General features: G+C 55.0%; 53 protein-coding genes and 2 tRNA genes (1 of these 55 only partly in view). 30 read left to right on the top strand and 25 right to left on the bottom strand.

All coding sequences use genetic code 11. The features are described from left to right. The first annotated feature begins 383 nt into the window (after window positions 1–383). The 3 genes from M9H61_RS20635 to M9H61_RS00545 all read left to right on the top strand — a co-directional run bounded on the left by M9H61_RS20635 (window position 384) and on the right by M9H61_RS00545 (window position 3428). Window positions 384–515 (top strand): hypothetical protein, encoded by a 132-nt coding sequence (locus tag M9H61_RS20635; protein WP_255355705.1) that lies wholly within the window; start codon window positions 384–386, stop codon window positions 513–515. A gap of 725 nt (window positions 516–1240) precedes the next feature. Beyond that, entirely contained in the window at window positions 1241–2530 is a 1290-nt protein-coding gene (locus M9H61_RS00550; RefSeq protein ID WP_250282810.1) for a polyhydroxyalkanoate depolymerase, read from the top strand. 157 nt (window positions 2531–2687) lie between these two features. After that, complete coding sequence (locus M9H61_RS00545; RefSeq protein ID WP_250282809.1) at window positions 2688–3428, top strand: SDR family NAD(P)-dependent oxidoreductase; 741 nt, start codon at window positions 2688–2690, stop codon at window positions 3426–3428. A 39-nt stretch (window positions 3429–3467) separates the two neighbouring features. Here M9H61_RS00545 and M9H61_RS00540 read toward each other — a convergent pair whose 3' ends face one another. From M9H61_RS00540 to M9H61_RS00525, 4 genes are all read right to left on the bottom strand, one after another. Continuing rightward, window positions 3468–4082: an NUDIX domain-containing protein gene (locus tag M9H61_RS00540; RefSeq protein ID WP_082817659.1), complete on the bottom strand. Its 615-nt coding sequence runs from the start codon at window positions 4080–4082 to the stop codon at window positions 3468–3470. A gap of 17 nt (window positions 4083–4099) precedes the next feature. Beyond that, the gene (locus tag M9H61_RS00535; protein WP_101247902.1) at window positions 4100–4888 is read right to left on the bottom strand and encodes an alpha/beta fold hydrolase; all 789 of its coding nucleotides are present in this window, start codon (window positions 4886–4888) and stop codon (window positions 4100–4102) included. A 166-nt stretch (window positions 4889–5054) separates the two neighbouring features. Further along, on the bottom strand, window positions 5055–5216 hold the full coding sequence (locus M9H61_RS00530) for an RSP_7527 family protein (protein WP_156480797.1): 162 nt from the start codon (window positions 5214–5216) through the stop codon (window positions 5055–5057). Between the two features lie 561 nt (window positions 5217–5777). Next, entirely contained in the window at window positions 5778–7301 is a 1524-nt protein-coding gene (locus M9H61_RS00525; RefSeq protein WP_250282807.1) for an NAD-dependent succinate-semialdehyde dehydrogenase, read from the bottom strand. A 208-nt stretch (window positions 7302–7509) separates the two neighbouring features. Here M9H61_RS00525 and M9H61_RS00520 point away from each other — a divergent pair, with 208 nt between their 5' ends. Beyond that, window positions 7510–7974, top strand: coding sequence for a cytochrome c (locus tag M9H61_RS00520; protein WP_068517130.1), 465 nt, complete (start codon window positions 7510–7512; stop codon window positions 7972–7974). Window positions 7975–8149: 175 nt separating this feature from the next. Here M9H61_RS00520 and M9H61_RS00515 read toward each other — a convergent pair whose 3' ends face one another. After that, entirely contained in the window at window positions 8150–8863 is a 714-nt protein-coding gene (locus M9H61_RS00515) for a cytochrome b/b6 domain-containing protein (protein WP_250282805.1), read from the bottom strand. A 296-nt stretch (window positions 8864–9159) separates the two neighbouring features. Here M9H61_RS00515 and M9H61_RS00510 point away from each other — a divergent pair, with 296 nt between their 5' ends. The 4 genes from M9H61_RS00510 to M9H61_RS00495 all read left to right on the top strand — a co-directional run bounded on the left by M9H61_RS00510 (window position 9160) and on the right by M9H61_RS00495 (window position 14352). Beyond that, complete coding sequence (locus M9H61_RS00510; protein WP_068517129.1) at window positions 9160–10428, top strand: imelysin family protein; 1269 nt, start codon at window positions 9160–9162, stop codon at window positions 10426–10428. A 96-nt stretch (window positions 10429–10524) separates the two neighbouring features. Beyond that, window positions 10525–11988 (top strand): di-heme oxidoredictase family protein, encoded by a 1464-nt coding sequence (locus M9H61_RS00505; RefSeq protein WP_250282803.1) that lies wholly within the window; start codon window positions 10525–10527, stop codon window positions 11986–11988. Between the two features lie 62 nt (window positions 11989–12050). Continuing rightward, window positions 12051–13178: an imelysin family protein gene (locus M9H61_RS00500; RefSeq protein WP_250282798.1), complete on the top strand. Its 1128-nt coding sequence runs from the start codon at window positions 12051–12053 to the stop codon at window positions 13176–13178. 34 nt (window positions 13179–13212) lie between these two features. After that, window positions 13213–14352, top strand: coding sequence for a DUF1513 domain-containing protein (locus M9H61_RS00495; RefSeq protein ID WP_250282796.1), 1140 nt, complete (start codon window positions 13213–13215; stop codon window positions 14350–14352). A 363-nt stretch (window positions 14353–14715) separates the two neighbouring features. Here the strand turns inward: M9H61_RS00495 and M9H61_RS00490 are convergent, their stop codons facing one another. Together M9H61_RS00490 and M9H61_RS00485 are read right to left on the bottom strand one after the other, a co-directional pair. Continuing rightward, window positions 14716–17172, bottom strand: coding sequence for a heavy metal translocating P-type ATPase (locus M9H61_RS00490; RefSeq protein ID WP_250282794.1), 2457 nt, complete (start codon window positions 17170–17172; stop codon window positions 14716–14718). Between the two features lie 176 nt (window positions 17173–17348). Next, window positions 17349–17819, bottom strand: coding sequence for a helix-turn-helix transcriptional regulator (locus tag M9H61_RS00485; protein ID WP_250282793.1), 471 nt, complete (start codon window positions 17817–17819; stop codon window positions 17349–17351). A 277-nt stretch (window positions 17820–18096) separates the two neighbouring features. On the opposite strand from M9H61_RS00485, the gene M9H61_RS00480 reads away from it, so the two are divergent. The 4 genes from M9H61_RS00480 (at window position 18097) to M9H61_RS00465 (ending at window position 20257) form a co-directional block, all read left to right on the top strand. After that, window positions 18097–18666, top strand: coding sequence for a DUF2975 domain-containing protein (locus M9H61_RS00480; RefSeq protein WP_250282791.1), 570 nt, complete (start codon window positions 18097–18099; stop codon window positions 18664–18666). Continuing rightward, entirely contained in the window at window positions 18666–18875 is a 210-nt protein-coding gene (locus M9H61_RS00475) for a helix-turn-helix transcriptional regulator (protein WP_250282789.1), read from the top strand. The genes M9H61_RS00480 and M9H61_RS00475 overlap by 1 nt, the downstream gene beginning before the upstream one ends. Window positions 18876–18954: 79 nt before the next feature. Beyond that, complete coding sequence (locus tag M9H61_RS00470) at window positions 18955–19374, top strand: MAPEG family protein (protein ID WP_250282787.1); 420 nt, start codon at window positions 18955–18957, stop codon at window positions 19372–19374. A 127-nt stretch (window positions 19375–19501) separates the two neighbouring features. Next, a complete protein-coding gene (locus M9H61_RS00465; RefSeq protein WP_250282785.1) occupies window positions 19502–20257 on the top strand; it encodes an SDR family NAD(P)-dependent oxidoreductase in 756 nt (251 codons plus the stop codon). Window positions 20258–20429: 172 nt separating this feature from the next. On the opposite strand, the gene M9H61_RS00460 is transcribed toward M9H61_RS00465, so the two are convergent. Continuing rightward, window positions 20430–21938, bottom strand: a complete 1509-nt coding sequence (locus M9H61_RS00460) for a hypothetical protein (RefSeq protein WP_250282782.1) — start codon at window positions 21936–21938, stop codon at window positions 20430–20432. Window positions 21939–22063: 125 nt separating this feature from the next. Next, the gene (guaA, locus tag M9H61_RS00455) at window positions 22064–23617 is read right to left on the bottom strand and encodes a glutamine-hydrolyzing GMP synthase (protein ID WP_068517119.1); all 1554 of its coding nucleotides are present in this window, start codon (window positions 23615–23617) and stop codon (window positions 22064–22066) included. A gap of 290 nt (window positions 23618–23907) precedes the next feature. Here guaA and M9H61_RS00450 point away from each other — a divergent pair, with 290 nt between their 5' ends. Continuing rightward, complete coding sequence (locus tag M9H61_RS00450) at window positions 23908–24225, top strand: hypothetical protein (protein WP_068517118.1); 318 nt, start codon at window positions 23908–23910, stop codon at window positions 24223–24225. Window positions 24226–24422: 197 nt separating this feature from the next. Here the strand turns inward: M9H61_RS00450 and M9H61_RS00445 are convergent, their stop codons facing one another. The 6 genes from M9H61_RS00445 to M9H61_RS00420 all read right to left on the bottom strand — a co-directional run bounded on the left by M9H61_RS00445 (window position 24423) and on the right by M9H61_RS00420 (window position 31775). Further along, window positions 24423–25760 (bottom strand): RsmB/NOP family class I SAM-dependent RNA methyltransferase, encoded by a 1338-nt coding sequence (locus M9H61_RS00445; protein ID WP_068517176.1) that lies wholly within the window; start codon window positions 25758–25760, stop codon window positions 24423–24425. A gap of 222 nt (window positions 25761–25982) precedes the next feature. Further along, a complete protein-coding gene (gene guaB / locus M9H61_RS00440) occupies window positions 25983–27449 on the bottom strand; it encodes an IMP dehydrogenase (protein ID WP_101247887.1) in 1467 nt (488 codons plus the stop codon). A gap of 260 nt (window positions 27450–27709) precedes the next feature. Then, entirely contained in the window at window positions 27710–29038 is a 1329-nt protein-coding gene (locus M9H61_RS00435; RefSeq protein WP_250282781.1) for a methyl-accepting chemotaxis protein, read from the bottom strand. Continuing rightward, window positions 29013–29537: a PAS domain-containing protein gene (locus M9H61_RS00430; RefSeq protein WP_068517115.1), complete on the bottom strand. Its 525-nt coding sequence runs from the start codon at window positions 29535–29537 to the stop codon at window positions 29013–29015. Before M9H61_RS00430 ends, M9H61_RS00435 begins: the two co-directional genes overlap by 26 nt. 179 nt (window positions 29538–29716) lie before the next feature. Next, window positions 29717–30523: an RlmE family RNA methyltransferase gene (locus M9H61_RS00425; RefSeq protein ID WP_101247885.1), complete on the bottom strand. Its 807-nt coding sequence runs from the start codon at window positions 30521–30523 to the stop codon at window positions 29717–29719. A 61-nt stretch (window positions 30524–30584) separates the two neighbouring features. Then, window positions 30585–31775 (bottom strand): Ppx/GppA phosphatase family protein, encoded by a 1191-nt coding sequence (locus M9H61_RS00420; protein WP_250282779.1) that lies wholly within the window; start codon window positions 31773–31775, stop codon window positions 30585–30587. A 244-nt stretch (window positions 31776–32019) separates the two neighbouring features. Here M9H61_RS00420 and M9H61_RS00415 point away from each other — a divergent pair. The 3 genes from M9H61_RS00415 (at window position 32020) to M9H61_RS00405 (ending at window position 32788) form a co-directional block, all read left to right on the top strand. Further along, window positions 32020–32093, top strand: a tRNA-Gln gene (locus tag M9H61_RS00415). 80 nt (window positions 32094–32173) lie between these two features. Continuing rightward, window positions 32174–32247 (top strand) — tRNA-Gln (locus tag M9H61_RS00410). Between the two features lie 148 nt (window positions 32248–32395). Continuing rightward, on the top strand, window positions 32396–32788 hold the full coding sequence (locus M9H61_RS00405) for a GFA family protein (RefSeq protein WP_250282777.1): 393 nt from the start codon (window positions 32396–32398) through the stop codon (window positions 32786–32788). 40 nt (window positions 32789–32828) lie between these two features. On the opposite strand, the gene M9H61_RS00400 is transcribed toward M9H61_RS00405, so the two are convergent. Together M9H61_RS00400 and M9H61_RS00395 are read right to left on the bottom strand one after the other, a co-directional pair. Continuing rightward, the gene (locus M9H61_RS00400; protein WP_250282775.1) at window positions 32829–33500 is read right to left on the bottom strand and encodes a 5-formyltetrahydrofolate cyclo-ligase; all 672 of its coding nucleotides are present in this window, start codon (window positions 33498–33500) and stop codon (window positions 32829–32831) included. 153 nt (window positions 33501–33653) lie between these two features. Further along, window positions 33654–33860, bottom strand: coding sequence for a cold-shock protein (locus tag M9H61_RS00395; RefSeq protein WP_008892097.1), 207 nt, complete (start codon window positions 33858–33860; stop codon window positions 33654–33656). Window positions 33861–34618: 758 nt separating this feature from the next. On the opposite strand from M9H61_RS00395, the gene M9H61_RS00390 reads away from it, so the two are divergent. Together M9H61_RS00390 and M9H61_RS00385 are read left to right on the top strand one after the other, a co-directional pair. Beyond that, entirely contained in the window at window positions 34619–35644 is a 1026-nt protein-coding gene (locus tag M9H61_RS00390; protein ID WP_068517110.1) for a GGDEF domain-containing protein, read from the top strand. A 207-nt stretch (window positions 35645–35851) separates the two neighbouring features. After that, complete coding sequence (locus M9H61_RS00385; protein ID WP_068517109.1) at window positions 35852–36886, top strand: hypothetical protein; 1035 nt, start codon at window positions 35852–35854, stop codon at window positions 36884–36886. Window positions 36887–37003: 117 nt separating this feature from the next. Here M9H61_RS00385 and M9H61_RS00380 read toward each other — a convergent pair whose 3' ends face one another. Both M9H61_RS00380 and M9H61_RS00375 read right to left on the bottom strand, forming a co-directional pair. Further along, window positions 37004–37327: a hypothetical protein gene (locus tag M9H61_RS00380; RefSeq protein WP_068517175.1), complete on the bottom strand. Its 324-nt coding sequence runs from the start codon at window positions 37325–37327 to the stop codon at window positions 37004–37006. A gap of 131 nt (window positions 37328–37458) precedes the next feature. Then, complete coding sequence (locus tag M9H61_RS00375) at window positions 37459–38010, bottom strand: LysE family translocator (protein WP_233433164.1); 552 nt, start codon at window positions 38008–38010, stop codon at window positions 37459–37461. A gap of 4 nt (window positions 38011–38014) precedes the next feature. Here M9H61_RS00375 and M9H61_RS00370 point away from each other — a divergent pair, with 4 nt between their 5' ends. From M9H61_RS00370 to rodA, 8 genes are all read left to right on the top strand, one after another. After that, on the top strand, window positions 38015–38356 hold the full coding sequence (locus tag M9H61_RS00370) for a hypothetical protein (RefSeq protein WP_250282773.1): 342 nt from the start codon (window positions 38015–38017) through the stop codon (window positions 38354–38356). A gap of 366 nt (window positions 38357–38722) precedes the next feature. Beyond that, the gene (locus tag M9H61_RS00365) at window positions 38723–40273 is read left to right on the top strand and encodes a 2-isopropylmalate synthase (RefSeq protein ID WP_101247880.1); all 1551 of its coding nucleotides are present in this window, start codon (window positions 38723–38725) and stop codon (window positions 40271–40273) included. Between the two features lie 244 nt (window positions 40274–40517). Further along, window positions 40518–41438, top strand: a complete 921-nt coding sequence (locus M9H61_RS00360; protein WP_250282771.1) for a S9 family peptidase — start codon at window positions 40518–40520, stop codon at window positions 41436–41438. Between the two features lie 182 nt (window positions 41439–41620). Then, entirely contained in the window at window positions 41621–42661 is a 1041-nt protein-coding gene (locus tag M9H61_RS00355; RefSeq protein ID WP_008892088.1) for a rod shape-determining protein, read from the top strand. Window positions 42662–42784: 123 nt separating this feature from the next. After that, window positions 42785–43777, top strand: coding sequence for a rod shape-determining protein MreC (gene mreC, locus M9H61_RS00350; RefSeq protein WP_206927223.1), 993 nt, complete (start codon window positions 42785–42787; stop codon window positions 43775–43777). Beyond that, entirely contained in the window at window positions 43774–44289 is a 516-nt protein-coding gene (gene mreD, locus M9H61_RS00345) for a rod shape-determining protein MreD (RefSeq protein ID WP_068517105.1), read from the top strand. The genes mreC and mreD overlap by 4 nt, the downstream gene beginning before the upstream one ends. A 199-nt stretch (window positions 44290–44488) precedes the next feature. After that, a complete protein-coding gene (mrdA, locus tag M9H61_RS00340) occupies window positions 44489–46375 on the top strand; it encodes a penicillin-binding protein 2 (protein WP_228195764.1) in 1887 nt (628 codons plus the stop codon). Window positions 46376–46378: 3 nt separating this feature from the next. Next, entirely contained in the window at window positions 46379–47542 is a 1164-nt protein-coding gene (rodA, locus tag M9H61_RS00335; protein WP_068517103.1) for a rod shape-determining protein RodA, read from the top strand. 31 nt (window positions 47543–47573) lie between these two features. Here rodA and M9H61_RS00330 read toward each other — a convergent pair whose 3' ends face one another. The 3 genes from M9H61_RS00330 to M9H61_RS00320 all read right to left on the bottom strand — a co-directional run bounded on the left by M9H61_RS00330 (window position 47574) and on the right by M9H61_RS00320 (window position 50723). After that, on the bottom strand, window positions 47574–49040 hold the full coding sequence (locus M9H61_RS00330; protein ID WP_250282768.1) for a GGDEF domain-containing protein: 1467 nt from the start codon (window positions 49038–49040) through the stop codon (window positions 47574–47576). A 47-nt stretch (window positions 49041–49087) separates the two neighbouring features. Continuing rightward, the gene (locus M9H61_RS00325; RefSeq protein ID WP_231856641.1) at window positions 49088–50176 is read right to left on the bottom strand and encodes an ABC transporter substrate-binding protein; all 1089 of its coding nucleotides are present in this window, start codon (window positions 50174–50176) and stop codon (window positions 49088–49090) included. Window positions 50177–50525: 349 nt separating this feature from the next. Continuing rightward, window positions 50526–50723 (bottom strand): hypothetical protein, encoded by a 198-nt coding sequence (locus tag M9H61_RS00320; protein WP_082817667.1) that lies wholly within the window; start codon window positions 50721–50723, stop codon window positions 50526–50528. 291 nt (window positions 50724–51014) lie between these two features. Between M9H61_RS00320 and M9H61_RS00315 the strand changes: the two genes are divergently transcribed. Continuing rightward, entirely contained in the window at window positions 51015–52166 is a 1152-nt protein-coding gene (locus M9H61_RS00315; protein ID WP_250282767.1) for a Xaa-Pro peptidase family protein, read from the top strand. A gap of 135 nt (window positions 52167–52301) precedes the next feature. Here the strand turns inward: M9H61_RS00315 and M9H61_RS00310 are convergent, their stop codons facing one another. Together M9H61_RS00310 and M9H61_RS00305 are read right to left on the bottom strand one after the other, a co-directional pair. Continuing rightward, window positions 52302–52643, bottom strand: a complete 342-nt coding sequence (locus tag M9H61_RS00310) for an Hpt domain-containing protein (RefSeq protein WP_250282765.1) — start codon at window positions 52641–52643, stop codon at window positions 52302–52304. A 131-nt stretch (window positions 52644–52774) separates the two neighbouring features. Beyond that, window positions 52775–53650, bottom strand: coding sequence for a phytanoyl-CoA dioxygenase family protein (locus M9H61_RS00305; RefSeq protein WP_250282763.1), 876 nt, complete (start codon window positions 53648–53650; stop codon window positions 52775–52777). A 142-nt stretch (window positions 53651–53792) separates the two neighbouring features. Between M9H61_RS00305 and cobD the strand changes: the two genes are divergently transcribed. Beyond that, window positions 53793–54869 (top strand): threonine-phosphate decarboxylase CobD, encoded by a 1077-nt coding sequence (cobD, locus tag M9H61_RS00300; RefSeq protein ID WP_250282762.1) that lies wholly within the window; start codon window positions 53793–53795, stop codon window positions 54867–54869. 46 nt (window positions 54870–54915) lie between these two features. Here cobD and M9H61_RS00295 read toward each other — a convergent pair whose 3' ends face one another. Beyond that, entirely contained in the window at window positions 54916–56514 is a 1599-nt protein-coding gene (locus tag M9H61_RS00295; RefSeq protein ID WP_250282760.1) for a sigma-54 dependent transcriptional regulator, read from the bottom strand. Window positions 56515–56682: 168 nt separating this feature from the next. Between M9H61_RS00295 and M9H61_RS00290 the strand changes: the two genes are divergently transcribed. After that, window positions 56683–56988, top strand: a complete 306-nt coding sequence (locus tag M9H61_RS00290; protein ID WP_101247874.1) for an STAS domain-containing protein — start codon at window positions 56683–56685, stop codon at window positions 56986–56988. Between the two features lie 3 nt (window positions 56989–56991). Then, window positions 56992–57671: the start of a SpoIIE family protein phosphatase gene (locus M9H61_RS00285; RefSeq protein WP_250282758.1), read on the top strand. 1384 nt of this gene lie beyond the right edge of the window; only the first 680 of its 2064 coding nucleotides appear in the window; its start codon is at window positions 56992–56994; the stop codon falls past the right edge of the window.

Here is a 57671-nt window from a genome sequence, read left to right as displayed (position 1 = left end):
TGTCAACCAGATCCGACCGGGATGAAATGCAAACTTTCATGACGCTTTGCCCCGCCATTCCCCGCCTGCCCTAACCCGCCCGCCATACCCGATTAGCGAGCTGATCGGTAAAACCGCAACAGCCCCCCAATCGCCCATCATCGGTCCGGAATATAAAGACTCGCGCAAAAGCACCGTTTTCTGCGGCTTTCATTCTACCTGACGACCTGAAATAATGCTGGATGTTCTCATTTTCCGATCAAAATGAGAACATCCGAGAACACCATATATTTATTTAAAAACAATGGTTTAATTAAATTCTCCGGATTTTGTTCCAATTTTGTTCTTGCGAGAACAAAATCAGAACAGTATGGTTTCTTCAGACAGATCGAGGAGGACATACCATGCACAAACTGATCGAAAACCCGACCCGCCTGAACGAGCTTTGCAGCACTGTTGCGATTGTCGGCAGTACAGGTTTCTTCCTGTTTGTGATCGCCCTGGGCATGGCACAAAGCCTTCGTGGTCTTGTCTGAAACGTTCCGCAACGTTTCTTGTGAATTCGAATTGAAATCTGTGAGGCCCGGACTTTAAGCCACCATTGCTTTTGTCCATCACGGGCATCTGGCCGGCAGGCAACCCCGCACCCATACCCTGTCCCGCCTGTCGGCCAGAGCTTCCCTAATGCCCGACTTCCCTTTTGGGCCTTATGGCGACTGAAAATATACTCCGCACGACTTGGCGCTGCTATTCCCCGATAGCAGCGCCTTTTCTTTATACGTAAAGCAGGATCAACCAGCCGTCACACATTGCGCCAAAGGATATCGCACCCGGTTTTGGGCGAGTCTGCTTTTCTGATCGTTTTTGCGGCCCGCCCAGCGGAGGGCAATCATTTCAGGCTTAAAACACTTATTGCATTGCAACAGTTTACGCTGCGTTGCAAAATTTCACTCGACAGGCTGGCAAAATTTCGTTTGAATCAACAAAGAAAACGATAATTTGGAATTTCATCATACTTTATGGCTATTGCAAGTAAGCTGAACTGTCGTAGGCTTTGACGCAATAACAGGATTTCTGATCACATCTTCACGACCCGATGGTTGTGGATCAAAACGGCATCAATCAATCCCGAGCCCGGATCAGAACCCGAATACCAAGTCGTATCGCACAGCCAGACGCCCATACGACCATAAACAGGATGAAATGCCGTAACCAGTTGGTGATACAGGCCCAAAGGCCGGTCACCCGGGAGTGAGAGTAAATGCTGTATCACCTTTATGAATTGCAGCACGCCACAATAAGCCCGCTTCGCATGGCTGCAGATGCCAGCAAAAAGTGGCTGCGCAATCCGGCCAATCCGCTGTCCTATACCCATCAGGGTCGGGCAGCAGCGGCCGCATGTGACGTGTTCACCCATTTCACCCACCGTTACGGCAAACCGGAATTCGGGCTTGAAACCACGACCATTGACGGCGAAACCGTGCCGATCACCGAAGAAATCGTTCATAGCGAGGCCTTTTGTGATCTGTTGCATTTCAAGCGCGAAACCGATCATTTGAAAACCCAGCCCGATGATCCGCGTGTGCTGCTTGTCGCACCGCTGTCGGGGCATTTTTCAACGCTTCTGCGCGGCACGGTCGAGGCATTGCTGCCCGATCACGATGTTTACATCACCGACTGGATTGATGCGCGCACCGTCCCGGTTCATCAGGGGCATTTCGACCTTGATAGCTATATCGATTACCTGATGCGGTTCCTGCGCAAGCTTGGCCCCAACACCCACATGATTGCTGTATGTCAGCCATCCGTGCCGGTGGTCGCCGCCGCATCCCTGATGGCAGCCGGCAACGAGAAATGCCAGCCGGCCTCGATGACCCTGATGGGCGGGCCGATCGATACGCGTGAAAACCCGACCGAGGTCAACAATTTCGCAAAGCAGCACAGCCTTGACTGGTTTGAACGCCATGTCCTGTCGCATGTGCCCCTGCCCCATGCCGGTGTGATGCGCCGGGTTTATCCGGGCTTCATGCAGCTTGCCGGTTTCATGAGCATGAACTGGGACCGCCATGTGTCGGCCCATCATGACATGTTCCTGCATCTGGTCGAAGGTGACGGCGAAAGCGCCGAAGCCAAGCGATCCTTCTATCAGGAATATCTGGCGGTCATGGACATGACCGCCGAGTTTTATCTTCAGACCCTTAAGGTCGTGTTCCATGAACACAGCCTGCCCGAAGGCACCATGCGCTGGCAGGGTGTGCCGGTTGATCCGTCCGCGATTACCAAGACTGCCCTTTTGACGGTCGAAGGCGAACGCGATGATATTACCGGCATGGGTCAGACCCGGGCTGCGCACAAGCTGTGCAGCAACCTGCCCGACAATATGCGCATGCATCATCTGCAACAGGGTGTTGGCCATTACGGCGTGTTTAACGGCCGTCGCTGGCGCGAACAGATTAGCCCGCGGATCAAGGATTTCATCCGCCACCACGATCACGAAGGCAAAGGCGCCCGCAGCGCCCCGAATATCGCGCGTATCAACGCCGCCGAATAATCGGACCCGACCGAAACCTTGCCAAAGCCGCCAGCCCCGTGCCGGCGGCTTTTTGGTTTTGCCAACCTCCAACAATCATCGATCCTGAACTGCACGGCCATCGCCACCGTAAAACATTACGCAACCTCCCACGCAAAGCACAATCCAGGGGACGCAGATGTCAGGCATTGAAACACCGCACTTCAAAAGCATCCCGAACGGTCAGATCGCGATTGTTATTGGTGCAACCGGCGGCATTGGGGCCGCCTTTGCAACCCATCTGCATTCATCAGGGCATTTTGCCAAGGTGCTGACCTATGGACGCAAAACCCGTCCGTCACTTGATTTCGACATCCCCGAAAGCATCGACGCCTGTGCACGGGATGCTCGCATGCAGGCCGATGCACATGGATGTGACATTGCCCTGATCATTGATGCGACCGGTTATCTGCATGATGAAAGCTTTCAGCCGGAAAAGTCCCTGCGTCAGATTGACGCGGCCTATATGACCAAACAGTTCCGGATCAATGCGATTGGCCCGGCATTGCTGATGAAGCATTTTTGTCCGTTGCTGCCGCGCAAGGGCAAGGCCGTCTTTGCGACCCTGTCGGCCAAGGTCGGCAGTATCAGTGATAACCGGATGGGGGGATGGTACGGGTATCGCGCCGCCAAGGCGGCATTGAACCAGCTGGTCAAAACCGCATCAATTGAACTTGCCCGCAACAAGCCCGATGCCATTTGCGTTTCCCTGCATCCGGGAACGGTCGATACCGGCCTTTCCGGGCCGTTTGCCAAATCGGGCCTTGATGTACAAAACCCCGAACAGGCCACAGCCAGGATGCTTGCAGTGATTGACGGTCTGACACCCCGACAATCCGGCAGGTTCTTTGCCTATGACGGCCAGGAATTGCCTTGGTAATTGCCCTGGCAAAGGTTTCGTTCCGTCAAAACAAACCGGTTAGTCAAACAGGCCGGTCAGTAACCCGTGCTGAAGCAGGATGATTGTTTTGGCATCGCGAATGCGGCCATCGCTTATCATTGATGCGATATCATCAAAGGCGATTTCAAGAACGTGGATATCCTCGCCTTCTTCGTGCAGGCCACCGCCATCGCCTTCGCGGTGATCGCGGCGAACTTCGGCGACAAAAAGATGCAACCGTTCCGTAACCGAGCCCGGGCTCATGAAAAGATCAAAGACCTTTTGCGGTTTGCCGATGCGATAGCCTGTTTCTTCCTCGACCTCGGCAATCACGGCTGCTGCCGGATCACGATCATCAAGCAGACCGGCAGGAACTTCGATCAGCATGCCGTCGGGGTTGCCATTGACAAAGGATGGCAGGCGGAACTGCCGGGTCAGGATCACCGTCCGGTCGGCCCGGTTATAAAGCAGAATGCCCGCCCCGTTTCCGCGTTCATAGGCCTCGCGGGTTTGATGTTGCCATGATCCGTCCGACCGTTTCAGATCAAAACTGACACGATAAAGGTGATACCAGTTATCAGACAGGCATTCGATATCGTCTATGCGGATATTGGCAAGATCGGGAATGGACCAGCCTTTTGGAAGATCGACCATTGGACACCCGCCTTTGTTCAGCGTTTGAGAAATGCAGACAAGGTCAGCAATACGGCTTCGGGTTTTTCGGCATGTACCCAGTGCCCGGCACCCTTGATGCTGGTAAAGGCCGCCTTGGGAAACAGTGATTTGATGTGGTCGCGATCACGGGAATCGACATAATGCGAATTGGCCCCGGAAATAAACAGAACATCCCCGTCATAGGATCCGCTGACATCCGATTGCGGCCAGCCGGTGATGTCATCAAGATGGGCCGCCATCGCGTCAATATTGACCTGCCAGGACATTTTGCCGCTGTCCTTGTCCGTTGTGACATTCTGGGCTAGGAACTGACGCACGCCTTTTTCCGAAACCCCGGATGACAGCGCATCTTCAACTTCGGCGCGGCGGGTGACCTTATCGAAATCGACCCCGCGCATCGCCGTGATATAACCGGTATAGTCATGGTCATAGGCCACCGGCGCGATATCAACGATCACCAGATCGGCAACCAGTCCGGCATTGGCCGACAATGCCAGCACCATTGATGCCTTGCCCCCCATCGAATGCCCGACAAGATGAACCGGCTTATCGGAAACGGACCCGATCAGTTCGGCAAGATCGGCCGCCATCGCGCCATAGGTCATATCCATATCCCAGCCCGACCGGCCGTGATTGCGCAAATCCGCCGTGACCACATGGTATTTTTCCGCCAACCGACGGGCAATCGCGGTCCAGTTCCGGGCCTGACCAAACAGACCATGGACAATGACAATCGTACCGTTGTCGCGATTTTCTTCACCAAAGGCGTAATGGGCGAGCTTCATAAAACCAACTTTCCGGGATCGGGAATGGGACAGCAATCCCCCTTAATAACCGTCTGCCGGGTCAAGGTGAAGCATACAAACAAAAACACCCCCGCATGGGAGGATTGCGGAGGTGTTTTTAAGGGTGCTGATCATGTCAGCACCGGAATTCTTGGTACTGGCGATATTATGCGCCAGCCGGTACGCCACCGTGCGGCTTGCGGTTGGCACCGAACAGTGCGCCAACTTTGCGAACCAGAGCAGCAAACATGTTGCGCATTGCAACAGCACGGAGACGTTCTGCTTCGCGCTGCAGGGCAACCAGGTCATAATCACGATACATTTTCATGTCCGTTTCCTTTCAAAAGCATCCCGCGCTTGTCGCGTCTGGGTTTTGCGTTGTGTTCTCTGAAAACGGGTTTACGCCTGTTTTTGCATTCCCACGAGAAGAGTTTTCTCACTCCACCCATGCACACAGCGCATATCTTGAAACATTTCCGCCATAATCTTATCATGCGCAGAACGCATGATCGTATCATGACAAATAACATGCTCGTTTTGCTGGATTTTCTGCGACACCGACCGCCCCGATGCCCGTGCATTCCACTAATATAAAGGGGTTCGGGGCATCGCACCCCGTCGATTTACGCCATTGCCGCAGAAAAAACAGCCATGATTGATGCTTTGCACTGCATGGATTTTTGCCAAACACGGCAAATTCAAACCGGTTTTTCCGCGGAATCCGACTCATCAATCTTGCATAGCTTTGTCAGGATCGCAAAACGACAACAACAACAAGTAGAATGATCGCTTTGCGATCCGTCCATTTCAACCGGCCGGAACCGCATTTGACCGCATCCCCTTTCCCGGTTCCGTCACGGGACTGAACCAAAGCGAACGGGGGCCGCCGTTACTGCCCGCCAATCGCGTAATTGAGGTATTTGGGTTCAAGATATTCCTCAAGCCCCCAATGACCACCTTCGCGTCCCTGCCCGCTTTCCTTTACACCGCCAAACGGTGCGCCTTCGTGGCTGGTGGTGCCGTCATTGATCCCGACCACACCGGTTTCCAGATTGTCGGCAATGCGCTGAATACGGCCGATATCGCGACTATAAAGATAGGATGACAGACCGGTGCGCACCCGGTTGGCAAGTTCGATCACCTCATCCTCGGTCGCAAAACGATAAACCGGTGCTACCGGGGCAAACAGTTCCTCGTTAAAGCAGTCGGCATCATGGGGCACATCGGTCATGACCAGCGGGCGGACAAAATGTCCGTCCTTGGGCCGTTCGGCCCCATAGACCAGCGTGGCACCGGCCTTGCGCGCATTTTCAACAAGACGTTCGACCTTTGCCACCGCCTGCCGATTGATCAGTGGACCGATTTCGGCCCCCGGGACAAAGCCGTTGCCGATGGTCTGGGCATTGCTTGCGGCAATGAATTTTTCGACAAACGCGTCATAAACCCCGTCCTGAACAAAAATGCGGTTGGCACAGACGCAGGTCTGACCGCTGTTACGGAACTTGGAAATCATCGCCCCGGCAACAGCCGCATCAAGATCGGCATCATCCATCACGATGAAGGGTGCATTGCCACCCAGCTCAAGCGACAGCTTTTTCACAGTCGGTGCGCATTGCGCCATCAACCGTTTGCCGACCTCGGTCGAGCCGGTAAAGGACAGCATGCGAACGCGTTCATCCCCCGTCAGGGCCTCGCCGATCGGCTGGGGCAAACCGGTAACCACATTGAAAACACCGGCCGGGAACCCGGCCTGTTCGGCAAGCTTGGCCGCGGCCAGCGCCGAAAGCGGCGTATCTTCGGCCGGTTTGACAACAACCGTACAGCCCGCTGCCAATGCCGGGGCGCATTTGCGCACCACCATGGTCAGCGGGAAGTTCCAGGGCGTGATTGCCGCAACGACCCCCACCGGGTGTTTTTGCACGACAACGCGACGATCGCGCTGGGTGGCGGGCATGGTCTGACCATAGGCGCGCTTGGCTTCTTCGCCGTACCATTCGGCATAGGCAATCGCCCCGATAACTTCGCGCAAGGCCTGATCATAGGGCTTGCCCTGTTCAAGGGTGATCAATGCCGCCAGATCTTCCTGATGGGTTTCAAGCAGATCGCGCCAGCGCCGCAGGACGGCGGCACGGTCTTTTGCCAGTGTGCGGGACCAGCCGGCAAAGGCATCATGGGCGGCATCAATCGCACGCCTGGCCTCGGATGTGCGCATGAACGGAACAGCACCGATCACATCCCCGCGGGCCGGATCAATCACATCAAGAGTCTCGCGGCTGTCAGCATCCTGCCACAGACCGTTGATATAGGCATGCCTCAGATCCCATTCACGGATCAGGTTGCGGGCACGCGCGCGTCCTTCGCGAATGGCTTGGTCATCAGAATTCGAAACAGTTTGCGGGGTGGCAGACGACATAACGGGGCAGTTCCTTTGACGCGAGATACGAAAAAACTGATCTACTCACGCGCTTGTGATTCCGGTTTTCGGGGCGCAACTGGGACAATCGGTCCTGACCCTAATCCGAGCGACGGGCAGGAAGCAACAAGATGCTTCTTATACAGATAAGAATCAAACGCCCGCTTGGCGATCAGAGAGACCCCGCAAAATACAACAGAGAGAAGCCATGAAGCACCTTGTGACTGCAGGACTGTTCAGCGCCATGATTGCCGCAGGCAGCATGATGCCGATCAACGCCTTTGCCGACGAGACAATGGACAATGCCACGGTTCAGAACCGCCAGATGCTGATGGATGGTATCGGCGGGGCAATGGGGACCCTTGGCTGTTACCTTAAGGGAGACTGCAACCTTCCTGATCCGGTATTGCGCAATCTGGCAAATGGCATCGCCTTTGCCGCAGACGCCGCCCCGGCAGCTTTTGAACCCAAAACAATGGATGCAACCGTCAAAACCACGGCAACCGACAAAGTCTGGTCGGATTGGGATGACTTTGCAGGACGGTTCCCGGAACTGAAAGAAGCAGCATTGGCAATGGCCGCCGCAGCCGGTGACAAATCGGCCATGGGGGCTGCGATGGGCAATCTTGGCAAGTCGTGCAAAGGCTGTCACGAGACCTATCGGTCGAAATAACCTAACCAACGAAATTGCAAACACTGGCCCGTCCCTACCCCTGGATGGGCGCCCCCGGTCCGGTTTTCACCCCCCATGCTGTCAGTGCAGCACACCGGAAAATTCAGGCCGGGGGCATTTTCCCCTTGGCACGGCGGATCAGATGATGATCCGCCGGCCGTTTATCCGCACGCGACTATCCGCGCGCGACCGTCACCATCGCCCAGACAATGACAGCACAAACTGCGAGAATGGCAATCCCGGCAATCGGGGAGGCAAAGCGGATCTGCGCAAAGCGGGCCGCAAGTTCGGCCGGAACCATCCGGGCCCCGGTAATCATTGCACCGATCAGATTTTCGCGTTTGACCACAAGATAAAACAGGGCTGCAAAAACATGCAGCCCGACCATCGCATAGATCAGATTGATGTTGGTGTGATGGATCCAGTTCATCGTGCTGGCAAGATCGGAACTGACATGGGCAACAAGCGGACCATCAAAGAACAGGAAGGTATCTTCGCTCGCAAACAGGCCACTTACCGCCTGCACCGCGACAAGAACCAGCAACACCATCACCATCCAGCCGCCCGCCGGATTATGCCCGGCATAGGTCAGGTCCGCCATTGATCCCCGGGGGATCCGCAGCGCATAGCCAATGACCTTTTTCGGGCCTTTGATAAAGGATGCAAAGCGCGCGTTCGAACTGCCGACAAAGCCCCAGATGATGCGAAACAGCACAAGGGCCAATACGGTGTAACCGGCAATGGCGTGAATATCGATCATCAGTTCACGGTTGGTCCACCATGCCGTGACAATGGCCGCAACAAGCGACCAGTGAAACAGGCGTACCGGGAAGTCCCAAAGTTTGACTTTCTTTTCATCCGGCTTTTCATCCGACATCTGATTGCTCATCAGGTCCTCTCCTGGCGGGACGGTTGGTCATGGTCAGAACACTATAGTGATAATGACCTTTATTGCGCCGATGAACAGATCAAATTGCGGTTACCACATTCAAAAAACGTGAAAATTTGGCAACAGAACCATTCTCTAATTGAAAATCATTATCACAAGCAGTATCACTTAAACGGAAGCATAGGGATCAGGGTGACTATCGGGGAGCAAATTTCTTCATTTGCGCAAGATGTTTTGCCGCTCTGATCCGCGGGGCATTGCCCTTGGCTCACTTTCAGGGATAGATGGGAACTCCTATGAAAATCGCAAAAATTCTCGGGACGGCCGCATTGGTGTCGACCCTTGGTGTGCAGGCATATGCCGCACCGGGCGCCAAAGACGTTCTGACGACCTATGCCGACATCGCGCATGCCGGTTACGAAGATTCACTGATCACTGCCAAAGAACTTCAGGCTGCTATTGATGCACTGGTTGCACAGCCGTCGGCAGAGACCTTTGGTGCTGCGAAATCTGCCTGGTTGGCAGCACGCGCGCCTTATCAGCAGACCGAAGTATATCGCTTTGGCAATGCCATCGTTGATGACTGGGAAGGCAAAGTTAACGCATGGCCGCTTGACGAAGGCCTGATCGACTATGTCGAAACCGGTCTTTATGGCGAAGAAAGCGAAGAAAACCCGGCATACACCGCCAATGTGGTCGCCAACCCGACCCTGGTGATTTCCGGTGAAACCATTGATGCATCGACCATTGATGCTGCTTTGCTTGAAAGCCTGCATGAAATTGACGACGTTGAATCCAACGTTGCCACCGGCTACCACGCGATTGAATTCCTGCTTTGGGGTCAGGACCTGAATGGAACGGGTGCTGGTGCAGGTGCACGTGAATGGACCGACTATGCCGCTGGCGATGCATGCACCAACGGCAATTGCGACCGTCGCGGTGCGTATCTCAAGGCGGCTGGCGATCTTCTGGTATCCGACCTTGAATGGATCACGGCACAGTGGGCCGAAGGCGGCGAAGCACGCGAAACCGTTCTTGAAGGTGATGGTGTTCCGGGTCTGACCGCAATCGTCACCGGCATGGGTTCGCTTTCCTATGGCGAACTGGGCGGCGAACGCACCAAGCTTGGCCTGCTGCTTCATGATCCGGAAGAAGAACATGATTGCTTCTCCGACAACACCCATAACAGCCACTACTATGACGCGCTGGGCATCCAGAACGTTTATCTTGGCCGTTACACCCGTGTTGACGGTTCGGTCGTTGAAGGCCCGTCGCTTTCCGATCTGGTTGCTGCAAAAGACGCAGCCCTTGATACCGAACTGCGTGGCAAGCTTGCAACGTCGGTTCTGGCTGGCAAGGCGATGGTTACCCGCGCACAGGGCGGCGAACATTTCGACCAGCTGATTGCCATGGGCAATGACGAAGGCAACGCTGTTGTCCAGACCTTTGTGGATGCCCTGGTTGACCAGACCAAATCGATCGAGCAGATCATTGCCGCTGTCGGCATTGACGGCATCGAGTTCGAAGGCTCCGACAGCCTCGACAATCCGTCTGCAGTCAACTAAGCCTTTTTACGGCACCTGCCTTGAAGGCATTGAACGGCGGGGGATGTGTCTCCCGCCGTTTTGCTTTTTATAATAATGACAAGAACCGAACCCGCCATGAAACGTCCCGCTTTTGCCCTGCGCTATATTCTGTCATCCGGTCTTGTACTGACCAGTTTGATGGCACCGTTGATCCCTGCCCGTGCCGACGATCTGTCTGCATCGGCCCTGCCCGGCGGGGACACCACATGGCCCGACGCAGATGGCCGGAATGTTTTCACCCATTATTCGGCCAATATGACCTTTGAAAAGCGGCTTGATTTCAAGCTTGGCGAGGCCCTTTTTCAAAGGCTTTGGGTGACTGCCCCGACCCGGACCAAAACCGCCGACGGGCTTGGCCCGCTGTTCAATTCGCGTGCTTGCAGCGGATGCCATATCCGCAATGGTCGCGGCCATCCGGTTGATGAAAATGCCCCGGGTGACGGCGCGACTTCGATGTTGCTGCGCCTGTCGATCCCGCCGCAAACCGCCGATCAGTTGCGCGACCATCTGGATGGCAAGATCGCAACCATTCCCGATCCGGTTTATGGCGGACAGTTTCAGGACTTTTCAATCCCGGGCATCAAGGCCGAAGGCCGGGTAAAGGTTACCTACCAGGCCCAAGATGTCAGCCTGGCCGGGGGTGAAGTCGTTACCCTGCAAAAGCCCGATTACCAGATGACCGAACTGGCCTATGGGCCGCTTCATCCCGATGTGATGGTTTCTCCGCGCCTGGCACCGCCGATGATCGGTCTTGGCCTGCTTGAAGCCATCCCCGACGATGTGTTGCTGGCGGCGGCCGATCCCCAGGATCGTGACGGCGATGGCATATCGGGCCGGGTCAATCATGTCTGGGATATTGCCCGCGGAAAGCTGGCAATCGGTCGATTTGGCTGGAAGGCCGGGATGCCGACACTTGATCAGCAAAACCAGAATGCCTTTCAGTTTGATATCGGTCTGTCGACCCCGCTTTATCCCAACGGATCGGGCGATTGCACCGAAACACAGAAAAATTGCCTGACCGCGCCGGATGGCAATGACCCGGAATTCGAAAACCTCGAAGCCCATTCGCAGGTCACCGATCTTGTTTTGTATTATACGCGCAACATCGCCCCGCCTGCGCGCCCGGATGCCCATGATGCCGATGTCGTTGCCGGGCAGCAGATTTTTGCTTCAATCGGTTGCGCATCCTGCCATACGCCGCGCTATCAATTGCCAGAACGCCCCGACATGGCCGAGCAATCCGGACAGGTGATCTGGCCCTATAGCGATCTGTTGCTGCATGACATGGGCGAAGGACTTGCCGATCATCGACCCGAAGCACAGGCATCGGGACGCGAATGGCGCACCCCGCCGCTTTGGGGAATTGGACGGGCAAAACAGATTGATCCGCGCGCGCAATTCTTGCATGACGGGCGGGCACGTACCATTCTTGAAGCCGTACTTTGGCATGGTGGCGAAGCCGAAGCTGCGCGCAATTCTGTCACATTGCTGCCACCATCTGAGCGCAGGAAACTGCTTGCATTTCTCAAGTCACTTTGAGACTGGCATGGGTTACCCCGGCGCCAAGCCCTTCAGATCAAGTGAATATTCGGAAAAGACATATGCTCCTGAAATCATGTTCGCGTCTTATGCTTCTTTCAACCACCGCCGCAATTGCGATTGGTTTTGCAGCCCCGAACGCACATGCCGATATCCCGGATGAAAATTACCGGCCGGTTCTGAACCATCTTCTTAATGAAGTCATGCCGCCGAAACTTGATGACTTTCACAAAGCCAATGCGCAACTCAGCACGTCGATCACGGATTTCTGCGCCGATCCGGATGCCGATGACCTGAAAGATGTTCAGGAAGATTTCCATGTCGCAATGGATATCTGGCAGGAAATCCAGCCATGGCGCATGGGACCAATGGTTGCCAATGGCCGCGATCAGCATATCGAATATTGGCCAGACAAGCACGGCACCGCTGCCCGCCAGTTCCGGAAATTGCTGTTTAGCAAACCGGCAGGCTATACCGATCCCGAACAGCTGTCCGAAGCCAGTGCCGCCCTTCAGGGGTTCCCGGCACTTGAAGAAGTTCTGTTTGATCCCAAGAACACCGCCCATCTCACAAGCGGTGACGAAGACGGCGTGTACCTTTGCCAATACGGGGCTGCCATTGCCACCAATCTTGAAACGATTGCCGGGGAATTGCGCGACGAATGGCCGGAATTTGCCGATGCCATGGCGACAGCCGGCCCCGACAGCATGGATTACCCCACCGCCAAATTTGCCGCGACCGATCTTTATCGCGCCCTGCATGAAGGTATCCTGATTATATCGGCCCAGAAACTTGGCAAACCGCTTGGCGATAACAAGCAGGACGCCAAGGCCAGCCGCGCAGAAAGCGAAGTATCGAAACGATCACTTCGCAACATCGCCCATAACCTGACCGGTCTGTTTGCGATCTATGATGGCAAATGGGGCGATGTCGGCAGCGAAGGAACCGGTTTGGCTGCCCTGATTGACAGCAGCCTTCTGGATCGTTCGTTCCGACTGAACTGGCAAACCGTGGTCGACGCGCTTGATGGTCTTCCTGCCTCGGTCGAGGACCTTCTGGCCCAGCCTGACGGGTATGACAAGCTGGCGGAATTCAAATCCCAGATCGATTTTCTGACCACGCTTGTTGAAAACGATATTGGTGGCAATACCCAGCTTGGCGGCGGGTTCAATGCGCTTGACGGCGATTGAGCACCCCTGACCGGGCCTGAATACGGAGGATAAAGTGAGACATCAACGTCGCGAGTTTCTGAAACTCATGGGGGTTGGCGGGGCATTTACCCTGTTGCCGATTGATATCGCCCGTTCGGCCGGCACGCCGGCACCCGAAGATCGCGCGGTCTATATCTCGGCCAGTGCCGGGGATGCCGATGATTATTATGTCAGCGCGTTCAACGCATCGGGCAAGATCCTGTTTGAACAGGCCCTGCCGGGACGCGGACATGATATCGGTCTTCGCCCCAATCATGTTGATGTCGCAGCCGTTGAACGCCGCCCCGGCCTTTACGGGCTGATCCTTGACCGTCATACCGGCGATGTCCGTGCCAAACTGCATTGTCCGGAAGACCGCCGGTTTTATGGACATGCCATTTATTCCAATGACGGGCGGTTCCTTTATATCACCGAGAATGACTTTGATCATGCGCGCGGTGTTGTGTCGGTCTGGGATGCCGAGGATGGTTATCGCCGGGTCGCGGAATTTGACAGCTTTGGCACCGGGCCGCATGAATTGCATCTGATGCCCGGCGGCGAACAGCTGGTGATTGCCAATGGCGGGTTGCATACCCACCCGGATTTCGACGGCCGCACTGCCCTTAATATCGATTCGATGGAACCCAATCTGTCGATCATTGACCGACGGACCGGCAAACTGATCCATCAGGCGTCGCTGAAACATGACTGGCACCAGCTTTCCATCCGCCATCTCGATGTCGCAGCCAATGGCACCATTGCCGCCGGTTTCCAGTATCAGGGCGAGATCAATGATCAGGTGCCGCTTGTCGGTATCTGGCAACCGGGCAAGGAAATCCGCCCGATCGAGGCCCCCGACAATGTCCAGTACCGCATGCGCCAATATTGCGGATCGGTGCGCTTTGATGCATCGGGCCAGGTATTTGGCATTTCGTGCCCGCGCGGCGGGCTTGTGACATTCTGGGATGCAAAGACCAATGGATTCCTGACCCATATCGCGGCCCCTGACGGATGCGGACTTGCCGCAACCGATCGCCCGGGTGAATTCGTCGGCACCAGCGGTCTTGGCAATGGCTGGCGTCTTGATGCGATTCGCCGAAAACGCGTGGAACTTCCCGACGATTCTCATAAATCGCTGCATTGGGATAACCATTTGCGGCGCATTACGGCGTAAACGCATCCCGAATGAATGTTGATAAAACCCGCACAAATGCTGCGGGTTTTATCGTTTTAGCCCCATAGAAACCGCAGAAAACCGGCAGATTAACCGACTGTTTTGGTCGGGCTATTTAAATGAGACAATTATCAACTAAAAATTTTACGCAAATGAGAACGATTTTCACTTGCGCAATGGTTTTCCCTCACCTATAACAGGTCTCGACACAGCCCGCGAATGCAACCCATTCGCATTTGTCCCCAAAACGGCTTGTCTCTCACCTACGGGTCCTCTCTCCCCGTAGGCCTCTCAAGGTGGAATAGCGGTGGTTATCGATGCGGGAAACGATAACCGCCGCTTTCTCTTTTCGGGACCTTTTTCCTATCGCGCGGTGCGCAGAGCGATCAGAAGACGCAGGCTGTTGATGGTCACAAGGACAGTCGCCCCTGTATCGGCAAGAACAGCCAGCCACAAGCCGGTCAAACCGGTGATCGACGTCACCAGAAAGACGGCCTTGAGGCCAAGTGCAATCGTGATGTTTTCACGTATCACCCGGCGCGCCGCACGCGACAGTTTGACCAAATTGACGACATCCCCAAGGCGCTCCTTGACCGCGACCGCATCGGCGGCCTCAAGCGCGATATCGGTGCCGCCACCAATGGCAATACCGACATCTGCGGCCTTAAGAGCGGGTGCGTCATTAATGCCATCGCCAACCATGGCGACCGGGCCGGAACGTTTCGGATCGTCCCGAAGGGCCGTCAGGGCATCAAGCTTGTCTTCGGGCATCAGTTCGGCGCGATAATCCATGCCAAGATCGGCTGCCATGCGTTTGGCCACACGGGTGGCGTCGCCTGTTAGCATCACCGGGGTAATGTTAAGCCTGTTAAGTTCGGCAAGGGCGGCCTTCGCATCGGCGCGCGCCACATCACGCAGTGCCAATGCACCAATGATTTGGCCGTTTTTCAGGATAACAACCGCAGTACTGCCGTCTTCTTCCTGTGCGGTCAGCCAGCCCGCCATATCGCCATTCGGTGTGATACCAAGCCGGTTGGCCGCCCCCACCTGATAGGTCACACCATCAATTTTGCCTTCGACACCGGCACCGGCGATGGTTTTGGCATCTTCGATCACCGGCAATTCAAGGTTCCGGTTTTCCGCCGCCGCCACAACAGCACGGGCTAACGGATGGGACGTCACGGTTTCAAGGGCCGCGGCAATGGTCAGAAGGCCGTTTTCGCCATACCCATCCGTGGTTTTGATCGCGGCAACTTTCGGCCTTCCTTCGGTCAGGGTGCCGGTCTTGTCAAATGCCATGGTGCGTACCGCCCCGATCAGCTCCAACCCGGCACCGCCCTTGACCAGAAGGCCGATCCTTGTGGCGCGTGCCAGGGCCGATGTCACCGCAGCCGGTGTTGAAATCACCAGTGCACAGGGGCAGCCGATCAGAAGCAATGCCAAGCCGCGATAGATCCATTCTTCCCAGCCCTGCCCGAACAGAACCGGCGGGATGATAACGGTCGCGGCGGCAAGCGCCATGATGATCGGTGTATAGATACGGGCAAATTTTGCCACAAACCGTTCGACCGGTGCCTTGTGCTTTTCGCTTTGTTCGACCAGCTCGATCACGCGATCAAGCATAGTCTGCCCGGCCGCACGGGTAACCGTGATCCGCACCGGGCTGTCTGTGACAATCGCACCGGCAAAGACGTCATCGCCCGCCTTGCAATAGACCGGAACAGATTCCCCTGTCAGATGGCTGTTATCAATATCAGCCGCCCCCGATGCAACCACACCATCGGCCGGGACCCGTTCCCCGGGGCGGACTTCAACAAGGTCGTTCAATGCAAGTTCCGTCGGTGAAACGGTCTGCACGCCATCGCCGGTTATGCGCCGCGCCTGTTCGGGGGCCAGCTTCATCAGGGCCTTGACCCCGCTTCGTGCGCGACCGGCCGCAACACCTTCAAGCCGTTCGCCAATCGCAAACAGCAGCACGACCATACCGGCCTCAAGACTTTCGCCTATCGCCACCGCCCCGATGACAGCAACCGACATCAGAAGTTCGATCGAGAAAATCGCGCCGCTTTGTGCCAGTCGCATCGCTTTTTTCATTACCGGCACAGCAGCCAGAACAGATGCAACCGACATGGCATAAGACCCGAATGACGGGATAATCACCCCCACCAGACCGCCCAGCGCCAGACAAATGGCCGCAAAGGCAATTTCATCATTTTCAGACGACCAGGGTACAAACCGCCGTTTGATACCGGTACCGGCATCGGCATCAACATCCGCAACTTTTGCGGTCGCGTCGTGAGTGTGACTGTGACTGCGACTGGTCGAATTGGGGGCACCATCCTGCGCGCATGCGTCACCGGCACAACAGGATGTATTGCGCTGGGCGCCCGTCATACCGGGTGCCGTTTTCTCGCGGGCCGGATAGCCAAGCTTGTTCAGTAACGAAGTAACCGCAGCGCGATCAGATTGGCGATCATCATCTAGGCCAAGAGTAACGGTTTCGCGCATCATCGAGACATCGACACAGGACACGCCATCCATTTTGCCAAGGGCGGTTTCGATCTTGGCAACACAGGATCCGCAATCCATGCCCGACACCTGCCAATGGTAATGGCGTTTCGCATCGGCCTGACGGGCAAGAATGTCCCGCAAGGTGGCGTCTTCATCGGCACTGATCGGTGATGATGTTGATATGCCCTGCCCATCCCCGGAAATACCACGCCCCGGAATGGCCCGCGAAAGAACATCAATCAATGATGCGCGGCACTGCGCACAGTCACCAATTGCCGGAAGGTCTTCCCATTTTGCGACGAAGGACATTCATCACCTCATAAAATAAAATTTTCATTCATATGTTATATTCAAACTATGCTTCATATATTCATCTGTCAAGAACATTCAAATACGCATTTGAATGTATGGAAATGCCATGCCTGACCGGCCAGTCACCAGCCCGGCAATCATCCTTCAAGCAGCTGAATTAAAACAAAATCAGATCAGTCGTGCGTCACATGCGCAAAGACATCACGCACCACGCGCGAAATATGTTCATCATCGATCTGATAGAAAATATGCCGTCCGCGGCGCTCGGATGCCAGAATCCGCTGATCGCGCAAATGGCGCAAATGATGGCTGCAAAGCGATTGCGACATGTTGGTCGCATCGGCCAGTTCACTGACGGTCTGCGGGCGTTCCATACACCGCAAAACCAGCTGCAACCGCCCGGCATCCCCCAAAAGCGCAAAGATCTTTGCCGCGGCCTCTATATGGGGCAGCGACAGGTTCGCCCCCACAGCACGTGACGCATCGCGCGTGACGGCTTCACCCTGTTCGGTGCTCAGACCAAGACGGGCTGCCGTATCGCATTCCTGGCAATCTGTTTCGGTTGGCGACGACATGGCCTTACTGACCGGGGCTTTGCCAACCGGGGACTTGGTGATCGGGGATTTGGTTTTGCTTTCTGACATGCCCCTATTTTCCATGACAGCCGATCCAAGGCAAGGGGAACTGAACCAAAACACCGTGATACGATCCACGACACCGCCGATTTCCAATCGTCCCGGCCCCTGCCCGGTTGAAAAAATCACAAGGGAACGCTCGACACCGCAAGTCCGATACCCGCGACCTGCACCGACACCACACCGCGATCGGTCAATTTCACATTGACTCCTTTCGATAACTTATTCATGTTTTACATTAATTATATAAATCGATTCGTGAACTTCACCTGACAGGAGCCCCACCATGTCCACCCCATCCACGTCACATGCCGCGAAGCCCGATACCCTTAAAAATGTTCGCAGGCTCAGCACCCTGCTTTATTGGGGATGTGCGGTTGCGATCGTTCTTCAATTTCTTGCCATTCCAATGGTCTGGTATCTGCCGGGATGGGTCGAAGCCAGCACCAGCCAGATGACGGTCAGCCTTGCGGAATTGCACGCGCTTTCGGGATGGCAGAAATATGCCACCATCCTGGTAATGATGATCCCGTCATTGATCATGGCCTATGGGCTGTTTCACCTGCGCAAGATGTTCGGGGCCTTTGCCCATAACGCGATTTTTCAGCCTGAAACGATCCGTCATCTTAAACTGTTTGGCGTCGCGCTTCTGGTGCAAACACTGGCCAAACCGCTGACCGGGGCTACGACATCGGTATTGGCGACCTTCCACCGCCCGGCCGGTGAACGGATGCTGTCCATTGGCCTTGGCAATGCCGAGGCCAGCACGCTTTTCCTTGGTGCGCTGATTATCGTGATTGCCTGGGTGCTTGGTGAAGCGGCCCGGATTGATGATGAAAACCGGAGCTTCGTCTGATGGGGATTGTTGTCCGACTTGACGTGATGCTCGCCACCCGCAAAATGAAATCCAAGGATCTCGCCGCCCGGATCGGAATCAGCGAACAAAACCTGTCGCTTTTGAAATCGGGAAAGGTGCGCGGCGTACGCTTTGAAACCATGGCTGCAATCTGCAAGGAACTGGACTGCCAGCCCGGTGATCTGCTGGAATTTGTTGCAGATGACTGACTTCCGGCGCCAGACAACCTGATCCAGAATGCCTGCAATCAACGTAAAGCCAACATTCTCATAACTTTACGGGTGCCCTGTGACATACGAGCTTTTCATTCTGCTGTTAAATGCGTTGCTGTGCCTGACCTTTCCCTGGGCCTATAATTACGCCTATGCCAAACAACCCGGTGTCGGCGGCAAACGGCTGATGGGCAATCGTGACGGCCTTCCGGAACGTGTGGGCATGGCCGCACGCGGATTGCGCGCACATCAGAACCATCTGGAAAACCTCGTACCGTTTGCAATCATCACCCTTGTCGCACAGGCAACCGGCGTTTCGAATACGATCACCATCGCCTGTGCGACTGTATTTCTTCTTGCCCGTCTTGCGCATGGCGGATTGTATCTTGCCGGGATCGAACATCTCGGCCCGGTCAAAGGCGTGCGATCCATCGCCTATTTCGTCAGCCTGTTTGCCATGCTGGTCTATGCCGCACAGCTGTTTCTCCATGCCTGACACAATACCGGGTTCCGCCAGAAACGATGCGGTACTTGCCGCAACGTGATTGTTTTGCCTAAATGAAGCCAATAAAGCGATGGCACCATCGTAAAAAACACAAATGCTTCAGGAGAGGACGGAACAGATGACACAAAAGATCGCCCTGATCACAGGGGCTGCGCGCGGGATCGGACTTGCCACCAGCAAACTGTTCATCGAACAGGGCTGGAAAGTGGCAATGATTGATCGTGACGGGGATGAACTGACACAGGCCGCAAGCGCGATGACGGATGGCAAGGCATTCATCTTTGATGTTTCCGTCCCCCAACAGGTCGATCAGATGATTGACAATGTTCTTTCGGAATTCGGCCGGATTGATGCAGTGGTCAACAATGCCGGGGTTGCCGATTTCCTTCCGGTCGAAGAAACCAGCTTTGCCGCCTGGCGCCGGATCATGGAAACCAACCTTGATGGTGTCTTCCTTGTCTCGCAGGCGGCCATTCCGGCGCTAAAGGAAACCAAGGGTGCTATTGTCAATATCGGCTCGATCTCGGGCCTGCGTGCATCGACCCTTCGGGTGGCCTATGGCACGTCAAAGGCCGCCGTCATTCACATGACCAAACAACAGGCCGCCGAACTTGGCGAATATGGCATTCGCGCCAATTGCGTCTGTCCCGGCCCGGTCAAAACCAAACTTGCAATGGCAGTCCATTCAACCGACATCATATCAGCCTACCTTGATGCCATGCCGCTTGGCCGATATGGCACGGAAAATGAAATCGCCGAAGTCATCCATTTCCTGTGCTCGGACAAGGCAAGTTTCGTCACCGGTCAAATCGTCGCCGCAGACGGCGGGTTTGAAACCACCGGCGTTGGCCTGCCCGCGCTGCGCCGAAAGTAAAGGCAATGACCCCATGCGCCTGCTTCGCCTGATCATCGCATTGACCACCCTGTTGGCCCTGCCGTCCTGCCTAACCTTTAACTGGCAACGCAGCGTCCAACAGGTCTTGTCAAATGCATGCAATTCCACAGGCGATTGCGGGTCGGATGGGCCCGGATCAAACTAAACAAACTTAATCTTCACCATTTCGCATCACTCTCATATCCCGGACTGCATCACGTATATTGCGGCGAAGCCAACGAGATAATAGCCCTGATCCTCCTTGATCAGGGCTGTCACGCTTTGGATCAATTTCTGTTGCGTCCGGGATCAGAGCTTCAAATGCGGCTGCAGCAATTGCGTTCTCATAGCCCTCCCCGGCTTGCTCTTTAAATGAAGCAACTGATGCTGCAAGTGTCTCTTTGTGCCTGTAACTCTCCTGTAAGGTGAAGAGTTGGCGATGGCGCCTACTCGCGAATCCCAACAAGAACAATGATGGCAACAGCACAAAAATGCGTACAGAAATCGCGCCTAAAAACTGCAACGCAGCGACGCCAAAATCCGCTGTGTTGCCGGTTACGAAACTAGGAAACTGTATGTAGCCGTTCACAAACGGTAGTGCATTGAAAACACACAGGACTGAGACAAACAGAAATACTATTGAGCCGTAGAATTCCTTCCGGACAGTTGAGATCGGTCCATCTAAGTTTGTCCTTGCAGCAGCGTAACTATTTGCTAACCCCGCAGAGGTAGCGAGCCCCAGCAATTTTCTACTCTGCTTGTCTATTTCCTCATGCTCATGGCGAACGTCGGTGGCACTTTTCACCAAACTTTCCAGCTCGGATCGATTATCCTCGAGGAACCTTTCGACTGCCTCTTTTTCTTTAATTAGAGTATCTTGCACTTCTCGCAAGTTTTGTTTGAAACCCTCAAAATCCGGGTCAAATGCCGAAATTCTACCACCGAGATCGCTCGCCTCCTGCTCATTAGTCCTCACTCTCTGCAATAGACTTTCAACTTCTTCGGACTTTGATTTCCAATCAGTCAAAATTCCAGAGAGTTCGGTTTGAGCTTTTTGAGCTGCGTCCAAGGCAGCCTCAGCCCCATTGCTTGCCGTGGATGCTTTCGTAGCTTCCCCTTTTGTGACACGCTTTATGCCGCTAACTTCACGCTTCGCCTCATTCAATTCCGTGAGCATTTTGTTGATACCCTGCCTCAACCCGGTGAACGGATTGTCTGACTGGCCACCGAAGGCAAGCTTCAACAAAAGCAAGTGTTCTGTTGTCGCTTCAAGATATTTAACGATGTTTTGAAAACGTCCACGCAGGTCACGATTTTGACCATTTGCCGTACGCATAATAGCAAGGTTTTCATCTACGGAAGTAAAACCTTGCTGCTTCACCCAATTCACATCAGAGACGACATTAGTACATTCTGTGACTGCGCTCTGCAGATTAGTAACCACCGCACCAATGCTTCTTCTTGGGAATGGGGGACCCGATGCATTCTTTGGAAGCGACACGGACAACTCAACGACCGATGTGAGGTTTGAATAGACATCTCCGAGAGTTTGTTCGCCAAAAACGATATCGCCAGAGATCAATTGTGAGCCATCGCTTGCTGTGGCATCCTGCAAAGCGCTCATCATTTGCTCTGCTGCGTTTTTGAGCTCTGCTGCTTGAGAAATAATCTCGGAAAACATTACACTCCCCTCGTAACCTCCGACTTTTATTAGATAAAATTAATGCAATTTTGACGAGAAAACCATCACAAAAAAAACGGCGCGCCCAATGGACGCGCCGTTTGTTGTTTCCGATATCGGAAAACTTATTCCCACTCGATGGTTCCCGGTGGTTTGGATGTAAAGTCATAGGTGACACGGTTGATGCCGTTGACTTCATTGATGATGCGGTTGGCGATGCGGCCAAGCAGTTCAGGCGGGAACGCATAGAAGTCCGCGGTCATGCCATCGGTCGAGGTGACCGCGCGCAGTGCACAGGCATAGTCATAGGTACGACCGTCGCCCATCACGCCAACGGTACGCACCGGAAGCAGAACGGCGAATGCCTGCCAGATCGCGTCATAAAGACCGGCATTGCGGATTTCTTCGAGATAGATCGCATCGGCCTTGCGCAGGATATCAAGCTTTTCGCGCGTGATCGGCTGGCCAGGAATACGGATCGCAAGACCCGGTCCAGGGAACGGATGACGCCCGACAAAGCTGTCCGGCAGGCCCAGTTCACGCCCAAGGTCACGGACTTCGTCCTTGAACAGTTCACGAAGCGGCTCAACCAGCTTCATGTTCATACGTTCCGGAAGACCGCCAACGTTATGGTGCGACTTGATGGTGACTGACGGGCCGCCGGTGAAGGACACGCTTTCGATCACGTCAGGGTACAGCGTCCCCTGTGCGAGGAAATCCGCACCGCCGATTTTCTTGGCTTCTTCTTCGAAGGTTTCGATGAAGAGACGCCCAATGGTTTTGCGTTTTACTTCCGGATCGGTTTCGCCTTCGATCGCACCGATAAAGGTTTCGGACGCATCAACATGAACCAGCGGGATGTTGTAATGGTCACGGAACAGGGAGACGACCTGATCGGCCTCGCCCGCGCGCATGAAACCGTGATCGACAAACACGCAGGTAAGCTGATCACCAATTGCCTCGTGGATCAGAACTGCGGTAACCGAGCTGTCAACACCACCCGACAGACCACAGATGACCTTGCCATCGCCGACCTGTTTGCGGATCTTGTCAATCGCATCGTCCTTATAGGCATTCATCGTCCAGTCGCCAGAGCAACCGGCAACACCATGCGTAAAGTTCTTAAGGAGCTGTGCGCCATGCGGGGTATGGACCACTTCCGGGTGGAACTGAACCGCATAGAATTTCTTTTCGTCATTGGCGATGGCGGCAAACGGTGCGCCTTCGGATTTGCCAACAACGCGGAAACCGTCGGGAAGCGCATCAACACGGTCGCCGTGGCTCATCCAGACCTGTTCGCGTGCGCCCGCGGCCCAAACGCCGGTAAACAGCGCGCAATCTTCGATCACGTCGACAAAGGCACGACCGAATTCACGATGATCGGATGTCGCGACCTTGCCGCCAAGCTGGTTGACCATGGTCTGCTGACCATAGCAGATGCCCAGAACCGGAACGCCGAGTTCAAACACCTTTGCCGGTGCCGACGGGGCCTTGTCCCAATGGACAGACGCCGGGCCACCCGAAAGGATCACGGCCTTGGGGGCATATTCATCAAGGAACGCATCCGAGATGTTATTAAAAGGGTGGATCTCGCTATAGACACCGCTTTCACGCACGCGACGTGCAATCAGCTGGGTAACCTGGGATCCGAAATCAATAATCAGCACGCGATCAGTCATCGGGCCGTATCTCCGTCGAAGATGGGGTTGCGCCGTACATACGCCAAACCATCGTGATGGGCAACCCGGCGCAGGCGGTCCCCCAACGATGCATTCAAAAAACTTGCGCCCTGTTGCCGGGCCGGCACGGAGAATTGCGGCGTTTTTGCGCACATCATCCCCCGAAAATTACACAATTGGTCCCTTTTTCCTTCGCAATGGTCGCGCAGTATTCCAATCAACGGAACGCGGGAAACAACGCGTCCGAGCATGAGCAACGCATTTTTGATCGAAGCAAGGGACACGTAATCATGAGCACTTCCAAAGGTAGCAAAATCGCACTCGCCGTCGCTGGTCTTATTCTGGTTGCCGGTACTGCAACCGCAATCGCGATGACCCAGAAAGATGGCGGTTCCGCCCTGCCGATCTTCGGTACGGAAGAAACCGCCCCGGCTGAAAAATCCGAAACCATTGCACCGGCTGCGCCGAGTGCCGAAATCGGCGAAAGCCTGAAGACCGGCCCGGATGCAGAGGATGATGTTATTCCCGGTATGAACAATCTCGAAAATTCGGAAGGTTCGGACAGCAATGGTCCGGTCTATGACATTCCGGCCGAGAAAACCGAATAACCTGCTCTGAGCAACAAACGGGCTGACGCCCGCGACACCGTGGGACCGGCAATCTGCAGAAGAGCCACTTAACGCAATATTGCGTTCACGGTAAAACAAAACTGGCCCTGCGAGTATTCCTCGCAGGGCCTTTTTTCGTGCAGACGGACTAAGGCTGATGACGGGCCGGATGCCATATGTCATCACCGGTCGGTCCATTATTTTACCTTGCCTTTGGCGGTCCGTTCGAACACCGCAACAAAGAACCCGTCGGTGCCATGGACATTCGGCGACAGACGCAACCAGGGCTTATCCTTGCCGCCCGGAACCGGAACGGATTTTGGTGCATCGGGCCAGATTTCATTGATCGGCACCGGTTTGAAATCCTTGCGATCGCGCATGAAGGTTTCAATCAGGCGTTCGTTTTCTTCGGGCATGATCGAACAGGTCGCATAAATCAGGCGCCCGCCCTTGGTGACCTTGGCCGCACCGGCCTTAAGGATCTTGCTTTGCTGCGCCATCAGGGTGCGCAGGTCACGCTGACCGATACGCCAGCGCAAAGCCGGGTTACGGCGCAACGTCCCAAGCCCCGAACAGGGCACATCAAGCAATACACGGTCAAAGAAGCCCGACTTGTTGCGCAGCCAGCTGTCGCGTTCATCGGCAATGATGCGCTGCTGGATGCAATCACCTGCACCGGCGCGACGTGCACGTTTGCGCGAATTGTCCAGACGCCCCCCATGGGTATCACAGGCAAGGATACGTCCCTTGCCGCGCATGTCAGCCGCAATACCAAGGGTCTTGCCGCCACCGCCAGCACACATATCAAGGATGGTCATGCCCGGCTTGGCATCGACCAGCTTGACGCAAATCTGCGATGCTTCGTCCTGGATTTCGATCAGGCCATCCTTATAGGCCGCAGTCACCAGCATATTGAGGCCCAGCGGCAAACGCAGGCCGTTGGGTGCAAACGGGGTGCGTTCAATATCCTTGATGCCATCGGCTTTCAGCGACTTGATCGCGTCTTCGACAGTTCCGCGCAGGCGGTTGACACGCAGATCAAGTTTGGCCGGCTGATTATAGGCCGCCATTTCGGCAGACAGGTTTTCATGATGAAGCTTCATCAGCTCCGCATACAGCCATTTCGGCAACTCGGTTTTGACCGCGCCGGGCTGGGCATCATGATCAAGGGTCTTGTCGGCCAGTTTGTTGATCAGGTGCTTTTCATTGGGATGAAGCGTTTCCGGGCAGAATTGTTCGCCGCTGAAACGGTCTTCGATATCGGCCTTTGACAGACCATCATGCAGAACCAGTTCGGCGATCATGCGTGCACGACCGTCCTGAAACTCATAGCCCATTTCCGCCAGCCACCAGCCCAGACGGGCCTGATGACGGATCAGGTTATAGAAACGTTCGCTGATTTCACGGCGATCGCCACCGCCGATGTAACGGCGTGATCCGAAATAGCCAGATACAACGCGGTCTGCGTCGTCTCGGGTATGGGTCCAGCCATCATAAAGTTCAATGACGGCTGCGATACGTGCACCGGGTTTCAAAGCGAATTTCCAACCTGTTTTGCGGGTGTTACTGCTGCTTCGGATATGGGAAGCGCAAACACCGCTTGCGATAAATACGATAAAAAAGACGATGACGGCAGGAAGACCTGCCGTCATCTGAAATACGGGGCTGCTGATAGCATGTCACGCGCGGTTCGCCAACCGCTTCGAATGCAGGGCTGCTCAGCGAAATCGCGGCAGCCAGATCAGCAACCTGATTGCTTAGCCGCCCGGACGATAGTTCGGAGCTTCGCGGGTGATGGTCACGTCATGGGCGTGGCTTTCGCGCAAGCCGGCATTGGTGATGCGCACGAATTCGGCACGTTCACGGAAATCGGCAAGGGTCGCCGAACCGGTATAGCCCATCGATGCCTTAAGACCGCCAACCAGCTGATGGATGATCTGGCCTGCCGGACCTTTGTAGGGAACGCGGCCTTCGATGCCTTCGGGAACCAGTTTCAGGTTGTCCTGGACGTCCTGCTGGAAATAACGGTCGGCCGAACCGCGTGCCATGGCACCGACCGAGCCCATCCCGCGATAGGATTTATAGGAACGGCCCTGATAAAGGATGACTTCGCCCGGTGCTTCGTCCGTACCGGCAAGAAGGGAACCAACCATGCAGGTGCTGGCACCCGCGGCCATTGCCTTGGCAATGTCGCCCGAGAATTTGATACCACCATCGGCAATGATCGGCACATCAAGCTTGTGCGCCATTTCGGCACAATCAAGAACCGCGGTCAACTGCGGCACGCCGACACCGGCAACAATACGGGTCGTACAGATCGACCCCGGTCCGATACCGACCTTGACCGCATCGGCACCGGCTTCTGCCAAGGCCTTGACGGCGGCTGCGGTTGCGACGTTACCGGCAATGATCTGGGTATCGCCGACTTTTGCCTTGATCTGTTCCACCGCCTTGATCACGCCAGCCGAATGGCCATGCGCGGTATCAATGACCAGAACGTCAACACCGGCTTCGATCAGTGCTGCGGCACGTTCAAAGCCCGCCTCGCCGACACCGGTTGCTGCCGCAACGCGCAGACGACCGCTTTCATCCTTGCAGGCATTCGGGTGCAGCTTGGCTTTTTCGATATCCTTGACCGTGATCAGGCCGGTGCAACGATACGCTTCGTCAACAACCAGAAGCTTTTCAATACGGTGCTGGTGCAGAAGCTTTTTGGCTTCGGTGGTGTCGACATTTTCGGTCACCGTAACCAGACCTTCGTGGGTCATCAGTTCGGAAACCGGCTGTGCGCGGTTGGATGCAAAGCGGACATCGCGGTTGGTCAGAATACCGACCAGCTTGTTCGAGCCGCGTTCGACAACCGGAATACCCGAAATGTGGTTCACATCCATCAGATCAAGCGCATCGGCCAGCGTCTGGTCAGGATGAATGGTGATCGGGTTGACAACCATACCCGATTCGAACTTTTTCACGCGGCGAACTTCTTCGGCCTGCTGTGCGATATCGAGGTTCTTGTGAATGACCCCCATGCCGCCATGCTGTGCCATGACAATCGCCATTGCACTTTCGGTCACCGTATCCATAGCCGAGGAAAGCAGCGGGATTTTCAGGTCAATTTTCTTGGTAATGCGGGTGTTGGTCTGCACCTGAGCCGGCAGCACTTCGGATGCTGCGGGTTTGATCAATACGTCGTCAAACGTCAGGGCTTCTACAATGCGGGTCATCTGGCCACCTCGTTAATCTGAGTTGGCGCGGAATTTATACACGTTACGCCCCAAATGCCAAGTTTTCTGCGCCCATAACAGCCCTGTGATTTTATTGATGCTTTATTTTGCGCATTCCGTTAGAAACTGGTCGATGGGGCTTCTGGCAGGCAACGCCGCACAAACGTTGTCATCCCGCCAACTGTCAAAGCCGCCAAATCCCTGACATCAATGTTATGTGATCTGCCTGCGATGCCGTGCGCAAGATGGCGTTTTTGCAATCAGGCAACGTCTTGGGTACGGGTATCAAGAACCGCCCCGACAAAATGGCGAACATCACCATCAAGTGTTTCCGCACGTCCCAAAAGACTGGTTGCCTCGTCATGCAGGGCAAGCAGGACATCGCGCGACGCATGGGTGCCTGATGCGACTTCGGTTACGCTATCGACAATGTCGCGCATCCGTTTGACGGCCTGTTCGATACGGTTGCCGATTTCTGTCACCGCGGCGGTTTGTTCGCGGGTTGCCCCCGCCACCAGACGCGCACCATTGTCAATTTCGGCAATGGTTTCACTGATATCGCGCACTGAAATCACGGCTTCGCGGGTCATTTCCTGCATCTGACCGATTTCACGAATGACCTGTTCGGCGGCATGGGCGGTCTGGCTGGCAAGATTTTTGACCTCGGATGCGACAACGGAAAATCCCTTGCCGGCATCGCCTGCCCGCGCGGCTTCGATCGATGCATTCAGGGCCAGAAGATTTGTCTGATCCGCCACATCCGTGATCAGTTCAACCACACCGGTGACCCTTACGGCCAGCGCATCAAGACGCCCCATATGTTCCCCCGCAGACCGCGCACGTTCAACAGCGGTTTCTGACAGCGACGCCGATCCGTCAATCTGACATCCGATCTGCTGGATGGATCCGCTGAATTGTTCGGTCGCGGTCGCAATCCCGTCAAGTGCGGCACTGCTTTCATCTGCAGCCCGGCGCATTTCCGCCGCCTGGATCGCAATTTTACCGACATTCTGCGACAGGAAGTCGGAATTGGTGGTCAGCTTGCGCGCACTATCAGACAAATCGCCGACAACAAGCTTGAGATCATCACCAATCTGCCCGGCACTGTTGCGAAATGTTCTGGTCTGCGCATCCATGACATCAAGTGCCTGATTGACCTTCTGGGCATATCCGACCAGATCACCGCGCAGCCCGCGTGGAATGATCTTGCGGAAATAATCCCCGCGCGATGCGCAATTCATCGCAGCAGCGGCTTCTTTGGTGAAGGCTTCTGTCAGGTCAAGCAACTGATTGACGGCATTTTGCATATTGGCAAGCTTGCCCCGGTGCAACCGGTTGGACACGCGCGCATCCATATTGCCATTGGCCGCAGCACGAACAATGTCGCACAGCTCATCAAGATATCGCTGTTGCCGATAGATGGTCAGAAGCCCAACGGCACAACAAACGCTGAGCACCCCGGCAAGGCCCGCCACAACAAGGCCGATATGCGATGACCAGACAAATCCGGCAACAACAGCCAACAGGCCCAGACACCAGCCCCCGGCCAGTACCAGACGCAGATTAGAGAGTGAAAACAAATTGATCATAATCGACGCCTGCATCCCCCAGAAGCTTCGTGACCATTGCCGTTCCGCGTGCCATGCCTTCTTTGCGATTGCGTTCTTTGGCTTCTTCTTCGCAAAGGGCGGCATAAAGCGGAATGACTTTTTCAATGGCATCACGACGCGGTACGCGACGATTTGAATGATATCCGATGATCTTGCCATCCGGACCGAAAGTCGGCGTTACATTGGCCAGAACCCAGTAATGGTCACCGTTCGAGCAGCGATTGATGACATAGGCGAAAATTTCGCGACCGGCTTCGATGGTTTGCCATAACAGGGAAAACACACATCTTGGCATGCCGGGATGACGAATGATGCTGTGGGGTTGGCCAAGGATGTCGCGTTCACGGTATCCGGCCACCCGAAGGAACACATCATTTGCATATGTGATCCGACCTTTAAGGTCGGTCTTTGAAACGATAATTTCGTGTTCGTCGAAATAGCGTTCGACGCCGGTCAAGAACAGATTGTCCTGCTTCATCAGTTACACCCCACAACAAAGGACCCACCCCAATCGGTCCATCTGCGCACAAACATTTCGTCGCAGATTGAAGGGTAACTATATCCCGCAATGCCAATTACGGGGTTTGATGTAGCGCAAGGGAAAAGACGATTATTTGGCAGTGCCGGCCGTAACCTTTGCCACGACCGGCCCGATCATTATTCAACCGGCGACCAGCCGTCATCTTCACGCAGTTCGGCGTTTTTGATGTCATCTTCGGCATTGTTCTGGCCGCGGAACCCGGTGGCAATCAGGTAGGCTTCCGGGCTTTCGGGGCGCGATGCCGGCGGCTTGGCGTGTTTGGTCACGCGGAAATTCTTCTTAACCCGGTCAAGCAAATCGTTTTCGGTACCGCCCTTGAACACCTTGGCAATGAAAATACCACCCGGCGCCAGGACCTCCTCGGCAAACAGCAAGGCATGTTCGACCAGGTCAATAATGCGGATATGGTCGGTTTGACGATGCCCGGTGGTTTCCGGCGACATGTCGGAAATCACCGCATCAACCGGGCCGTCAAGGGCCTGCTTGATCATGTCGGGTGCCTTGGGATCAAGGAAGTCGGCCTGCAAACAGGTTGCGCCAGACAGACCTTCCCATTCCAGAATATCCAGACCGACGACCTGGCCCTTGCCATGTTTGGAGCCGACCATATCAATCGCGACCTGCGTCCAGCCCCCCGGTGCGGCACCAAGGTCGACAATGCGCATTCCCGGGCGCAGCAAATCGAACTGGTTATTGATTTCAATCAGCTTGAAAGCCGCACGCGACCGGTAGCCCAGACGCTTTGCTTCCTGCACATAGGGATCATTGAGCTGACGGTCGAGCCAACGCGTCGAAGACAGTTTGCGCCCCTTTGCACTTTTGACACGCGTGCGCAGGCCACGGCGTGCGCCGGTATCAATGGCTGCAATGGCTGAACCCTTGCGGCGGCGCTGCCCGCCTTTTCCGCTGCGATTTTCGCTCATGATCTTTCCTGAACTGAATTCTGTTTTGGCCAATGGCCTGTCGGGACGATGCGTCTACCGATCAGGATGAAGCCGGAATATGCGACACTGTATGACGGCGCGCGTCGCACGGGTCAATAGCATGACCGTCCGCACGCATCAAATCGACCAAAATACCTTCGCGTAGGCCCCGATCGGCGACCTTGAGCGTCGCCAAAGGCCAGATATCACGAATCGCTGCAAAAATCGCCGCCCCTGCATCCATCAGTTCGGCCCGCTGATTCCCGATACAGGGATGCCCCTTGCGCTTGTCAGATTCCATGCGCAACAGCAATTCGGTCACCCGTTCGGCATCGTCAAAACGCAGATCCGATCCGTCAACCTTATGACGTTCATAGCGTTCAAGACCAAGCGCGATGCCACAGAAAGTCGTCACCGTACCGGATGTGCCGACCATCTGGACCTTGTCATCATCCAGCATGTCAGTACAGCAATTGCGTTTGGCGAATTCTTCAAGACGTTCACGGATTTCGGTCCGCATTGCTTCGAACCGTTCGCGCCGTTCCTCGACCGAGGCATAGCGTTCGGTCAGGCACAAAACCCCGCATGGCATCGAAAGCGTTTCAATGCACTGGGTTTTGCCGGTTTTGTCGACCTTGATCCAGCAGATTTCCGTGCTGCCACCGCCAATATCAAACACCACCGCATAGGGGCGTTCATCCAGCAGCGCCGAGCAGGCCTGAAGCGCAAGGCGGCTTTCCTCGTCTGGATTAATGATATCAAGTGTGATGCCGGTTTCATCAAAGACACGACGCACGAATTCTTCGCGGTTATTGGCCGTCCGGCAGGCTTCGGTCGCAACTGCGCGCAAACGTGCACCGGGATGGCGGCGCAATTTTTTGGCACAGACACGAAGGGCATCAATCGCGCGTTCCATGGCCGCTTCGCACAGATATCCCTTTTCGCGGACACCTTCGCCCAAGCGCACGACGCGCGAAAAGGCATCAATAACCTTGAACCCGTCATTACACGGACGCGCCACCAGAAGCCGGCAGTTCGAACTGCCAAGGTCAATCGCGGCATAAAGCTGCACGGTGATGCAATCGACCATGCGCGCAGGTTTTTCACGGTCACCGGGCACATGCACAGCCTGCCCCGGCTGCGGCATTGCCGGTTTGTCAGGCACCTCAAGCACCGCATGGTCGCCCATTGCAGCGCCGCCTGCGGGGCTTTCTGCCCGGTGCGAGTTGCTATGGGGATTGACCTGCTTCACCTTTCGAAAACCTGCTTTCTGTTAATCGCACTGTCTGTATCGCGGATCATCAAGACATTTATATGACGATCCCGCGAATCAGCTATATGAGTGTAACGACAATCCCCGACAAGGCAAATCCCGTATGCAGTAATCGCATGGTTGAATAAATCGAAACAAAAAAGGGGTTGCCAAACCCGGGCGGGTTTTATACATAGCGGCCCACGCCACGATGCATCGCGTGTCGCGGCGGACCAAGTTTTGTTGGGGAATAGGTTAACGGTAGACCTACGGACTCTGACTCCGTCAGTCCTGGTTCGAATCCAGGTTCCCCAGCCAACTTTGCCGGACGTTGCAATGGCCCAACATTGCGCAAAACATGCGGTCCGGGGTATAAATAACGCACACCAAAGTACTGCTGGGGAATAGGTTAACGGTAGACCTACGGACTCTGACTCCGTCAGTCCTGGTTCGAATCCAGGTTCCCCAGCCACTTTGCCCGACCTTCCCGATTTCGACCTTTGTTCTTTGCTGTTCTGATCGGCGTCGATCAATCGTCAATCCTGCGCGCACGCAAATTGCGCGTGATGGCAGCTTTGATATACATCTGTAATCTCGATCACGTTTTCAGGAGACAGGCGATGGATCAGGTCACGGGCGGCTGCCTTTGCGGCAAGGTCACGATCACGGCAACCGGTGCGCCGTACCGGGTCGGTTTGTGCCATTGCCTTGATTGCCGGAAACATCATGGCGCGCTGTTTCATGCATCCGCGATCTTTCCCGAAAAGGCCGTGACCATTACCGGTGAAACCACATCATTCAATGGACGGCATTTTTGCCCGACCTGCGGATCATCGGTTTATGGTCACACCGATGACGAGATCGAAGTCAATCTCGGCATTCTCGATGCCCCGGATCAATTCACCCCGAGTTACGAGCTCTGGACCATCCGGCGCGAAAGCTGGCTACCGGATTTTGCGCTTCGTCATTCTTATGAAAAAGATCGCCCGGAAACCGATCGCAACGAAGATTGATACTGCCTGACCGACATCAAACAGATCATCATGCAGATCGTCAGGAACACAAATGACAGGGGGGCGATGACTGATCAGGTTTGTTTTCGGGCGCCTCGCCCGCATCGGACAAAACACTTGTCCCGGCATCGGTAATCAAAACATCGACGGGCACGTCATATTGGTGGGGTTTGATGTCATCAAGTCGGGTTGCCTCAAACCCGATCCCGACCACCAGTGGCTTGCGCGTCATTGCGGCCAGTGTGCGGTCAAAAAAGCCGCCCCCATAACCCAGCCGGTACCCTGCCCGATCAAATCCGACCAGCGGGGCAAGCAACACATGCACCGGAATTTCGGGGGTATCTTGCGGTTCGGGTATGCGGGCAAAGCCCGGGGTCATTACGGTATCAGGCGTCCAGTCATGAAAGACCATGGGCAAATCCCTGCCCGGAACAACAGGAAGGGCGGCGCGACCGCCTTCGGAAATATGGTCAGTTATCACCGCGCGCAGATCGACTTCATTCTGGATCGGCCAGTAAAACCCCACCGTCGCCCCACGCCGCGCCGACAGGAAACTGTCAAAATGCGCGCGGATCTGATCGGACAGATTTTTATGGGTTACGCTATCGAGTTCCGATCGCCACCTCAACAGGATACGCCGGACGGTTTGCCGCCATTCAGACTGGCTTTGTTCATTGTCCGATTGTGGCGGGGTTGGCAAATTCAGGCTCATGGGCGCGATCACAGTTTGCAGATGGGATAGCAGATAGGATGTGCAGATGGACAGAAGCCACAAGCCTACAGCAAAACCCCATAAACGCATAACGCGCCGGGAACCCGGCGCGTTAACGGTTGTCAGCAAAAAAGCTGCAAGCCAGATAGAAATTTAGAGAATGGCGAGTTCTTCTGCCGACATGCGGCCATTGCGACCTTCAATCAGCTCAAACTGAATTTTCTGCCCTTCATCAAGTCCCTGCAGACCAGCACGCTGAACTGCGGTGATGTGCACGAATGCATCTTTTCCGCCTTCGTCAGGGGTGATGAAGCCATAACCCTTGGTCGCATTGAACCACTTAACCGTTCCGGTAGCCATATCCGTAGTCGTCCTTAGTTTAGTAGGCGCATCCCCGAAGTAAGGAGATGCAAGAAAACAGTCCCTGCAACACACCCATTAAGAGCATGATCACCATCAACCAGGAAGCAACCACGCGCATGAAAGATGCACTGCATCGTTTCAACAATTACGCGAAATTTGGGCTTAGTGCAATGGATTCATGTATGAAGTTCTTTTTTCGCCGTCTGATGTCACCGGCAAAATGCATGATTTCGTGCGGTTGAAAATCCCGTAAGGACACATCACCCCTAGATAAAACAATCTTCACGGCGAATTCTCGCAACGGTTCCAGATGCAAGAATGCAATTATATCATGGGGATATTTTTTTTCATCGAACCGCATATTCAATACAGGCAAATCAGATAGGCGACTGATCCTTGTGACTTTTCCCTGCGTACCGAATGCCGATCCGCCTTGGAACCCGCATGAATTCAAATTTCAGATCGGCACATCCTGTTGCGCCAAATGGCGGTTATACGGGCGCAATGAAATAAGCTGTTATGTCGCAGTAACTTACGGACCAGATTAAAAGAAATGTCTGATTTTGTCATTTTTTCGGGGACGGTTTCACGTGACATTGCCCCTGAATTGGTTTGATTATGGAACAATGAATCCAAAACGCATCAAATGGATGCGAATTCACAAGATCAATGCATCAGACCATAAGATGCAGCAAACGCGACCGGGACACCGAAAATACTTGAATGGGAACGACTTTCGGATCGGAATACAGTAAGTGACAGCGACAACCAAGATCGCAAACCCGCGTGACATTGCGCAAAACGCCATGGCGCTGATAAACGAGCTTAACCTGCAGCCGACACCTCAGGTTTATCACGTTTTTTACAGCTATTTGTCAGACGAGATTCCCGAACTCAGCCAGTTGGTAAAGGTCCTGATCCGCAATACGCAGGAACTGGACGAAGAAACCGTATACCGGATTTACCACAAATATCTGGGCACCCACGCGGTCGAACAGCATATCAACCAGGGGGTCGAAGGCCTTCAGGCAGCGGTTGAACGCGTCGAGGAAGCCGTGCATTCGGTCATGCGCGACACCGAACAGTTCTGTGGCGAATTCGATACCGCATCCCAACGGCTTCTGGCCGATGACATCACCCTTGAAGATGCCCGTTCGGTCAGCCGCCAGTTGTCGGGCACATCGAACAAGGCACGCGACTGTTACGGCACCTTCAATGGCAGCCTTGAAGAATATCACAAGGAAGTCCGCCGGGTCAGAACCGAACTGGAACTGGTGCGCCGTGACGCCCTGACCGATACGCTGACCGGCATTGCCAACCGCAAGAATTTTGACAGCTCGCTTCGCGAAGCCGTGACCTCAACCATGGAAACCGGTGCGCCCTTGACCTTGCTGATGATCGATATCGACCATTTCAAGGAATTCAACGACAATTTCGGGCACCGGGCCGGTGACGGGGTTCTCAAGGCGGTGTCGCGGGTACTGGTGCGTTCGACCAAAGGCGCAGATACAGTGGCGCGATATGGCGGCGAAGAATTCGCGGTCATCTTGCCCGATACAACGCGTGAAAACGCTGAAAAACTGGCAAACAAGCTGCGTGAAAACGTGTCAAACCAGCGGATTATAAACAAAAAAACAGGCAAAGATTTCGGTAAGTTAACCGTTTCTATTGGCTTGACGTCCTACCAACTAGGGGAGAATATACTTGAGTTTGTTGATCGCGCGGACAAGGCTCTTTATCTCGCAAAACAGGATGGTAGAAACACCTGTGTCCTGCAGTAGGTCATACGCATAAACAGGCACTAAACAAACGTTCCGGGTCATTAAATCTCTGACACAAGAGAAAACCGGGGCACATAATCAACAGGTAAAGACACCGAGCCAACACACGTGTCCTGACAGGCCAAAATCAGCAGGTTCGAGCCCTTATAATCGTCCCTGTTATGCACAACATACATGTGCAAAGGCTTTGCGGGGCGGAGCAACCATATGAAGACACCAAAGACCGAACGTAAGATCGAACTTGAACACAAGATTTTCAAAACGTTCGAAGAATGCCACTTTCAGAAGTCTGATATTTCAGACGAAGCTCTTTTTGTCCTTAAAATGGCAGAAGGATCTGTTGTGTCATTGCCGCTTAAGGCCATTTGCCGTGAATTCGATATTGATCCGGAATCCAAAGATGGCGATCTTATCAGCCTGATCGACAAGGCCCTGAATTTTATCAACGTGCTGCGCCCCGGCGACAATTTGCCGCTTGAGGTTCTGACCGGCGAAGCATCCTGGGAAGTCGACGAAGAACATCAGGCGATTGCCTATAACCGTATTACCATGCAGCTCGTCACCTGGATGTCCGGCAGTGAGGAACTCATTACCGACCCGGACGAATTGATGCAGATCGCCGAGGACCCCAACACCAAGAAAAAGATCAACCAGGCTTTTGACGAAGTTGCCGAAAAGCTTGGCCTTGGCAAGAACAACCGTGAGGAAGTCGTCAATCTGGTGCACCAGGTCGCAGACGAGCTGTCCTATATCGAAACGCTGCGCGTTAAATACCGCAAGATCCTGATGGTTGATCGCAAGTTGCAGGAACTGCGCCGTATCTATGCCCACGAAAAAGGCGTTCTTGAAACCGTCACCCAGGCCATCCGCCTGCTTGATGATGCCAAGAAAAAGTTCGAAACGACATTTGACGAACTTGATGCCAATACCGGGGAAATCATGTCGGTGCTGCGCAACTTCACATCCCAGCGCCAATATATCCGCAGCAAACGTGATGACCTGCACAAACGCCTGCGCGCCTGGCAACCCCTGATCGAGCTGTGGGAAGACCTTCAGCTTGAACGCGGTCCGGCGGCAGTAAGGCTTGTCAAGGAAACCTATCAGTTCCTTGCCCCGCGCTTCATGAAGGTCAAGGAATGGCTTCTGATGACCAAGGTGCAGGATGGCGTGGCCGAACAGCACAGCTTCAAGAACGAAGATGAACGCATGGGCGCGCTCAAGGGCAAGATGATGCAGTGGTAGCCCACCCCATCGGTTCGGATACACAAAAGGCGCGAAATCAAATTCGCGCCTTTTTTCCTGACTGCTGCCCAATGCGGCCAGATGCAGCCCGGTGCAGCCCGACCTTTGGCGAAACGGTCAGTCCCCTGCCATGGTGATTTTAAGGGCAACGTGATCATCAATCACGGTAATCGATTTGGCCGCATGTGCGGGTACCGGGACCTTGCGATCAATGCAATAGGCGATCATCGCGGCGGCAAGCTGGGCACCGGATGTCGGGATGACGGTTTTCTGCCCCTCGTCCGAGGTGATGGTCATGCGGGCGACGACTTCTTTTGATCGTTCGATTTCAAAACTGCTGATCTGGCCCGGCGGCAGCGACTTACCCGTGCGCCGACCATGCGCCACCAGCGCCTTGATCAGTTCGCCATCTTCAAAAACGATACAGCGTATCTCGCGCATGCCGCACATCCTGTAACAGTTGTTTGATTACATATGGTTACTGCAGAACCACAAAACAAACATTAACAGATACGATGCTGCGTCACGCACAGGGGCAAGCGCATTTGGCCCGCCCGTGATCGAAATCCGGCTTAGCTGCTGGCAAGCCAGATGCCGACACCGATCATCAGGGTTCCGGCCACCCGGTTCAGGACCCGTACATTGCCGCTTTTTTCAAGGAACCGGCGCAACGACCGGCCACCGGTCGCATACAGCGTCATGCAAATCAGTTCGGTCACCAGAATGATCGCCACCAGAACCGAAAGTTGCGGGGCGATGGCATGTTCAAGACTGATAAATGGCGGCAGCAATGAAATCATGAAGGCCCAGCCTTTGGGGTTGGCGATGGCGGTCACAAAGCCCTGCGCCATCAGGGCGGTTGCCTTTGCTGTCTTGACCCCGTCGACCTCGGCCGAGAGCGCCATGCGCCCGCGTGAACGCCACATCTGAATGCCCAGCCAGGCCAGATACGCACCGCCGACATATTTGAAAACCGCAAAGACGGCCGGGTACTGTAACATCACGGTCGCAACACCGAGCGCGGATGCCACCACCACAATCCCGACGCCAACAAGTTCGCCCGCCATCATCCAAAGGGTACGGCGCAGACCGATGGTCATGCCAAGCGTCAAGGCAAGGGTCATGCACATGCCCGGCGTAATCGACACAAAAAAGGCCGTCGGGATAAAGGCCCCGATCAAGGAGAGACTGACCATCAAAGGTTCCTGTGGCTTGGTGTGGTGCGCATTTCTGATCGCCATTTTTGGGGCATGGCAGGATCAGACAAAACCACTACCCGATAAGGCGATTTCCGACCAGCGTCTTTTTGGCATGGCTTCATTCCCGTCACAAAGCGCAATCAGGTTCGCTGAAATCATCACCGGAAAGCCTTTGGAACCGGGAAAATACAGCCTGCTTTTGCCCCCTGCTTTTTGCCGTCCCGCTAAATTCCACCCCAAAAAGAAGCCAAAAGGTACAAAAATTACTTGACCCCGGCGGGTCGTCCGACGAAATTGGGGACATCGCCAGCCAAGACTGGCACCCAAGCCAATTGATGAAGACCGATGACCGCAGACATTTGCAACATTGATGCATATGCCGATCGCGCCGAAGCCGATGCTTCGGGCGCCTTTGTGCTGTCTGCCCTAAACCTTCTACTCGGTCTTATTGGTCTTGCAGCCCTAGGCTCGCTACGACTTACGCGCCCCTGAGCGTAATATGACGGCCCGGATCACAGGACACATTGTCGATCCATTTGCCGCAGCTCAGGGGAATAAAGTCGCGCCAGACGGCCCGCACTCCTTCCAGACAGAATTTACATACCGGGCAAGGCCCGCTTGATCAGGAAACAATATTATGGCTAGTGCAAACGACAATCGCGTCATCATTTTCGACACCACCCTGCGTGACGGTGAACAGTCCCCGGGTGCGTCGATGACGCTTGATGAAAAGCTGCGCGTGGCGAATGCCTTGGCTGAGTTGAAGGTCGATGTGATCGAGGCCGGATTTGCCATCGCATCGAATGGTGACTTCCAGTCCGTCAACGAGATCGCCAAACAGGTCAAAGGCCCGACCATCTGTTCGCTGGCCCGTGCGGCCAAGGGCGACATTGAACGCGCTGCCGAGGCGCTGGAACCCGCAGAAAACAAACGTATCCACACGTTCATTTCCACCAGCCCGCTGCATATGAAATACAAATTGCAGATGGAACCGGAACGCGTTCTGGAAAAGGTCATCGAAAGCGTGACCCTGGCGCGCAAATTCACCGATGACGTCGAATGGTCGGCCGAGGACGGTTCGCGTACCGAACATGACTTCCTGTGCCGCTGTGTCGAAGCTGCGATCAATGCCGGTGCGACCACTATCAACATCCCGGACACGGTTGGTTACACCACCCCGACCGAATATGCCGATCTGATGACCATGCTGTTTAACCGGGTTCCGAATATCGACAAGGCGATCCTGTCGGTTCACTGCCACAACGATCTGGGTATGGCGGTTGCCAACTCGATCTCGGCGGTCAATGCCGGGGCTCGTCAGATCGAATGCACGATCAACGGTCTGGGTGAACGCGCAGGCAACGCCGCACTCGAAGAAATCGTTATGGCCATCAATACCCGTAACGATGCCTTCCCCTTCACCACCGGGATCGACAGCACCAAGATCATGAATGCATCGCGTCTGGTATCGGCAGTTTCCGGTTTCGTGGTTCAGCCGAACAAGGCAATCGTTGGTGCCAACGCCTTCGCCCATGAAAGCGGCATCCATCAGGATGGCTTCCTGAAGAATTCCGAAACCTATGAAATCATGAAGCCGGAATCGATCGGCCTGAACAAATCAAGCCTGGTCATGGGCAAGCATTCCGGTCGCCATGCCTTCCGTGAGAAGCTCAAGGAGCTGGGCTTTGCCGATTTGGGCGACAATGCCATCGAAGATGCCTTTGCCCGCTTCAAGGATCTGGCTGACAAGAAAAAAGAAGTCTATGACGACGATATCGTCGCACTGGTCGATGACGGCATGCGCGACAATGAACATATCAAATTCGTTGGCCTGACCGTGACCTGTGGCTCCAAAGGTCCGCAGACTGCGGAACTGGAACTGAATGTCGATGGTGAAATCCGCACGGCCAAAACCACCGGTGACGGCCCGATTGACGCGACCTTCAACGCGATCAAGGAAATCTATCCGCATGACTGGCGCCTGAAACTCTATCAGGTTCACGCCGTGACCGAAGGCACCGACGCCCAGGGCACCGTGACGGTTAAACTTGATGGCGAAGACCGCACTGTGGTTGGCAATGCATCCGATACCGATACGGTTGTTGCTTCCTGCATGGCCTATGTGACCGCTGTGAACAAACTGATCGAGAAAAGCAAGAAGACCGCCCCGGACGCCATGGCATCCTGATCGGCCTTATTGCCTGACAAGACATTGGGGGTGGCGTTTTCGCCGCCCCTTTTTCGTTGCCGCTCACGGGCGACGGGTTGTCCCGGTTCATCGCGGTTCGATATGTCTTGCGACATTGCATCCTGATCCGTTGGACCGGCATTGCCGCGGCCTGCTATTTTGCCTGCTGTTTCGCCAGCTGTTTTGCCCTCTGCCGCCATGTGATATCCTCGGCCCTGATCAGAAAGCCGGATCAGGTGATGGCATGTCGGGCACATTCAAACGATACGGGAACATCCTGTTACGGATCGCTGCTGTGATGGCGACCATGTCGGTCTGTGTCACCACCATCAGCCAGGCTTCAAGTGACACGACAAACCATCAGCCACACACCGTTTTGGTTCCTGCCCTGCCCTATCCGCAAAGCGGACTGCGCAAACGGTTATCCGATGCCGGGAAAACACTTCCCGCCATTGATAACAGCCTGCAGGCCGATATTCCGGGCATTTATTATCCCCCGCATCAGATCGGCACGGACATTCCCGGCGCAAACCGCCATCCTGCAATCGTAGCCCTTCCTGATTGCGATGATCACTTTCCCGAAGACTGGATCAATATCCTGCGCGATCTTGGCATCGGTGTTCTGGTGATATCACCAAACCGCGCCCATCCATCGCAGGCCTATTGCAGCGAAGGATCACTTGGAAATCCCAAACACGGTCTGACCTATTGGGCGTTTGATGGGCTAAGCGCGCTTGATTATCTTGCAAAGCAGCCTGACATCGACCCGGAACGGATTGCCATTTTCGGGTATGGCTATGGTGGCGGCGCGGCCCAACTGGCGATTTATCGTGATGGTCATGCCAAACATTTTTCCGCACGGTTTCGCGCCCTGATCGGGTTGCGCCCGCAATGCATGTCGGAAATGAACAATTTTGCGCCAAGTCTTCTGATCGCGCTGCGCGGTGATCCGTTCAACCCGCCTGCCTGGTGCCAATGGCGGATGGATCGCGACCTGACACCTGCGCGTGCATTGGTCCGTTTCGAGCTGATCGGAAATGGTGAAACAGTTGAAAAACAAGCGACTCGTAAAGTGGTCGCACCAGAAAAAAGCCCGGAGGTTGTCAGTATTGTGACAGAATTCCTGTCCCAATCCGGGGTAATCACCAAAAACAGAGAAAATTGAATTTATCCGCCAAGACCATATTCCTGATCATGTTTTTCCACCCTTATTTCAGGAAATTTACGCGCCTTAATTATTCCTCAATCCCCTGCGCAGATTATTCGTGCATCGGCTTGTTCCTTGCGCTATCAAAGCCGGTACATTCGCATTCAAGATTTTACTATTAACCGGGGCATAGGGCAGGAATGTTTTCCAAGCTTCTTGGGGTTTTATCCTCCGACATGGCGGTGGATTTGGGCACCGCGAACACACTGGTTTACGTTAAGGGGCGTGGCATCGTCCTCAACGAACCGTCCGTGGTGGCCATTACCGACGAAAAAGGCAAGAAACAGGTCCTTGCGGTTGGTGAAGAAGCCAAACAGATGCTCGGTCGTACCCCGGGGTACATTCAGGCGATCCGCCCGCTGCGTGACGGCGTTATTGCGGAATTCCATATCGCCGAAGAAATGATCAAGCACTTCATCCGCAAGGTTCACAACCGTCGCAACTTTGCCAGCCCGGAAGTCATCATTTGCGTACCGTCCGGGTCGACCGCAGTTGAACGCCGCGCCATTCAGGAAAGTGCTGAAAGTGCCGGCGCACGCAAGGTCTGGCTGATTGACGAACCGATGGCCGCTGCAATCGGTGCCGGTCTTCCGGTGACCGAGCCGACCGGCTCGATGGTTGTTGATATCGGCGGTGGCACCACCGAGGTTGCCGTTCTGTCGCTGGGCGGTATCGTCTATGCACGTTCGGTACGCGTTGGTGGCGACAAGATGGACGAAGCAATCATTGCTTACATCCGTCGCACCCATAACCTTCTGGTTGGCGAAAGCACTGCTGAGCGCATCAAGAAGGAAATCGGTTCGGCCTGTGCACCCGATGATGGTGATGGCGCAACGGTTGAAATCCGTGGCCGCGACCTGATGAACGGCGTTCCGAAAGAACTTCTGATTTCCGAACGCCAGATCGCAGAAAGCCTTGCAGAACCGGTTTCGGCCATTATCGAGGCTGTAAAGGTCGCACTTGAACAGACCCCGCCGGAACTGGCAGCAGATATCGTCGACAAGGGCATCGTCCTGACCGGCGGTGGCGCGATGCTTGGCAATCTTGATTATGTCCTGCGTCATGCAACCGGCCTTCCGGTTTCGATCGCGGACGATCCTCTTTCCTGTGTTGCACTGGGTACCGGTCGCGCACTCGAAGAGAAAAAGATGCTGCGCAACGTTCTGCACACAGCATACTAAAATTTTGGCCTGAAATATCATCACCGGGTCGTATCCGTACTGGACGCGACTCGGTGATTTCGTTATGGTTGAATATCCCGTTGGGGATACAAGACGAACTTTTGGGAAATCGCGGGGAATACATTGGCACAGCATGGCGGTCCGCAGCAGCGAATCTTTTCGCCGTTACGCACGGCGCTTCACCGCTTCGCTTTCATATTGCTGATATTCACAGCTTTCGGGCTGATGCTTCTGGGGAAGGCCGATACGGTTCTGATTGAACGTATCCGTGCGGCATCTGCCGATCTTGTATCTCCGGTCATGAATGTTGTTTCCCGCCCGGCGGCTAGCATCAATGAGCTGACCGACAAGATTTACAATCTGGCCCATCTTTACGAAGAAAACGAACGCCTGCGCCGTGAAAACCAGCAATTGCTGGCCTGGCAGCAAGCCGCCCGTAATCTTTCGCATGAAAATGTGCGCCTGCGTGAACTTGCACATTACACCAATCCGCCTGCCCTGCATCTTGTGACATCGCGTGTCATCGCCGACATGGGCGGGGCCTATGCCCATAGTGTGATGATTTCGGCCGGTTCGCGTGACGGTGTCGCCAAGGGACAGGCCGTTATTTCCGACGAAGGTCTGGTTGGACGCGTCGCAGAAGCCGGTTATCAGGCATCGCGCGTTCTTCTGATCACCGATATCAATTCGCGCGTGCCGGTCATTGTCGAAAATTCCCGTGACCGTGCGTTCCTGTCTGGTGACAACACCAACCGTCCGCTTCTGACCTTCCTGACCGCCGATGCGGCCGTTGCACCGGGTGATCGCATTCTGACATCAGGCCATGGCGGTGCATTCCCGCCGGGTATTCCGATCGGTGTCGTGTCATCGGTATCGGAAAATGCCGTTCGTGTCGCCCCGCTGTTCCGCCGTCATCAGCTTGAATATCTGCGTGTCGCCGATTACGGCCTGCAAGGTATCCTGAGCGAAAAGCGCATCCGCGACAGCCGGGCACCGGTAAATACCAATGCCACCCAACTGTCGCCCGAAATTCCGGCCGGGGTTGGCGTGGTTCCCGCAGCACCGGCTGAACCCGCCCCGTCCGCACAGAAACCGCCGGCAGGGGAACTTCCGTGAAGCCCGGCGTCTGGCAACGACTGGACGTCATCGCACGTGGTCTTTTTCCGGCATTCAGCGTTTTCGTCCTTCTGCTGATCAATCTTTTACCAATCAGTGTGCCGTTGCTGTCCACGGCATCACCGGCGCTTGCCCTTATGGCGGTGTTCTACTGGTCGGTGAACCGGCCCGATCTTTTGACAGCGGTGGCCGCCTTCCTGCTGGGCCTGCTTCAGGATCTTCTGATGGGGTTGCCGCTTGGCGTAAGCCCGCTGGTTTTGCTTCTGGTACAGACCGGCTCGGCAAGTCAGGGACGCTTTTTCCATAACAAGCCCTTCAGCGTCATGTGGTGGGGCTTTGCCTTGGTGGCGATCCCGGCCCTGCTGATCCAGTGGTTGCTGAGTTCCGCCCTGATTGGCGCATTGTTGCCGATCAAGGCAACCATGATCAGCTATGTGCTGACTGCCGTGCTGTTTCCGATTGTTGCCTGGGTTCTGGCGCGCGCGCAAAACAGCCTTCTGCGCTATGTTTAGGACATCGGGTGTCCTTCGAAATTCCGTGCAAAATTGATGTTTTGGCAACGGCTATCGGATATGCTTGAACAAGATGGTTTCCAAGCCCTTCCAACCGGGATAAAACGGGCAAAAATCAGCAGTTTCGCACTGCAACGGTTCGCCTAGAAAAGACAGGTATTCTTCGCCCATGTGGCATCGCGATTCAGACAGGTTCAGAATGTTCACCCGACGTGCCCTTATGCTGGGTGCTGGCAAGGGTGTTTTGCTGACGGGGCTGGCCGCAAGGATGTACTATCTTCAGGTCCTTGAAAGCGACCGCTACCGGACATTGGCTGATGAAAACCGCATTTCCCACCGGCTGTTGCCGCCGCCACGCGGGCTTGTGACCGACCGGTTCGGCGCTCCGCTTGCCGTGAACCGGCAGAACTATCACATCATGATCGTCCGCGAACAGACGCCTGATGTGCGCCGCACGCTTGAAATCCTTGATCAGATTATTGAACTTGGCCCCGATACCATCGAGCGGGTCGAACGTGATGTTTCGCGCCGCCGGTCCTTTGTGCCGGTGACTGTGCGCGACAATCTGACTTGGGATGAAGTTGCCCGTGTCGGTGTCAATGCGCCCGATCTTCCCGGACTGATCATTGATGCCGGGCGGTCACGCGACTATCCCGAAGGCCCGCATCTGGCCCACACCCTGGGCTATGTTGCTGCGGTTTCGGAAAAGGAACTTACCGGTGATCCGCTGCTTGAACTGCCGGGCTTTACCATTGGCAAAAGCGGCGTTGAAAAGGTCTATGACCTTGCCCTGCGCGGAACGGCGGGCACCAGTCAGGTCGAAGTCAACGCCCTTGGCCGTGTGATCCGCGAACTTGAACGCGAAGAAGGCGAAAGCGGCAATACGGTTGTCATGACGCTTGATCTTGAATTGCAGCGCTATGCCAATCAGCGCCTTTCGGATCAGGAAAGCGCATCGGCCGTTGTCATGGACATCCATAATGGCGAAGTCCTGGCCCTGGCATCACATCCAAGCTACGACCCGAATGCCTTTACCAACGGCATTTCCCACAAGCTTTGGAACAGTCTGGTCAACAATACCTATGCGCCGCTGTCGAACAAGGCAGTGAACGGGACCTATGCGCCCGGGTCGACTTTCAAGATGTGCGTCGCCCTTGCCGGGCTTGAGGCCGGGATCATCACGCCCAATCAGAAATTCTTCTGCAGCGGCCATCTTGATCTTGGCAATGCCCGGTTCCATTGCTGGAAACGTGGTGGTCATGGCTGGATGAACATGCATGACTCGCTCAAGCATTCCTGCGACGTCTATTATTATGAAATCTCGCAAAAGATCGGCATCGACCGGATCGCCGCCATGGCCCACAAGCTTGGCCTGGGCGAAGAAACCGGCATTGACCTTCCCAATGAACGCAGCGGCCTGATCCCGACCAAGGACTGGAAGGAAATCCAGCTTGGCAAACGCTGGCAGGGTGGTGAAACCCTGATTGCCTCGATCGGTCAGGGATATGTTCTGGCCACCCCGCTTCAGCTTTGCACCATGACTGCACGTCTGGCATCGGGCAAGGCCGTGCGACCGCACCTGACACGCGATCATGTAACACCCGAAGGTGTCACCAGCCGCGAAGCAGAAGAATTCCCCGACCTTCAGGTCAGCCGTGTCAATCTGGCGCGTATTCGCGACGGCATGAACGGTGTTACCAACGAATTGCGCGGCACTGGCCATGGCGCCCGGATCAAGATCAAGGGCATGGAAATGGCCGGCAAAAGTGGCACCAGCCAGGTGCGCCGTATCACCATGCGCGAACGCCAGACCACAGGCGTTCTGGGCAATGACGAATTGCCATGGAAATATCGCGACCACGCATTGTTTGTGGCCTTCGCCCCGGTCGACAATCCGCGCTACGCCTGTACGGTGGTGGTTGAACATGGCGGCGGTGGATCCAGTGTTGCTGGCCCGATTGTCCGCGACCTTCTTTTGAAGGCACAGGAACTGCAATCCGCCCGTCAGGGAATATCGGCTGCCAACTTGCCCAACAGCGCCCAGCTGCGCCCAAGACCAGCCCAGAACAACCGTAATGAGGGCTGATCCATGGCCATGAGCAAATATCGCATTGGTGAAGATCCGGACTATGTGCCGATCGGACGGCGACTGTTGCTGTTGAACTGGACACTGGTTCTGTTGATCGCGGCATTGTCGGGGATCGGCTTTGCCATGCTTTATTCCGCGGCCAATGGATCGTTCCAGCCATGGGCCGAACGCCAGATGATGCGTTTTGCAGTCGGATCGGCCTTGATGATCGTGATTGCGGTAACCGATATCCGTGTCTGGCTGAAACTGGCCTATTTTTCCTATTTCGTTGCGCTGGTTTTGCTGGTTGGCGTCGAAATCAAGGGTGATATCGGCATGGGTGCGCAACGCTGGATCAATCTTGGCTTCTTCCAGTTGCAACCATCGGAATTGATGAAGATCTCGCTGGTGCTGGCTTTGGCCCGGTATTTCCACGGTCTGACGGTCGAAGATTCCGGCCGGATTACCCTTTTGATCCCGCCACTTTTGATGGTGCTGGCCCCGGCGGCACTGGTGTTGCGCCAGCCTGACCTTGGAACGGCCCTGTTGCTGATTGCCGGGGGTGGTGTGATTTTCTGGCTGGCCGGTGTCCGGATGTGGAAATTTGCCCTTATTCTTGGCAGTGCGCTTGCCGCAATCCCGATTGGATGGCAGTTCCTGCGCGATTATCAGAAGAACCGCGTTCTGACGTTTCTTAATCCGGAAAATGATCCGCTGGGTGCGGGCTATCACATTACCCAGTCAAAGATTGCACTGGGGTCCGGCGGCCTGTTTGGCAAAGGCTTCATGCTGGGGTCGCAAAGCCACCTGAACTTCCTGCCTGAAAAGCAGACCGACTTTATCTTTACCATGCTGGGTGAGGAGTTCGGTCTTGTCGGTGGTCTGGCGCTGCTGGCTCTTTATGCGCTGGTCATTACCTATGGCTATGTGATTGCGCTGCGTTGTCGCAACCAGTTCGGACGTCTGGTTGCGATCGGGGTGACATCGACCTTCTTCCTGTATGTCTTCATCAATATCGCGATGGTGATGGGGCTGATCCCGGTGGTCGGCGTGCCATTGCCACTGGTGTCGTATGGTGGCACCGTGATGATGACCATTCTGGTCAGTTTCGGACTGTTGATGAGTGTTTCAATCCACCGCGACATTCGCATATCCCGTCAGGGGAATGACGACGGCCGGAACTAGGCCGCCCGTCAACTCCATCGACATTCTGCGATCAGGTTTCGGAAACCGACAGGTTTGAATGTTCGGGGATCTGTTTGAAATCGCAGGGTTCACAACGATTTCGGCCATTTTCCTTGGCATCATACAGCGCGCTATCCGCCAGCGAATACATCACCGCCGATATATCGCCGCTGTCCCAGCTTTTAAGCCCGTCGATATGCATGGTTGTTTCGTGATCAAGGTTGGCCATGCCGGCAGATGACGGAAGCCCCGCAATCCCGAAACTTGCCGTGAAGTGCAGATCATGGCCGCCAAAAGCAACAACAGCCTTTTCAAAGGCCCCGCGCAGACGTTCTGCCAGCTTCATCGCCCCTTCGATTTCTTCGCCGGGTAACAGAACGGCGAATTCTTCACCGCCCATTCGGGCCGGCAGATCAATGTCGCGCAGGTTTGACTGCATCACTTTGGCCAGTTCGACCAGAACCGCATCACCGGCCTGATGCCCGTGTGTGTCGTTAAAGGCCTTGAAGCGGTCAATATCGAGCATAATGATCGAAACCGGCGTGTCGCGGCGGCGCCAGACAGAAATCGCTTCTTCAAACCGCGCCAGATAGGACCGACGGTTTGGCAAACCGGTCAGCGGATCGGTCGAGGCCAGCACTTCGAGCTTTTTCATTGCCGCATTCAATTCTTCGGTTCGCGCAGCGACGCGGGCCTCAAGATTGACATTGGCATCAAGCAGTTCGTCGCGTGCCTTGCGCAGCTGGCCCAGTTGACCGCGGATCATGCCAAACAGACCGACCGTGACAGACCCCAGCAACTGGATTTCATCATCATGCCGGTGATATGGCGGCATCTCCATCGGCTTGGACTCATCGGTCGGGTCGGATTTGACCAGATAATTCCCAAGACGCACCAGCGGGCGCGAAAAGATATAATAGCTCATGCCCGCAAAAACGATGGCCATCAATACTGCCAGTATCATGGTCGCAAGGAATGACCAGGACAGACGTGAAAACAGGGCGGTGACAAAAACCTGCGGGCTGAATTCAATGATCATTTCGCCCATGACGGTGGCGGGTTCGACATCAGGGTCGCGCACAGGCACGCTGATGGTTTGCAAACCGCCAAACAGTTCTTCGGCCCAATGACTGCTCGGAATTTCCCCCGCCGCGCGGCGTCTTTCATAAAAAACATCACCGTCGGATGTCATCAATGTGACGCGCTGAATGGACCGCTGGCTCATCATGCCGCCAACCATCACATCGGCAAGGTCAAGGTCACGTTTCTGAAGTGCCTGCACAGCGACCGGCACGTTGGATGCGGTCACGCGCTGATTGCCCTGCTGATAGATCTCGGCAAGCCAGCGATAATCCTGATATCCGCGAAATGCAACGATCAGCAAACCAAGACCAACAGCAAGCAACAGGGAATATTTCAATTGCCGGGCGGCAATTGTACTTCCCAGTTTCAGGCTGGCCAGCGCATCGTTATCATCTTCGTCCGATTGCCTAGCCAAGCCTGCATTCCCTCACTTTTAAGTGGTCCTGATTTTTGGGCTTTCAGTTAATTATGTTCTTTGTCGTGCGACAAAAGCCCAAACCGATATTCTGCCCCCACGGGCGCGTTGACAAGACTAAACCGGGAAAAATCAACTTTATCCCAGTCCCGCGTGAACAATATGTCATTAAAGTCAGCCATATTTTCGCGCGTAACAGCTTCCATTCTAAACGTTATTTCGGGATGGTCTTTCAGAAATTCAACGCCATTAACATAATCATGCAACAAAACCATCACCCAGGCACCGGCAAAAAAATGCCCGCCATGGGTCAGCGTCATCTCGCCATCGGTTACGGCATCAAGTCCTTCTGTTGACCAGTTAAGGCCACCAACAAAAACATCCTTGCCCGGAACCCGACCAGCTTCTTTCAATGCGGCGATCGCGCCGAGGGCGATATTATCGTTTGCCGCCCATACCGCATCAATGCAGCCACCGCGCTTTATCCACGCCTCGGTCTGGCGGAATGCTTCGTCATATGACCAGTTCGCAACGATACGGCGCTGTTCGCGCAACACCGGATAGCGGCTAAGTGCGTGATCAAGCCCCTTAAGGCGTTGCAAGGATGCCGGGGTGTTGCGGTCTCCGGCAATTGACAACAGACACAGTGTCTGGGGCATCGCGTCCCCTTGTGCCAGGCGCGCGCCATCAATCAGCGACTGGGCAATATCATAGCCCGCGCGTTCGTTATCGGGGGTCAGCGTCAGGATCCAGTTTTTGATATCCTTGCGCGGGGTGCCATAGGTGTATTTCTGTTCCTGGGTAAGATCATTCAGCAGCATGATCACCGGAATGCCGCGCTTTTCGGCTTCGAGCACGATGCGCGTTCCTTGCTGATGTTCATTGACCGCGATGATGTAATCGGGGGGTGGTTGCATGGCAAAGGCCTGCTCGGCACTTTCGACCATCATTTTCCAGTCACGATCACTGTCAAAAACCGTCAGCTCATAGCCGAACTGATCGGCTGCGGCCTGCATGGTGTCGCGAACATCTTTCCAGAACCCGCGATCACCATAGCCCGGATTGATAAAGGCCACACGAATGTGGTCGGACTGATCCCCATTTTGTTGTGCGTTTGTTTTTAATGGCGCTGCCACAACACACAATAAACCGACCCCAAGCAGAGCCCAAAACAACCTATGCACTTCTCATTCCCCGAAGAAACGCTGCCACAGCCAAAACCGTATTTCAGCAATCCATACGATCGGATAGTGAATTTCGCTTCAAAGGTCAAATGATCTGCGCGAATTTAATTTAGAATACCTATAATATTATGATGACTGCCACATCTTCCTGATCTGGCAGTCCATCCAAGTTGTTGTTTGCGCATGACAAACCGTCAAAACGGTACTGTCGGCGGATAGATGAATAATCATCTTGTCCACCGCACGAAACAGGCTGAAACAGCCCGACAGTACGCGATTTTGACGTTAAAGGGCGGGACTCTTACGGGGAACCCGATTGTGCACGGCTAAGTGCACGGGCAAGTTCCTCGTTGGACATGTTGGCGCGATCTTCGATCCCTTGCTGCTGAGCAAGATGATAAAGATCATCCCTGCGCCATTTGTTGAAGTCCGGCTTTCTATAGGGACGAAACGTGGATGTTTCCCGTTCTGACTTCGAGAGTCTGTTAAAGCTCGCCACTCTTGCCTCCTTTATGGGACGGTCCAAGCGATCTCGGCACAGTGCTTTCCCCCCGAAACTGTAAAAGTGCCGTAACAATTCATGTAGGAGAGTTTGGAAGAATTTCTATTCCCCCTGCCCGGTTTTTCCCGGAAATGTGCGTCATACCCCTGATCTGGAACGAAAAATAAGTATCGGGAACATCTCCACCATCACAATTTATCGTCACTTTATTGTTGAAATGTCATTTCTGTTGGGAGGCCCTGAAATCTCTGATAGCATCGAACAAAACACTGATCAGGGATGTGTCATATGGCATTGCATTTTGAACGCCAGGAACTGGCAAACCGCCGCGCACGAACAATTGAAAAGCTCGAAAAGGCCGGTCTCGACGGGCTGTTGATGTTCCGTCAGGAAAGCATGTTTTACCTGACCGGGTATGACACATTCGGCTATGTGTTTTTCCAGTGCCTGTATCTTGGTGTTGACGGTCGGGTTGCACTGATTACGCGGGCACCTGATCTGCGACAGGCGCAACATACATCCGATATCGACGATATCCGCATCTGGGTCGATGGCCCTGACGTCAATCCGGCCTTCCAGTTGCACGACATGCTGGCTGAATTCGGCTGTGGTGGCAAAACCCTTGGTGTCGAGTATGAGGCCTATGGCCTGACCGCGGCCAATGGCAAAAAGCTTGAAACCGCGCTGGACGGCTTTTGTACGCTTCAAGATGCATCGGGACTGGTTTCCGAATTGCGCGTCGTCAAAAGCCCGGCCGAACTTGATTATATCCGCAAGGCTGCCGAACTGGCTGATGACGCATGGGATGCTGCGCTTGATACGGTTCATCCCGGCGCATTCGAAGGCGATATTCTGGCGGCGATGCAGGGCGCTATTTTCGCAGGCGGCGGGGATTATCCGGGCAATGAATTCATTATCGGTGCCGGGCGCGATGCCTTGTTATGCCGGTATTTCACCGGGCGCAAACATATCGCCCAGACCGACCAGATCACTTTGGAATGGGCGGGTGCCTATCGGCACTATCATGCGGCGATGATGCGCACCATCCCGGTTGGCAAGGCCCTGCCCCGGCATATTGAAATGCACAAGGTCGCAACCGATGCGCTGGTTGCCTGCCGCGAGGCGCTTCGCCCCGGCGAGCCGATCGGCAAGGTGTTTGATGCCTATGCCAAGGTCTGTGATCAGGCCGGAATGCGCGCCCATCGGCTCAATGCCTGTGGCTATTCGATGGGCACGACCTTTGCCCCGAACTGGATGGACTGGCCGATGTTCTATCACGGCAACCCGGTGATTGCCGAACCGGGCATGGTATTCTTCCTGCACATGATCCTGATGGACAGCGAAAGCGGGATTGCCATGTGCCCAGGCCATTCGGTCATTGTCACCGAAACCGGCAATGACAGCGTATCGCGCCATGGCCTTGATCTGATCACGCGTTGATCATGCAAACAAAGGGCAACCTGTGTCGGGTTGCCCTTTGCATTTTCAGTCCAGTCGCTATGCCGATTTGATATCGATCCGACACCGATCAAACATTGGCGCCCCCGCGCCATCTTTGTCAGGCTGAGATCAGACCTAGATCAGGCCAAGTTCGGCCTTCATGGCTGCGACCGTGTCATCGGCCGTCTTGTCGAGTTCGGCAATCCTTGCATTGATCTCGTCGCCAAAGGCGCCGTCATATCCTTCAAGGCGGCGGGCTTCTTCGGCAAGTTTGGCTGCTGCCATATTTGCCGCCATCCCCTTGATGGTGTGGGCCGCTTCGTGCAGGGCCTTGCTGTCATGATTGCTTGCCGCATTCACCAGTCGCGCGCGTTCTTCCTGATAGGATGAGCTCAGCAACCCGACCAGCATGCCAAAATGTTCTTTGCCCAATGCTGAACTGACTTCTGCGAACCGGCTTTTATCGATCAGATCCATTCATGTATCTTTCGTCACAAGTCGTGGTTTCAGACCGTACACATCCCCGATATCCGGGACGCTACATTATTGATACTGCATCCGACCATGAACCGGATCACCGCCCATATCGATACCGCATCCCCGCGGCATCATGATGCATGTTCCAGCACCGCTTTCGCCCAGTTTACCGTGGCGTCGTCTATGGCCTGCATATGCCGGTATTTTTCGAACTGGTTCGCGATCAGCACAAGCCGTTTGTCAAAGGCCGGCGGACATTCAAGACTAAGAAGCTCCTCGGCAAGCGGGTCAAAGGCCGCATTCTGGAATTCCAGCGAAAGACTGATCCGTGGTTCGGTGGCATGTTTGCTGGCCCGACCACCCCAATGATACAAATCCTGCCGCCACCCCATCACCGCCCCGGGTTCGGCCGGTAACGCCCTGACATCCTGCAACAAAACGTCTTGCGGTTTCATTACCGGCGCACCATAACACCTTTCGAAACAACGCGGCAATACGTACATACAGCCGTTTTCCGGGCTTGCCTTGCTCAGTGGCACCCACAGTGAAAGACTGATCAGCATGTCATCGCCAATGACGCTTTCGCCCTGATAATCGCGGTGGGGCGGCCAGCCGCGCCCGCCTTCGCCCGGATCAACATGCCAGGCCCAGAAATGCGGCAACAACGCAATCCGGTCGCCCAGAAAATGGCTAAGCAACGGTCGCAGGCGCAAAAACACCTGCCATGCCTCGTCATACAGATAGATCAGCGCGGGCGACATGCCATTGGCAACAAGGGTTTCGATCCCGTCACGCAATTTGGCAAGTTCGGCAACCGGCAGAACATCCTCGATCAGGAAATATCCCTCGTCCCAGAAACGCTCTGAAAGCACACCACCATCAAACCCGCCGTCACGCGCCCCGATTTCCTCGATCGCGTGACCGATTGGTGCGCCATCAGAAATCGACAATTGCGGATTAAGCTTTTGCCACTGTTCGGGCAGCATGGCGTTTTTCGGTGTGATCATCGACAAATGTCCGGTATTGAAGGTGGCCGGACGATACGCAGCACCCGCCCTATTGGCAAGTCCCCTTCGGCCATGGCAAAACGGTCCGTGGCACTGGTTTGCCCGTTCAAAAACGAGTTTGGCTCTTTCAATGGCACCCAACATGACATCATCCCGGACGCCCGCGCCCATCAATCATGGTGGCGCCATTGATGCTGCTGCACGCAAATACGGTATTCCGGCCAAAGAATGGCTTGATCTGTCCACCGGGATCAATCCATGCCCCTATCAGGTTGATGACATCCCCGCCATTCAGTGGCAACGCCTGCCACTGGCATCCGAACTGACAGCCCTTGGGGATGCTGCCTGTGCATATTACGGCATCCCAGATCCGGCTTACCTTGCCTGCGCACCGGGGACCCAGGCGCTGATCCAGACCATCCCGTTCTGGATCAGGGATCATGTCGAAGTGTCTGCCGTGCATATCATGGGGCCGACCTATGGCGAACATGCGCGTTGCTGGGACCGGGCCGGTCACATTTGCCACATCCATGAAACCGCGGCAGATGCGCGTCTTAATCATGCAAAACGGCTGCTTGCATCGGCAGGTCCGGGCACCGTCATCATCATTGTCAATCCGAACAATCCCGATGGCGGCCTTATCCCGGTAAAGGATATCTGCGAACTATCCCGGCTTGCCCGGCAGGCCGATAGCTGGCTGATCATTGATGAAGCCTTTATGGATTGTCAGCCCGATCAGTCGGTCTGCCCGATGATCGCGGATTTACCCCATACATTGGTGCTGCGTTCCTTTGGCAAGTTTTTCGGACTGGCCGGTACCCGGTTGGGGTGTGTTGTCATGGCCCCCGATCTGGTCACATCGCTAAGCGAACGCATTGGTCCATGGGCCATTCCCGGCCCGACAATGACAATCGCCACCCGGGCATTTGCCGATACAGACTGGCACCAAGGAACCAGACAACGTCTGCATGCCGATGGTCTGCGACTGGATCGGGAAGTTACGACCAAGACGTCGCTTGCCCTTTGCGGGGCGACCGATCTGTTTCGCTATTATGATGGCGGCGACTGTGCCGAACTGGCGGATCATCTGGCGCGGCGCACCATTCTGGTGCGGTTGTTTGATCACGACCGCGCCAAGATCCGGTTTGGCTTTCCCGGTACGTCAGATGACTGGCAACGCCTGATCAGCGCACTTGACGACTGGCAGGATCGTTCATGACGGCAAAGCTTTGCGCCGCTTCTGACCTGTCGGGATCGCAAATGTCTTACAGACCGTTTTCTTCCCAGGATTGTTTTTTACGGTAAATCGTTGATGGGCTGACGCCAAGCGCATCGGCAGCCCGCGGAATGGATCCGCCGCAACGTTCGATGGCTTCTTCAATCGCCTGTTTTTCCACCTGCCAAAGTGGCCGGATTTCACCAAACCCCAGTCCCGGCGCCCCGAGACCTTGCGACGGCATGCTTATGCGGTCATTCGATGCACCATTGGTGCCGACAAGCTGGCTGCTTTTGTCTGACTGGTGATTTTCAACAACCTTGCGCATCTGGCGCGCCCCGGCCAGAAAGGCCAGCGCCTCGGGATCGCCTTCCCACAGCCGTCCACTTCCCCCGGAATCACGCGAGACCACCGGATGGGGCGGCGGGGCTTCGATTGTCGCAGACCCGAAACGGTCATCCTCGGTCCCGCTATTGACCGGACGCGGCACCATGGCAAGGGTGACTTCGGTACCGTTATTCAAAACAACGATATTTCGGATGATGTTTTGCAGCTGCCGGATGTTTCCGGGCCAGGTATAGCGCGCAAACAGGGCGGATACTTCCGGACTGAATTGTTCGAAGTCACGGCCTTCTTCGCGGGTGTAGCGTTGAAGATAGAAATTGGCGATCTGAAGGATGTCGTTATCGCGGTCGCGCAGGGGCGGCATATGAAGCGGGATCACATGAAGACGGTAATAAAGATCTTCACGGAACCGCCCGGCACGCACTTCTTCAAGCGGATCACGGTTGGTCGCACAAACAAACCGCACATCGACCGTTTCAATCGAACTGCCACCGACTTTCTGGAATGTGCCGGTCTGGATGAAACGCAGAAGCTTGGTCTGAAGATCCAGATCCATTTCGCAGATTTCATCCAGAAACAGTGTACCGCCTTCGGCCCGGTGTGCCGCACCTTCGCGGTCGGAAACCGCACCGGTAAAGGCCCCTTTGACGTGACCGAAAATCTCGCTTTCCATCAGGTCCTTGGGAATGGCACCACAGTTCAGCGGTATGAACGGTTCCTTGGAACGTTCTGACCGCCTGTGAATGGCTTCGGCGGCAAGTTCCTTGCCCGTACCCGATTCACCGGTGATGAACACGGTCGCGCGGCTTGGTGCGGCATTTTCAATGATGCGATAAATGTCGCGCATATTGTCCGACCCGCCGATGATGTCAAAATACATCTCGTCGGTGTCCGCCCCTGCAAGGTCCACATCAGGTCCATCGGGAATTGACGGCGCACCGGCCAGCGCCTTGGTCACGGTTTCACGCAATTTGTCGGCAGTAAACGGCTTTAACAAAAAGTCCCATGCCCCTTCGCGCATGGCTTCGACCGCAACATTGACCGATCCGTGCGCGGTGATGACGACTATTTTGCAATCCGGGCAAATCTGGGCAGCACTGCGCAGCACGTCACGCCCGTCCATGTCAGGCAGAACAAGATCAAGAACCAGAACATCGGGCGGGTTTTGACGCAATCGTTCAATCGCGTCCGTGCCATTGACCACATGATCAACCAGATGACCATCCGCACGCAGGTAGTCTTGATACACACGCGCAAGCGACAATGTATCTTCCACAATTACAATGCGTGCCTGATCTGGCATTTTCGTGTTCATGTCCCGATATAGCCACTATGGCCCAACATACCGATAGAGCTGTGTTCGTCACAACTGCTAACATTCTTGCAGTGGCTTCCTAAAGCATACACAATCAGACTAAGGTTAAAAAAGGCATAGTTTTTACGCCGTTACCTGCCACCAGGAGTACCAGTTTTGAACTACAAGACAGAAACCGCCGACGGGACCACAAAAGTTGAACTTAGTGGTCGTTTTACATTTGGTGACCATTCCAGTTTTCGCAAACTGATCGAAGAGATCCGCCCGCACGGCTCGGACACCTATGTCCTCGACGTTGCCGGTGTGGAATTCATCGATTCCGCAGGCCTTGGCATGCTGCTGCTTGCCCGTGACGAAGGCGAAAAGACCAACACATCCGTGGTCATTCGCGGCGCACAGGGACAGGTCAAGCGCATGCTTGAAGTCGCCCGCTTCGATACTTTGTTCAAATTGGAAGACTAAGATATGACTGCTGGCAAAGAAAGCCGCACCGCCCATTCGGTCGCCATTGCGCAGTCGCTTGCCCAAAGCGACATTGATGCCCTCCTTGCCAGCAGTTCTCTCTGGGATGCCCCGGATCGTGTTTCAGTCAAAAGCGTTACGGGGCAAACACCCGAAGACTTTTCGCACAACAGGCGGTTTTCGGTGTGTTTCCTGCCATCCGGTGTCGGACGGGAATGGCTTGGCGGCCTGACCCGTCTGGACTGCGACACGTTTGTTGAATGTTCATCTGAAATCGATTTCGCCGATCTGGCACCGCTGATCCCGACAAATGGCGGGCGCAGCCATGCGCTTTCGGTCTGTATGTCAACGCGCAGTGCCTATCACCTTCCTGTCGCGCGCAAATTCGTGACTGCCCTGCGCCATCGTGGCCTGATCGCTGAAAAAATCGCGGCAACCGTTGAAATGGCGGTTCAGGAAGCCTTCGCCAATTCGCTTATTCACGGCAATCTCGAACTCGATACCAGTGGCCATCTGTCGATGGACAGCTTCACCGAACTGGGCGAAGAAACCAAACGCCGGCTGGCGTCAAGCAAGCATGGCGCACGTGTCATTCTGTTGACCGCACGCCGCAAAAAGAACGGCCATATCGTGATTACCGTCAATGATCAGGGCAATGGCTTTACCCCGCCATCGGATTCCTG

Source organism: Thalassospira sp. GO-4, from assembly GCF_023588965.1.
Lineage (GTDB): Bacteria > Pseudomonadota > Alphaproteobacteria > Rhodospirillales > Thalassospiraceae > Thalassospira > Thalassospira povalilytica.
The sequence above is the reverse complement of the archived record's forward strand: the minus strand, read 5'-3'. Positions and strand labels throughout refer to the sequence as shown.

What these genes read in the sequence shown, in the direction of transcription:
- M9H61_RS20635 (WP_255355705.1), top strand. Translation starts at nt 384, where the DNA reads ATGCACAAACTGATCGAAAACCCGACCCGCCTGAACGAGCTTTGCAGC.
- M9H61_RS00550 (WP_250282810.1), top strand. Translation starts at nt 1,241, where the DNA reads ATGCTGTATCACCTTTATGAATTGCAGCACGCCACAATAAGCCCGCTT.
- M9H61_RS00545 (WP_250282809.1), top strand. Translation starts at nt 2,688, where the DNA reads ATGTCAGGCATTGAAACACCGCACTTCAAAAGCATCCCGAACGGTCAG.
- M9H61_RS00540 (WP_082817659.1), bottom strand. Translation starts at nt 4,082, where the DNA reads ATGGTCGATCTTCCAAAAGGCTGGTCCATTCCCGATCTTGCCAATATC.
- M9H61_RS00535 (WP_101247902.1), bottom strand. Translation starts at nt 4,888, where the DNA reads ATGAAGCTCGCCCATTACGCCTTTGGTGAAGAAAATCGCGACAACGGT.
- M9H61_RS00530 (WP_156480797.1), bottom strand. Translation starts at nt 5,216, where the DNA reads ATGAAAATGTATCGTGATTATGACCTGGTTGCCCTGCAGCGCGAAGCA.
- M9H61_RS00525 (WP_250282807.1), bottom strand. Translation starts at nt 7,301, where the DNA reads ATGTCGTCTGCCACCCCGCAAACTGTTTCGAATTCTGATGACCAAGCC.
- M9H61_RS00520 (WP_068517130.1), top strand. Translation starts at nt 7,510, where the DNA reads ATGAAGCACCTTGTGACTGCAGGACTGTTCAGCGCCATGATTGCCGCA.
- M9H61_RS00515 (WP_250282805.1), bottom strand. Translation starts at nt 8,863, where the DNA reads ATGAGCAATCAGATGTCGGATGAAAAGCCGGATGAAAAGAAAGTCAAA.
- M9H61_RS00510 (WP_068517129.1), top strand. Translation starts at nt 9,160, where the DNA reads ATGAAAATCGCAAAAATTCTCGGGACGGCCGCATTGGTGTCGACCCTT.
- M9H61_RS00505 (WP_250282803.1), top strand. Translation starts at nt 10,525, where the DNA reads ATGAAACGTCCCGCTTTTGCCCTGCGCTATATTCTGTCATCCGGTCTT.
- M9H61_RS00500 (WP_250282798.1), top strand. Translation starts at nt 12,051, where the DNA reads ATGCTCCTGAAATCATGTTCGCGTCTTATGCTTCTTTCAACCACCGCC.
- M9H61_RS00490 (WP_250282794.1), bottom strand. Translation starts at nt 17,172, where the DNA reads ATGTCCTTCGTCGCAAAATGGGAAGACCTTCCGGCAATTGGTGACTGT.
- M9H61_RS00485 (WP_250282793.1), bottom strand. Translation starts at nt 17,819, where the DNA reads ATGTCAGAAAGCAAAACCAAATCCCCGATCACCAAGTCCCCGGTTGGC.
- M9H61_RS00480 (WP_250282791.1), top strand. Translation starts at nt 18,097, where the DNA reads ATGTCCACCCCATCCACGTCACATGCCGCGAAGCCCGATACCCTTAAA.
- M9H61_RS00475 (WP_250282789.1), top strand. Translation starts at nt 18,666, where the DNA reads ATGGGGATTGTTGTCCGACTTGACGTGATGCTCGCCACCCGCAAAATG.
- M9H61_RS00465 (WP_250282785.1), top strand. Translation starts at nt 19,502, where the DNA reads ATGACACAAAAGATCGCCCTGATCACAGGGGCTGCGCGCGGGATCGGA.
- M9H61_RS00460 (WP_250282782.1), bottom strand. Translation starts at nt 21,938, where the DNA reads ATGTTTTCCGAGATTATTTCTCAAGCAGCAGAGCTCAAAAACGCAGCA.
- guaA (WP_068517119.1), bottom strand. Translation starts at nt 23,617, where the DNA reads ATGACTGATCGCGTGCTGATTATTGATTTCGGATCCCAGGTTACCCAG.
- M9H61_RS00450 (WP_068517118.1), top strand. Translation starts at nt 23,908, where the DNA reads ATGAGCACTTCCAAAGGTAGCAAAATCGCACTCGCCGTCGCTGGTCTT.
- guaB (WP_101247887.1), bottom strand. Translation starts at nt 27,449, where the DNA reads ATGACCCGCATTGTAGAAGCCCTGACGTTTGACGACGTATTGATCAAA.
- M9H61_RS00435 (WP_250282781.1), bottom strand. Translation starts at nt 29,038, where the DNA reads ATGATCAATTTGTTTTCACTCTCTAATCTGCGTCTGGTACTGGCCGGG.
- M9H61_RS00430 (WP_068517115.1), bottom strand. Translation starts at nt 29,537, where the DNA reads ATGAAGCAGGACAATCTGTTCTTGACCGGCGTCGAACGCTATTTCGAC.
- M9H61_RS00425 (WP_101247885.1), bottom strand. Translation starts at nt 30,523, where the DNA reads ATGAGCGAAAATCGCAGCGGAAAAGGCGGGCAGCGCCGCCGCAAGGGT.
- M9H61_RS00405 (WP_250282777.1), top strand. Translation starts at nt 32,396, where the DNA reads ATGGATCAGGTCACGGGCGGCTGCCTTTGCGGCAAGGTCACGATCACG.
- M9H61_RS00400 (WP_250282775.1), bottom strand. Translation starts at nt 33,500, where the DNA reads ATGAGCCTGAATTTGCCAACCCCGCCACAATCGGACAATGAACAAAGC.
- M9H61_RS00395 (WP_008892097.1), bottom strand. Translation starts at nt 33,860, where the DNA reads ATGGCTACCGGAACGGTTAAGTGGTTCAATGCGACCAAGGGTTATGGC.
- M9H61_RS00385 (WP_068517109.1), top strand. Translation starts at nt 35,852, where the DNA reads ATGAAGACACCAAAGACCGAACGTAAGATCGAACTTGAACACAAGATT.
- M9H61_RS00380 (WP_068517175.1), bottom strand. Translation starts at nt 37,327, where the DNA reads ATGCGCGAGATACGCTGTATCGTTTTTGAAGATGGCGAACTGATCAAG.
- M9H61_RS00375 (WP_233433164.1), bottom strand. Translation starts at nt 38,010, where the DNA reads ATGACCCTTGCCTTGACGCTTGGCATGACCATCGGTCTGCGCCGTACC.
- M9H61_RS00370 (WP_250282773.1), top strand. Translation starts at nt 38,015, where the DNA reads ATGCCCGGCGTAATCGACACAAAAAAGGCCGTCGGGATAAAGGCCCCG.
- M9H61_RS00365 (WP_101247880.1), top strand. Translation starts at nt 38,723, where the DNA reads ATGGCTAGTGCAAACGACAATCGCGTCATCATTTTCGACACCACCCTG.
- M9H61_RS00360 (WP_250282771.1), top strand. Translation starts at nt 40,518, where the DNA reads ATGTCGGGCACATTCAAACGATACGGGAACATCCTGTTACGGATCGCT.
- M9H61_RS00355 (WP_008892088.1), top strand. Translation starts at nt 41,621, where the DNA reads ATGTTTTCCAAGCTTCTTGGGGTTTTATCCTCCGACATGGCGGTGGAT.
- mrdA (WP_228195764.1), top strand. Translation starts at nt 44,489, where the DNA reads ATGTTCACCCGACGTGCCCTTATGCTGGGTGCTGGCAAGGGTGTTTTG.
- rodA (WP_068517103.1), top strand. Translation starts at nt 46,379, where the DNA reads ATGGCCATGAGCAAATATCGCATTGGTGAAGATCCGGACTATGTGCCG.
- M9H61_RS00315 (WP_250282767.1), top strand. Translation starts at nt 51,015, where the DNA reads ATGGCATTGCATTTTGAACGCCAGGAACTGGCAAACCGCCGCGCACGA.
- M9H61_RS00310 (WP_250282765.1), bottom strand. Translation starts at nt 52,643, where the DNA reads ATGGATCTGATCGATAAAAGCCGGTTCGCAGAAGTCAGTTCAGCATTG.
- M9H61_RS00305 (WP_250282763.1), bottom strand. Translation starts at nt 53,650, where the DNA reads ATGATCACACCGAAAAACGCCATGCTGCCCGAACAGTGGCAAAAGCTT.
- cobD (WP_250282762.1), top strand. Translation starts at nt 53,793, where the DNA reads ATGACATCATCCCGGACGCCCGCGCCCATCAATCATGGTGGCGCCATT.
- M9H61_RS00295 (WP_250282760.1), bottom strand. Translation starts at nt 56,514, where the DNA reads ATGCCAGATCAGGCACGCATTGTAATTGTGGAAGATACATTGTCGCTT.